This is a genomic window from Agrobacterium rubi TR3 = NBRC 13261 (genome assembly GCF_000739935.1).
GTDB lineage: Bacteria > Pseudomonadota > Alphaproteobacteria > Rhizobiales > Rhizobiaceae > Agrobacterium > Agrobacterium rubi.
On sequence record NZ_BBJU01000035.1, the window covers coordinates 1 to 40,776 of the forward strand.

At 54.2% G+C, this 40,776-nt stretch carries 40 protein-coding genes and 2 pseudogenes; 22 read left to right on the forward strand and 20 right to left on the reverse strand.

What is annotated here, in order from left to right; all coding sequences use genetic code 11:
• The first annotated feature begins 167 nt into the window (after positions 1 to 167).
• Positions 168 to 530, forward strand: coding sequence for a hypothetical protein (locus RRU01S_RS23735; RefSeq protein ID WP_045232710.1), 363 nt, complete (start codon positions 168 to 170; stop codon positions 528 to 530).
• A gap of 112 nt (positions 531 to 642) precedes the next feature.
• Here RRU01S_RS23735 and RRU01S_RS23740 read toward each other — a convergent pair whose 3' ends face one another.
• A complete protein-coding gene (locus RRU01S_RS23740; protein WP_045232711.1) occupies positions 643 to 1,152 on the reverse strand; it encodes a GNAT family N-acetyltransferase in 510 nt (169 codons plus the stop codon).
• A gap of 82 nt (positions 1,153 to 1,234) precedes the next feature.
• On the opposite strand from RRU01S_RS23740, the pseudogene RRU01S_RS26870 reads away from it, so the two are divergent.
• Positions 1,235 to 2,668, forward strand: a pseudogene (locus RRU01S_RS26870) (IS1182 family transposase).
• A 332-nt stretch (positions 2,669 to 3,000) separates the two neighbouring features.
• Positions 3,001 to 3,537 (forward strand): GNAT family N-acetyltransferase, encoded by a 537-nt coding sequence (locus RRU01S_RS23750; protein ID WP_045232738.1) that lies wholly within the window; start codon positions 3,001 to 3,003, stop codon positions 3,535 to 3,537.
• A gap of 437 nt (positions 3,538 to 3,974) precedes the next feature.
• Here the strand turns inward: RRU01S_RS23750 and RRU01S_RS25095 are convergent, their stop codons facing one another.
• Complete coding sequence (locus RRU01S_RS25095) at positions 3,975 to 4,727, reverse strand: hypothetical protein (RefSeq protein ID WP_052816243.1); 753 nt, start codon at positions 4,725 to 4,727, stop codon at positions 3,975 to 3,977.
• 22 nt (positions 4,728 to 4,749) lie between these two features.
• On the opposite strand from RRU01S_RS25095, the gene RRU01S_RS23760 reads away from it, so the two are divergent.
• The 7 genes from RRU01S_RS23760 to RRU01S_RS26340 all read left to right on the forward strand — a co-directional run bounded on the left by RRU01S_RS23760 (position 4,750) and on the right by RRU01S_RS26340 (position 13,073).
• Positions 4,750 to 6,378, forward strand: coding sequence for a DUF1963 domain-containing protein (locus tag RRU01S_RS23760; RefSeq protein WP_165572270.1), 1,629 nt, complete (start codon positions 4,750 to 4,752; stop codon positions 6,376 to 6,378).
• A 150-nt stretch (positions 6,379 to 6,528) separates the two neighbouring features.
• Positions 6,529 to 8,094, forward strand: coding sequence for a DUF1963 domain-containing protein (locus RRU01S_RS23765; RefSeq protein WP_045232713.1), 1,566 nt, complete (start codon positions 6,529 to 6,531; stop codon positions 8,092 to 8,094).
• A gap of 199 nt (positions 8,095 to 8,293) precedes the next feature.
• Complete coding sequence (locus tag RRU01S_RS23770) at positions 8,294 to 8,785, forward strand: hypothetical protein (RefSeq protein ID WP_045232714.1); 492 nt, start codon at positions 8,294 to 8,296, stop codon at positions 8,783 to 8,785.
• A gap of 218 nt (positions 8,786 to 9,003) precedes the next feature.
• Positions 9,004 to 9,270 (forward strand): hypothetical protein, encoded by a 267-nt coding sequence (locus tag RRU01S_RS23775; protein ID WP_131367833.1) that lies wholly within the window; start codon positions 9,004 to 9,006, stop codon positions 9,268 to 9,270.
• A 58-nt stretch (positions 9,271 to 9,328) separates the two neighbouring features.
• Positions 9,329 to 9,829 (forward strand): hypothetical protein, encoded by a 501-nt coding sequence (locus tag RRU01S_RS25100; RefSeq protein WP_052816247.1) that lies wholly within the window; start codon positions 9,329 to 9,331, stop codon positions 9,827 to 9,829.
• A 170-nt stretch (positions 9,830 to 9,999) separates the two neighbouring features.
• Positions 10,000 to 11,685, forward strand: coding sequence for a molecular chaperone HscC (locus RRU01S_RS23785; RefSeq protein WP_045232742.1), 1,686 nt, complete (start codon positions 10,000 to 10,002; stop codon positions 11,683 to 11,685).
• Entirely contained in the window at positions 11,682 to 13,073 is a 1,392-nt protein-coding gene (locus RRU01S_RS26340; protein WP_045232715.1) for a hypothetical protein, read from the forward strand. The genes RRU01S_RS23785 and RRU01S_RS26340 overlap by 4 nt, the downstream gene beginning before the upstream one ends.
• 128 nt (positions 13,074 to 13,201) lie before the next feature.
• Here RRU01S_RS26340 and RRU01S_RS23795 read toward each other — a convergent pair whose 3' ends face one another.
• The 13 genes from RRU01S_RS23795 to RRU01S_RS23865 all read right to left on the reverse strand — a co-directional run bounded on the left by RRU01S_RS23795 (position 13,202) and on the right by RRU01S_RS23865 (position 25,505).
• Positions 13,202 to 13,702 (reverse strand): hypothetical protein, encoded by a 501-nt coding sequence (locus RRU01S_RS23795; RefSeq protein WP_244446101.1) that lies wholly within the window; start codon positions 13,700 to 13,702, stop codon positions 13,202 to 13,204.
• Between the two features lie 81 nt (positions 13,703 to 13,783).
• Positions 13,784 to 13,981 (reverse strand): hypothetical protein, encoded by a 198-nt coding sequence (locus tag RRU01S_RS23800; RefSeq protein ID WP_045232716.1) that lies wholly within the window; start codon positions 13,979 to 13,981, stop codon positions 13,784 to 13,786.
• 375 nt (positions 13,982 to 14,356) lie between these two features.
• Positions 14,357 to 14,971, reverse strand: coding sequence for an AP2/ERF family transcription factor (locus tag RRU01S_RS23810; RefSeq protein WP_045232718.1), 615 nt, complete (start codon positions 14,969 to 14,971; stop codon positions 14,357 to 14,359).
• Positions 14,972 to 15,279: 308 nt separating this feature from the next.
• On the reverse strand, positions 15,280 to 16,302 hold the full coding sequence (locus tag RRU01S_RS23815; protein WP_131367835.1) for a hypothetical protein: 1,023 nt from the start codon (positions 16,300 to 16,302) through the stop codon (positions 15,280 to 15,282).
• An 83-nt stretch (positions 16,303 to 16,385) separates the two neighbouring features.
• Positions 16,386 to 16,844: a hypothetical protein gene (locus RRU01S_RS23820; protein WP_045232720.1), complete on the reverse strand. Its 459-nt coding sequence runs from the start codon at positions 16,842 to 16,844 to the stop codon at positions 16,386 to 16,388.
• A gap of 51 nt (positions 16,845 to 16,895) precedes the next feature.
• The gene (locus tag RRU01S_RS23825; RefSeq protein WP_045232721.1) at positions 16,896 to 17,459 is read right to left on the reverse strand and encodes a hypothetical protein; all 564 of its coding nucleotides are present in this window, start codon (positions 17,457 to 17,459) and stop codon (positions 16,896 to 16,898) included.
• On the reverse strand, positions 17,428 to 17,811 hold the full coding sequence (locus RRU01S_RS23830; RefSeq protein ID WP_045232722.1) for a hypothetical protein: 384 nt from the start codon (positions 17,809 to 17,811) through the stop codon (positions 17,428 to 17,430). The genes RRU01S_RS23825 and RRU01S_RS23830 overlap by 32 nt, the downstream gene beginning before the upstream one ends.
• Before the next feature lie 8 nt (positions 17,812 to 17,819).
• Complete coding sequence (locus RRU01S_RS23835; protein ID WP_045232723.1) at positions 17,820 to 18,875, reverse strand: hypothetical protein; 1,056 nt, start codon at positions 18,873 to 18,875, stop codon at positions 17,820 to 17,822.
• A gap of 9 nt (positions 18,876 to 18,884) precedes the next feature.
• The gene (locus tag RRU01S_RS25105) at positions 18,885 to 20,369 is read right to left on the reverse strand and encodes a DUF4150 domain-containing protein (protein WP_052816249.1); all 1,485 of its coding nucleotides are present in this window, start codon (positions 20,367 to 20,369) and stop codon (positions 18,885 to 18,887) included.
• Positions 20,366 to 21,436, reverse strand: coding sequence for a DUF2169 family type VI secretion system accessory protein (locus RRU01S_RS23845; RefSeq protein WP_045232724.1), 1,071 nt, complete (start codon positions 21,434 to 21,436; stop codon positions 20,366 to 20,368). The genes RRU01S_RS25105 and RRU01S_RS23845 overlap by 4 nt, the downstream gene beginning before the upstream one ends.
• A gap of 8 nt (positions 21,437 to 21,444) precedes the next feature.
• Positions 21,445 to 23,130: a bacteriophage T4 gp5 trimerization domain-containing protein gene (locus tag RRU01S_RS26345; protein WP_174447699.1), complete on the reverse strand. Its 1,686-nt coding sequence runs from the start codon at positions 23,128 to 23,130 to the stop codon at positions 21,445 to 21,447.
• A gap of 221 nt (positions 23,131 to 23,351) precedes the next feature.
• The gene (locus RRU01S_RS23855) at positions 23,352 to 24,077 is read right to left on the reverse strand and encodes a type II toxin-antitoxin system VapC family toxin (RefSeq protein WP_131367837.1); all 726 of its coding nucleotides are present in this window, start codon (positions 24,075 to 24,077) and stop codon (positions 23,352 to 23,354) included.
• Positions 24,078 to 24,569: 492 nt separating this feature from the next.
• On the reverse strand, positions 24,570 to 25,505 hold the full coding sequence (locus tag RRU01S_RS23865; protein WP_045232747.1) for a LysR substrate-binding domain-containing protein: 936 nt from the start codon (positions 25,503 to 25,505) through the stop codon (positions 24,570 to 24,572).
• 258 nt (positions 25,506 to 25,763) lie between these two features.
• Between RRU01S_RS23865 and RRU01S_RS23870 the strand changes: the two genes are divergently transcribed.
• The 8 genes from RRU01S_RS23870 (at position 25,764) to RRU01S_RS23905 (ending at position 34,577) form a co-directional block, all read left to right on the forward strand.
• A complete protein-coding gene (locus tag RRU01S_RS23870; protein WP_045232726.1) occupies positions 25,764 to 26,993 on the forward strand; it encodes an ATP-grasp domain-containing protein in 1,230 nt (409 codons plus the stop codon).
• Between the two features lie 32 nt (positions 26,994 to 27,025).
• On the forward strand, positions 27,026 to 28,480 hold the full coding sequence (locus tag RRU01S_RS23875; protein WP_045232727.1) for an FAD/NAD(P)-binding protein: 1,455 nt from the start codon (positions 27,026 to 27,028) through the stop codon (positions 28,478 to 28,480).
• The gene (locus RRU01S_RS23880; RefSeq protein ID WP_045232728.1) at positions 28,477 to 29,517 is read left to right on the forward strand and encodes an AbrB family transcriptional regulator; all 1,041 of its coding nucleotides are present in this window, start codon (positions 28,477 to 28,479) and stop codon (positions 29,515 to 29,517) included. The genes RRU01S_RS23875 and RRU01S_RS23880 overlap by 4 nt, the downstream gene beginning before the upstream one ends.
• Positions 29,518 to 29,640: 123 nt before the next feature.
• Positions 29,641 to 30,867 (forward strand): aminotransferase class I/II-fold pyridoxal phosphate-dependent enzyme, encoded by a 1,227-nt coding sequence (locus RRU01S_RS23885; RefSeq protein ID WP_045232729.1) that lies wholly within the window; start codon positions 29,641 to 29,643, stop codon positions 30,865 to 30,867.
• A gap of 22 nt (positions 30,868 to 30,889) precedes the next feature.
• Positions 30,890 to 31,717: an HpcH/HpaI aldolase/citrate lyase family protein gene (locus RRU01S_RS23890; RefSeq protein ID WP_045232730.1), complete on the forward strand. Its 828-nt coding sequence runs from the start codon at positions 30,890 to 30,892 to the stop codon at positions 31,715 to 31,717.
• Positions 31,714 to 32,247, forward strand: a complete 534-nt coding sequence (locus tag RRU01S_RS23895) for a MaoC family dehydratase (protein ID WP_045232731.1) — start codon at positions 31,714 to 31,716, stop codon at positions 32,245 to 32,247. Before RRU01S_RS23890 ends, RRU01S_RS23895 begins: the two co-directional genes overlap by 4 nt.
• Entirely contained in the window at positions 32,234 to 33,154 is a 921-nt protein-coding gene (locus RRU01S_RS23900) for an ornithine cyclodeaminase family protein (RefSeq protein ID WP_165572271.1), read from the forward strand. The genes RRU01S_RS23895 and RRU01S_RS23900 overlap by 14 nt, the downstream gene beginning before the upstream one ends.
• Positions 33,155 to 33,203: 49 nt before the next feature.
• Positions 33,204 to 34,577 (forward strand): LLM class flavin-dependent oxidoreductase, encoded by a 1,374-nt coding sequence (locus RRU01S_RS23905; protein ID WP_045232733.1) that lies wholly within the window; start codon positions 33,204 to 33,206, stop codon positions 34,575 to 34,577.
• A 107-nt stretch (positions 34,578 to 34,684) separates the two neighbouring features.
• Here the strand turns inward: RRU01S_RS23905 and RRU01S_RS26290 are convergent, their stop codons facing one another.
• Complete coding sequence (locus tag RRU01S_RS26290; protein ID WP_165572272.1) at positions 34,685 to 34,852, reverse strand: hypothetical protein; 168 nt, start codon at positions 34,850 to 34,852, stop codon at positions 34,685 to 34,687.
• 797 nt (positions 34,853 to 35,649) lie between these two features.
• On the opposite strand from RRU01S_RS26290, the gene RRU01S_RS26635 reads away from it, so the two are divergent.
• Together RRU01S_RS26635 and RRU01S_RS26640 are read left to right on the forward strand one after the other, a co-directional pair.
• A complete protein-coding gene (locus tag RRU01S_RS26635; protein ID WP_052816255.1) occupies positions 35,650 to 35,913 on the forward strand; it encodes a hypothetical protein in 264 nt (87 codons plus the stop codon).
• 73 nt (positions 35,914 to 35,986) lie between these two features.
• A pseudogene (locus tag RRU01S_RS26640) lies at positions 35,987 to 36,326 on the forward strand (DUF1214 domain-containing protein).
• Positions 36,327 to 36,789: 463 nt separating this feature from the next.
• Here RRU01S_RS26640 and RRU01S_RS26645 read toward each other — a convergent pair.
• Positions 36,790 to 37,062, reverse strand: coding sequence for a hypothetical protein (locus RRU01S_RS26645; RefSeq protein WP_234936262.1), 273 nt, complete (start codon positions 37,060 to 37,062; stop codon positions 36,790 to 36,792).
• Positions 37,063 to 37,092: 30 nt separating this feature from the next.
• Between RRU01S_RS26645 and RRU01S_RS26650 the strand changes: the two genes are divergently transcribed.
• The gene (locus RRU01S_RS26650; RefSeq protein ID WP_234936261.1) at positions 37,093 to 37,269 is read left to right on the forward strand and encodes a hypothetical protein; all 177 of its coding nucleotides are present in this window, start codon (positions 37,093 to 37,095) and stop codon (positions 37,267 to 37,269) included.
• A gap of 10 nt (positions 37,270 to 37,279) precedes the next feature.
• Complete coding sequence (locus RRU01S_RS26295) at positions 37,280 to 37,912, forward strand: hypothetical protein (RefSeq protein ID WP_045232735.1); 633 nt, start codon at positions 37,280 to 37,282, stop codon at positions 37,910 to 37,912.
• Between the two features lie 414 nt (positions 37,913 to 38,326).
• Here RRU01S_RS26295 and tnpC read toward each other — a convergent pair whose 3' ends face one another.
• The 3 genes from tnpC to tnpA all read right to left on the reverse strand — a co-directional run bounded on the left by tnpC (position 38,327) and on the right by tnpA (position 40,671).
• The gene (gene tnpC / locus RRU01S_RS23930) at positions 38,327 to 39,892 is read right to left on the reverse strand and encodes an IS66 family transposase (RefSeq protein WP_045232736.1); all 1,566 of its coding nucleotides are present in this window, start codon (positions 39,890 to 39,892) and stop codon (positions 38,327 to 38,329) included.
• A gap of 72 nt (positions 39,893 to 39,964) precedes the next feature.
• Entirely contained in the window at positions 39,965 to 40,312 is a 348-nt protein-coding gene (tnpB, locus tag RRU01S_RS23935) for an IS66 family insertion sequence element accessory protein TnpB (protein ID WP_045232737.1), read from the reverse strand.
• Positions 40,309 to 40,671, reverse strand: a complete 363-nt coding sequence (gene tnpA / locus RRU01S_RS25650) for an IS66-like element accessory protein TnpA (RefSeq protein WP_081880142.1) — start codon at positions 40,669 to 40,671, stop codon at positions 40,309 to 40,311. Before tnpA ends, tnpB begins: the two co-directional genes overlap by 4 nt.
• Positions 40,672 to 40,776 lie beyond the last annotated feature (105 nt).

Genomic DNA, 40,776 nt, shown 5'->3' on the forward strand with positions numbered 1-40,776 from the left:
AAAAGCGGACTTCTCTCTTGAGCGGGAAACGAGCAAAGACTATAGTGGCATTGTGGTGCCCATCCAAACTTGCTGCCGGGTTGAAGGGCTTAGAACATTTTTTTACGACCATGCTCACCAAGGTCGAAGGATAATCGGCGGACTTCGACACGACAGCGGGTCGCCTCATGCTCAACGTTTCCGTCAGATTTACGCCTTCCAACGTCGCCGCCCTGAAAAGCGAATTGCGGAGAGCGTTTCCGCAAATCAGGTCCTCGCACCTGGATGAGGCAATTTCCGCCTCCTTCGGTTTCAAAACCTATGCCGCGATGAGGCCGATCCTTCAAAACGTCAGTGGCTATGCTCGACTTGTAGTCAACACGAACCATCTGCTCCTTTTGATAAGACTAGAAGAGCTGGGGTATCGCAACATTGACCCACAGCAGTTGCGTCGCGTCATCTGGACGCTCAAATTCCCCGAAGGTTGGTACGACGGCGAGGCCGAAGAGGCTGTGCAGACGCGACGGCGACCAACCCCCGCCAACAGCTAGCCGCCGTAGGGCCATGACCGCTTCTGGCGCGAAGCTGCCAAGTTGTCGCAAAATTCCTGCAGACTGTCTGAAAAGCAGTCGGCTGATGCCACTTCCAAGACGCACCATCTATTCAGGCGAAACGGGGTCGTAAATTCTCGACGTAGGCACTCATGACAATCGCCTCGGCTGTTAGCTTACCCAAAAGATCGATCGCCTCTCTTCCGGATTCAACAAAGCCGTGCGTTTGATAAAAAGCCAGAGCTTGCGGGCTCGAACCTAGCACACGGATTTCGACCTTTTGCGCGTCTGTGATTGTATTGGCCACGCCATTCAGCAACAGTGAACCAAGCCCTTTTCGTTGTTGTTGGGGATGGACATACATCCCCCACAGATAGGCGGTGTCCCCGCGCTCGATGATGACGGCGGTTCCGTTAATTTCATTCTCTCTCACCATGCAATAGCCACGCTCACCAGTCCCTGGCAACATCGACGCAACTCCGTTGTCATCAAGATCCTTCAGCATTTTGGACAGCGCCTCTGGGCCAAGGCTCGGGCCGTAAGTCAGGGTCCATGAAGTGCGCCACAGCTTTTCCAGGTCAGCACTGTCGTCGGGAGTGATCGGTCGGAAATAGTGGTGCATTGCTGTGTCGTGTCCTTCGCGGAATGTAACAGGCTAGTCTGTCCTGGATTCTCAGGGATGACCGTCCATGGTAGCTTACGTCATGGCACATCTTTCAGGAACAGATCGCGCGCAAATTGCTGCTTCTGCCGGAAGCGGTGGACGATTACGTGGGGCCGGACAACCCGGTCGGCTTCATCGAGGCCTTCGTCGATGGCCTCGATTTTGTCGCCGCCGGGTTCAACCGCGTGACGGCGAACGAGACTGGTCGTCCGGGTTATGACCCGGCCGATCTTTTGAAGCTCTACGTGTACGGCTACGTCAACCGGGTGCGATCCAGCCGGCGGCTGGAGGCGGAAACCCACCGCAATATCGAGGTCATCTGGCTGCTGCGACACCTGAAGCCCGACTTCCGCACCATCGCCGATTTCCGCCGTATGAACCGGTCTGCATTCCGACAGGTGTTTCGCGAGTTCGTCATGCTTATGTCGTCAGCTCGATTTGTTCTGGCAGTCGATGGCACGCGCATAAAGGCGGTGAACAACAAGGACCGCAACTTCACGCGGGGAGCGTTGACGAAGTTCATCAACGAAGCCGACGAGAAGCTGGCCGACTACATGAAGCGTCTAGATGAGGGCGATGCGGATGAGGACAAAGCCAACGGCAATGACCGCGGCACCAGTCGCGGCGATGGAAAACTCGCGGAAAAGATCGCGGCGATCAAAGGCAAGCGGGATCGTCATAAGGCGCTGCTGGATGAACTGGACAAGACCGGCGAGGACCAGATCTCGCTGACCGATCCGGATGCCCGCGCCATGGCGCGCATGACCAAGGTCCGCGTCGGCTACAACATCCAACTTGCCGTTGATGTGAAGCACAAGCTGATCGCCGAAAAGGAAGTCTGCAACTAGGTGTTCGATATGGGGCGTCTTACGCCGACGGTCGAGGCGGCGATGGACACGCTCGGCGTCGACAGGATCGAGGCGGTGGCAGACCGAGGCTACTTCAAGATCGAGGATATCGAGGCTTGTGATAAGGCCGGCATCACCGCTTATGTTCCCAAGTCGATCCGCGGTCCCGCCGTGGCCGAGGGTTTCTTCTCCAAAGAACAATTTCGCTATGATCCGGACAAGGACATCTACCTTTGCCCCGCAGATCAGGTGCTCTCACCCCGTCACTTTGGCAAGTCCCGCGACAATGTGAAGATCGACTACGTCAACCGCGACGCCTGCAAGGCGTGCAGCCTGTGCGAACGCTGCACCAGAAGCTTCCGTCGCGTGTCGCGCCTTGAGAACGAGGCGGCACTTGACCGCATGGCGACACGTCTTGCCGCCCGGCCCGATATTCTGACCGGCGGCGCGAAAGCGTCGAACATCCGTTCGGGACGATCAAGCAATGGATGTATCAGGGCGCGTTCCTAATGCGAAGGCTGGAAAACGTTCGCGGGGAGTTCAGCCTGACGGCGCTCGTTTACAATATCAAAAGAGCCATCACCCTTGTCGGCGTTGCGGGCCTGATTGCCCCTGTCATGCCGTGATAGCCCGATTTTGCGCACTTCTGAGCAAAGTATGGGTGCTAAAGTGGCCAAGAGTGCGATGTCGGGCTCGTTAGGAATCGAAATCTAGAAAATCGCGATAACGGGAGTTCCGATACTGAACAATTCAAGGCCATCATTTATCCAACGGGTTTTTGGACGCTCTGCAGGATTTCTGCGACAGATCGGAACGTCAAAAATGGGGTGGCTAGCTGACTGACCGCTATCAGATTGCGGTATGAGAAAGGGGACGACAGTTTTCTTGATAAAAGCCAGTGCCCCAGGTTGCATTTGAGCCTGTCCGGCGGCAATGTTGCTGCCCAGAGGTGCGGGACATGGATATCACCGAGGTAAGGATCAGGCCGATCACCGAAGCGGACGCCGAGAGCTTTCGCCAGGCCGTGGGCACGGTGGCGCGCGAGCGCATCTATATCCGCTTGACCGACGCCCCGAGCGCCGAGGGCGCCTTGGCCTTCGTGCGAAGCAATATTGAGCACGGCAACCCCCAATTTGTTGCCGAACACGATGGCGCCATCGTCGGCTGGTGCGACATCGTTCGCCCTAGCTTAGAGGCTGAACGCCATTGCGGGTCACTGGGCATGGGCATCATACCGGGGTGGCGCGAGCACGGCATTGGCCGTCGCCTCATCCACGCGACGTTGGAGGCGGCCGACGACGCCGAATTCTTAAGAGTCGAGTTGACGGTGAACGCCCATAACGAACGCGCCATTCGATTGTATAGGAGGGTGGGCTTTGTTGAAGAGGGCCGCAAACAGAAAGCCCGGTTTCTGGAAGGTGAATTTCGGGACGTCCTGGTGATGGGCCGCCTTTTAGCGCCTCGTTCTTCGTCTGGTAGGTTGGAAGGTAGCTAAATCGTCCAGTCCATCGTCGCCCGGAGAATCTCGGGTCAATACCGGCAAGGTTGCTGCAAACAAGTGTCCTCATCGGCTGGCCGGCTTTACGCCGCCATTCGGCCGATCAATAGAAGCCTCCGCGACTTCTCGCGGGCTGCAAGCCCACTTAGGTCGCCGCCGTAGCCATAACGGGGTGGATCCCTGCCGTGGTAAGCTGTCGCAAAAATCAGTCGCGTAAGTTGGACTTACGCACATGACTTTTGCGACAGAAATTCCCCTTAAAATTCAGGGCAGCCAATCTGTCGCGAAACTTAGGGTTTTGCGGCAGTTGCTCTGGCGGCGAATGACTGCTCTGGGCCAAGTGCTGCCTTGGCAGCTTCGCGCCAACACGGTCATTGCGCCGTTGACGGAATCCCTTATGCCGAGAGCCTGCTCGGCGGCAATCATGGACGAGTTTAGCGTTGACGCCCAAAGAGAAAGAGCGGTTCGCCCTGCCAGGAAACAGCCACCCCATCATTTAGCTCGTTCAATGCGCGGTAGAGCACCGCGAAGGGATCAGCGGAAGTTTCGACACGGAGCCGCTTTCGGATAGCTTCCCTTGCAGCGCCGGGCGTGGCTACAGAATAGCCTCCGGACTCATATGGCCACGGCTTGCTCAATGCCTCGTCCAAGCCCCATTGTTGAACGTATGCAGCCCAGGCGGCTCGCGCTTGTCGTAAATCTGGTTCGCCAACAAACCTCAACGCGTCCCGCCAGCTTGGTAAGCCTGTGGCTATAGCGACCAGCTCGTTAAAATCGGACGCAACTATCCCAAATGATCCCTCGGAGTCGATGAGAAGAATTCTTCCGTCTGGCATCAGGTTGAACGTTCCGCCACTACCATCCATTGCGAATTGCTGAGAGCCTTCGGGGGTGATTGTAAATTCGTCGCCATCTATTTGCGGCGGTTCTCCTAACTCTAGTTCAAAAATCGAACCTATCTCGAGTTCGAGTGCAGATGCCTCGATTTTTTGGATAATCTCACTTCTTGTCATCGGTCCTCCAAATGCCGAGCCGTGCCCTAGCGTCATCGCAGCGATGACACCGGAGAGGGCCAGTGCCAGTGGGTTTCGTGCTCTCATGACAATTGTTATCCCTTTTTTTTTAAAAAGCCGACACAAGCCCTGGTCCGTGAACACCATGACCGGTTTGGGCCAATCAATTGCCATCAGGTGTAGTCAACGGACGAATATGATTTATATTCAACGTGAACTTGTGTGGCGCTATCTTCATAAAATATTCTTTAGAGGTATTTGCATGACCTATCGAGTGCAGCGGTGGATGACGCAAGATTTTGTTTTTACCGCTCCGCACGCCTTCTCCCATGTTTTTGCTGTTGAACCCCGACGCTTTGTTCTCCGGCCCAGCCCTGGTGAAGAAACACTTTCATCGCTTTTCGTTCTGGTACGCAATCAATGCCAGTCATTGCCGCTCGATGAACAGTTCCCATCCGTTGCTGCTGATCTCTTTGGAGCAGGCAGTTCTACCGACTGGAATCTGGGGGCGATTCAGCTCTTCGGCCGCGAAGGGCGATCCGGAACAGGAACTCCCTCATCCACGGCGACTGGCGGAGAGGTCGCAGGCCTCACCCTCGTGAATGGCCGGAGCAACCGCCTCTGGGTGTTTGGCTGGCGTTCGTCAACCCATGACAAGGATAAAACCGAAAAGGGCTTCCATGTGCTGATGCAAGGATTGCAGGCGTGCGTAGATTACATCGACGATAAGATGCTACTGACGCAATTTCACCAGCAGGAAAAAAAGCGGCACTTGGTCTCAACGGCAGTCAATGCTCAGCCGACCGTTATCGAGCAAGGGTCGGCGAGCAGCGAGTGGGACGAGCGGTTTGCGTCGGCTCTGGGCGAAAACGAGATGTCGCGTGTTGCGCCGTTTTTCGCAGAAGCAATAGCACTGGAGGAACAGCCATACGGCGAGCCGGTGCCTCTTGGCGCGAGCCGCATGGGTGGTGGCCCTGATCTCTTGCCAGGGACATGGCCCAGCGACGCGCGCGGAATGCGCCATCCATTTCTGATGCAGATCAATCTTGCTGAGGTGAAAGCGGCTTGCAGGAAGACCGGGCCTTTGCCGGATGAGGGTCTACTCTCGTTTTTCGTTCACGATGACGCTTTGCTGGTCGATGTTGTTTATACGCCATCCGGTTCTTCTCTTGTTCTTCATGACATGACGGAGGCTGACATTGAAGCATCGTCCGCTGCGGTGCGGGTCGTTGCGGAGCTCGATCCAAATACGCCCGTCGGGATGCTGCCGCATACGGAAGGCGATCTGGTGACGGCAGAACTCATGGCTGACGGATCTCTGAAGTTCGCCCATACATCTGATCCCGTCTGGGCTGTCGGTGAACCTGGCTGTGGCTTCGAGGCCCTCTCGGACGAACGCTGGGCGACAGCGGCATCTGCACGTTTGCTGCCGCGCCCGACGCGAACATTCGATCGTCTGGCGGCGGAGACGCATCTAGAGGAAACCGGTGTGGGTTCAATTGACGACCTGACCGGGACCTACGAGGATTTCGAACTTGCTGAAGCGGGTCGGCAGGCTGGTGCAGGTCGACCCCAAGTCCACCAGATGCTGGGCTACGCGACCATCCGGGGTGGCCATGACTGCCGGGTGGAGGCTGCGGAGGATGCTCTGTTCAGAGGTTGGAGCGATTTGGGTGATCCGATGGCTTGGATTATCCTCGTGCGTTTACCGGCGGGCTCGGCCACCGGACGGACATTTTGGGACGCCGACGATCTCGTCATCATGGTGCCTGTCGCGGATTTGGCAACCAAACGATTCGACCGCTGTGTGCTCCTATCTGGTTAGGCTCTTTCGCCTTTGTATCGCCGGACTGATGACGTCATGTCCGTTCACTGTCAGAACCTGCCGCGACCGGATCACGGCGTTTGTGGCCATTGCGCAAGTTTCTTATCTGGTCGAGTATCGAAGCGACTACGTCTGCGCTGGGAGTCTCATATGAAGCTGGTCGAAGCGCCGGAATTCTTGATCGAAGCAAATCCGATGTTTGAAAATATCCGCGTTTTTGCAGGATCAATCGGATTGCGTCGTCATCCAGAAACGGCGTTCTCGCCACAGATGAGCGTGTGGTCTTCCAAGCGTGAGAGAAAATCGCCTGAAAAATGGTTCGGCGAACGGCTTACAGGTGATGGCGGCAAGATCGTGGAGCGAAAGACTGTCATCTTCGCGGGCATGACGGGCGAGATGAGCAAGGTAAAGGATCGTCTGCAGGACTGGGAGACGAAGGAAAAACGCGACTGGTATCGCCTGCGTGCACTTCTGGTGTCGGCCGACGCCTCCACATGGTACCACGCCACCGCCATGGTCAGTGCACCTGAGCTCATCGAGATTGAGACGGATTTTGGGCGCCTGCTGGCATCCATCCGCCTTAAGCTCGAAGGTAATGCGGCGAACGAGGCGAGAGCTGCGGCGGATGCCGAGCAGGTAGCCGTTCTTGAAAGACTGAAGGACAACATGGAGCGGGTGTCAGCCATCTGTGTCCAGCAAAGCCATGAAGAACGGCGCATTGAAAATGCAGCCGCAGCGAAGGCACCCGTGGCCAGTATCGAGGATCGCTTTAACGAGGCGGTTACTGACGCTGGGTTGCAGGAGAAGCGTGACGCCCTGCGTCAAATCGTAATGCCGACGGTTGCCATGGTTGAGTGTGATACCGCCGACGCCAAAATCGCTGGACTGAGCCGCATCGGCGGCGGTCCTGACCTTCCTGCCGACGTAGATTGGCCACGCGACGACAACGGCTTGCACCTCAATTATCTTGCCCAGATCAATCTCGCTGACGTGCCTGATCGACCGGAAGAGCTACCGGCATCCGGGTTGATCTCCCTTTTCACGGGAACGGACTACACGGATTGGCGCGTGCTCTACACGTCGGCGGACGCAACTCTCACGCCCCATACAGTGTCGGAAGACGCGATGGAGACGGCAATTTCGGCATCACAGATGATCGTCTGGGACAGCACTCTTAAGCGGTTCGTACCAAACGGGCAGGCTGTTGACGGACTATCGCTTGGTGTTGACGAGGCCGGTCGCATGACATTCAGCCGCAACGGCGCACCTGTCAGGGCTTTTGCCTCCAAATACGAATTCAGCCGCTCGGCACAGACGTTGCGCTTCGAGCGCTCATTAAGCGCTCCCTTCGGCCAGCGCGGCCCCAACAACAACCCGAAGGTCTATGCTGATCTCGGCATCGAAGACCCATCGGATTTTTCCATCGCGATCAGCGAGCGCTTTAAAATCGGAGATGGACCACAGCACCAGATGTTCGGCATAACTGGCGTTCGCGACCTTCCTGCGATCCAGAAAATGGCTGCGAAACATGCAGCACAAAGCGGCTGGTCTGATATATCCACGCCAGATGGGTGGTTCGTTCTGATCAAGCTCGCCTCCGGAGGCGAAGCGGATTTCAACTTCGGCGACCACGGCGACTACATTTTCATGGTCCATCGAAAGGACGCCGCCCGAGCAGATTTCTCGAGGGTCTACGCCTTTGTCGACTCTGGCTAAGTACGACGGATAAGAACTTTGATCCATCGCTTACAGTGCTATCGCCCAAGGAAACAGGAAATTCCAGTGTCTGCTTCGGCCAAAGCGGCCTCAGTCATCACAATAGATTTGCGCTAATAAATGACTTAGCAATTTACGAAGTGCCCTTGCTTCGCTAACATTTTGCAAAAGATACCAACGCTGAAAAAGGCAATAGAGCTTGTCTCAAGCAAACCCGCATCCACGTACAATTGCCAGCCTAGACAAACTTAATAGCGTTGAGTGGTTTCGACTGGTCGGTGTTGGAGATTTCGAAGGCGTCAGGCTGCTGACGTCTTGGCCAGAAGCAATCAGCCATGCCTCATCCCTAGCTTGGGAGAATATTCGTCTGGAGGCGGCAAATGCATGGAGAGTGAAGCTGCTTCAGAAAGACAAATCGGCTTATGCGACGTGGAACGATAGAGTCAATATCGTCAAGCCGTATGCCGAGGCGCTGATCAGTGATAAGCTGCAGGCCTATATCAACCCGCAATACCTTGACGCGGTTACGCTCGAGGCCCGTTGGGACATTCTGCAGCTCTGCTTGGAATGCGAGTTTGCAGATGTTCTCGACCCGGGTTTTTATCACTCGCTAGCGTATTATTACCTATCAGGCCACTTCCCGTGCGGCGTAGAAGGGGACTCCGCGAGCGGGTCGATGGTCATTTATTGAGCTGGTCCGGAAGTCCGCAAAGGGCCAAGTGCTGCGTTGGCAGCGTTACGCCAATGGAGTTTGGAAGCGAGGGGCGATCAGATTCTCCATTACTCAGGTAGGCTCGTCAGCCGGCATCGTTATCCGGCCAAGCCAATGAGTGACCGCAATTGCTCTATCGATTGTTGAGGAAATCCAGAACCCTACGCTGCTGGAGAATTTTGCGCTGGAGATCGATTTTGACTTTGCGGCTTTTGGCGATCGGCTATGAGGACATCAGCGAGGACTGTCTGGGGGCGCCCGGCGAGCCCCCGGCTGATGATAACCTGAATGCGGTCTATAGGGCTTGGCTGATCGAGCGCTACGGTGTCTCGATCCCAGCCATGGCATCCGAGATAGTGGACGAGGTTCCAGACGAGCTCACCAAGACGTCGGATGATCCATTCTGGCGCTGGGTGCGCAAAACCCAAGACGAGCGGGACAGCGGTAGCCGGATTGTGACCTGAAAGACCTATTTGCTACGATCGTCGTAGTTTATAGGTATTTTTGAATGGAAAGCGCGCATTGAGCAAGTTTGCATGGACAGAACGGGCAAAAAATGTTGAGGAGGCGCGAAGAGCTATCAATACTTCTCCACGAGAGCCCGCATTACTAGAGCGGTTTTACAATGCCACCAAAGCGGCTTACCCTCCAGGCTTCTGGGAGCATTATGATCGGCTGAAAAACGGCGACGCGCGCGGTGTGGAAATGGCCATCGAGTTCCTCGAGGCTGACCCGTGGTTCTTTCGATCTGGCTATATCAAGGCGAACCTTGCGAGGTTTCTAAAACAAGTGACCTTGTCGAACCAGCAGGTTCGCCGATTGGAAAAGGTCTTGCTCAAAATCGTTGATGAAAGAAACACGCAAGAATTTCGCAATTATTGTCGTCTAGCCCGCATTATCGCTACCCCAGAGCTGATAGAAGCCCTGAAAGAACGTCTGGCTGATGAAAGACTCCCTCGCAGGCTCAGAGCCACATGGATGCTTTCCACCATCGAACAAACTCGGATGTCACGGAAATCCTAAGGTGTTCGGCTAACTCCATTTTTCTGAAGCGGCCCAAGGACGCTTGTCGCAACACTCTTTCGCAAAGTTCGGTCTCGCATAGCCTATCGATTGTCTTTTTGGGCTTGACACGTTGAGGCTGCAAGTGGTGTTTTCGCGTTGCACAGAGGCTTATGCGACTGGAAGCATGCATGATCGTCGGTATTGATCTTGGAACGACAAACTCGCTGATCGGGACATTCGAAAACGGAAGCCCTGTCCTGTTTCCCAATGCCAGTGGACTTACCTTGACGCCGTCAGTCGTCAGCTTCGACGACAATGGCGTCATCGTAGGTGAAGCAGCGAAGGACCGGCTCGTCACCCACCCGGATCGCAGTGTTGCCACCTTCAAGCGCTGGATGGGAACGGCGCGCGAAACACGTCTTGGCGGCCAGGATTTTCGACCTGAAGAACTGTCCTCCTTTGTTCTGCGAAGCCTGATTGGCGATGCGGAAGCTGCGACCGGTCATAAAGTCACGGAAGCGGTTATCTCGGTGCCTGCTTATTTTTCCGATAGTCAGCGACAGGCGACCCGCCTGGCAGCCGAGATGGCGGGACTGAAGGTCGAGCGGCTGATCAATGAACCGACAGCAGCGGCGCTCGCATATGGTATGCAGGACAGAGAGGGTGAAAGCCGGTTTCTGGTTTTCGATCTGGGCGGCGGCACGTTCGACGTATCAATTGTCGAGATTTTCGATGGCGTCGTGGAGGTTCATGCCAGTGCCGGCGACAATTTTCTAGGCGGGGAGGATTTTCTCGATCTGCTGATGAATGCGGCCGCAGCGGACCTAAAGCTCGATCTCGATACAGTACCGCCTTCCGAACGCCTGCAACTGCGCCGCCACATGGAGTTGATCAAACGACAGCTTTCCGGCACGCAAGAGGTGGCACTGGAAGCGAAGATCGGCGCTCGCGAGATCAGATGGTCGATTGATCAGGCACGGTTTGAAGTTTTGGCCGAACCGCTGCTCGCACGCTTGCGTGGCCCACTTGAGCGAGCGCTTCTCGATGCTAAATTAAGACCGGATGATCTCGACGACATCGTCATGGTCGGCGGCGCAAGCCGCATGTCACCTGTTATCAAGACTGTGACTCGTCTGCTTGGGCGTTTGCCGCTACGTCACGTCAACCCGGACGAGGTCGTGGCCCACGGTGCCATCGTCGCAAGTGGGCTCAAAGGACGCGATGCCAGCCTGCGGGAAGTGATTCTGACCGATGTCAGCCCATACACTTTGGGCACCAATATCTCACGCCAGGATGTCAGCGGGCAGTTCCAGCCGGGCTATTTCCTACCACTCATCCCGCGCAACAGCACTGTTCCCGTGAGCCGGGAGCAAGAATTCTTGCCGGTCAACGAGGCTCAGACAACGATAACCTTCGGTATCTATCAGGGTGAAAACCCCATTGCCGACAAGAACATCCTGCTCGGTGAGCTGAAGGTTCCTATCCCTCAAGCGCAAAAAGCCGCCGACCGCGGGGTCATTGCCCGATTTACCTATGACATCGATGGCATTCTTCAGGTCGAGGCTCGGGTCAAAGCGACAGGCGCTCACCACGAGATCGTCATCGAACGCGGACAGACGGGATTGAGTGAAGCGGAAATCCGCGAACGGCTGGCCAAGCTGGAGGCCATCAAGGTGCACCCGCGTGAGCAGCAGGAAAATCTCGCGCTGATGGCGAGGGCAGAGCGCCTTTATGAGGAAAGACTGGAGCACCGGGAGATGTTGCAAAATGCCATCATGCATTTCAACGGTGTGCTGAACACACAGGACGAAAGGCAGATCTCTCGGTTTCGTGACGATCTGGTCAGAGTTCTCAGTGAAATTGATCCGAGATGACCCATCCGCTGGTGGCTTTCGAACTGGACGAGGGCGCTGACGAAAGAGCCGTCAAGCGTGCCTATGCCAAACGATTGAAGGCAACGCGGCCTGACGAAGACCCTGTTGGGTTCCAGGCGTTGCACCAAGCTTATCAGCAAGCATTGGATTTCATCCGCTGGCGCGACCACCAGCACCAGCCTATGGATACGGTTGCAAACGAAACGTCGACTTTGCCGCTGAAAAATATGGGTAGCGACCCACAACGAATGCCGCATCCCGGCGCCGGGCCAGTTGCGGATACGGCACCAGTCGAGGAACTCTCGCTATTGCCTGCCGATGACGTTGTGCTGGGTCGAGAATTCATATTCTCCCTGTCGGATTTCGTGGACCCTTTGCTGCAAGAAAGCCAGCATCGTGATCCCAATCGCTTTCGACAGTGGTTGCGGGAACGCATGGCCGATTGGCCGTTGACCTCTAAACCAGTTCTTGCCCGTGCCATCGCTGAACATATGTTTGAACATCAAGTGCCTTTGAAACCAGATCGCTTTGATATTCTGGTGGAGGAGCTTGGCCTTAACGATGTGCGCAGCGGGCTGGTCGATCCGATGCAGCTTGCTTACTATAGGGAAGGGTTGGTTTTTGACTCGCAATCTGTTCCTCCAGTCCGTCGAACCGGCTGGTGGAGGTCTTCGCTCATCGAACTTGTTTGTACGGCTGTTTTTTGTCTGGGTGGTCTGGCGCTGATCGCATATTCCGTCGCAACGACACCGGCGCCGAAGCCCGCTCCATGGTATGTGTCGTCATTGCCAAGCGATGGCCCGATCAGTACACGACTCTTGCCCGGAGCCGATCCGGAAGCGCGTCGCCTCATCGAGCAAGCTTCCAGCGCATCGGACGTACAGGTCGTCACAATACTTGATCAGGTGATTGAGAGGTTGTCGGAGAGCCGTGAACTGGCGAACGAGCGTCTGCTGGCACTTGCGCTGTACAACAAGGGTCACAAGTTGCAACATACAGATCGGTCCGCTTCTTATGCTGCCTATGGTCAGTTACAGAGACGCTTTGGCACGAAGAAAGACGTAGATATCGGCGTTATGGTCGCTGCCAGTTATGTGAATATGGGACATGAAGATTTCGAAACAAATCGTCTCGAGACGGCGCTGGAGCCTCTCAATGCAGTTATCGAACTCTACCGCAGCATCAACGAAGGGCCAATCGGGCGCCAGGTTCTTGAGGCGATGGTTCTACAGGCAGAAACTCTGATTGTGCAACGAAAACCAGAGGATGCGAGGCGTAAACTGGACGAGATCGATGCGAGAGTAGGGCTGTCAAGCGATCCTGCCTATCCCGGATTTAAGTCCACCACGAATACGCTGCGTTCCAAATTGCCTCCACCACAAACCTGACCCGCGCCGGAAATATCATTTCTGGGAAGCGACCCTCGATAGGGAGGGCTCGTGCCAATTGACGCGAATGGGCTCAAAACGGCGCGGTGTCTATCAATCGGTAAGACCGAAAACCACCGACCACGGTTTCAAATCGCTTTATCGAATGCGTTTGCCTCAGCTTCACTTGTAAAGGTGAATGTGACCAGTTCACTGTCATCTTCCTGACGGATGCTGATTGCAGTGACAATCAACCGAGCGATCTCATCCTGTGCGTTACTTCCTGGTCGAGACGAATTCACCGTTTTCTCGATGGCTGGTGCGAAGACTTCGCTGATGACACCGAGACGCATATTGTGTTTCATGATGATATCCCGGTCCTCAACGATCGCGGCTTGTTCATCTTTCGGAAGTCCGGCGTTGTCCATTGCGGTGATCGTGGCATTCGTCGCGAGCCTGATTGGACCCTCGTTAAGCCAGCGCTCAGCCGCCGCAACGGCCTTCCTGTTCGCCGCGGTCATTGCTTCGGCCGGCGTCAGCTTTTCGTCGGCCAACCGTTTCTTGATCAGAGCGACGTCCTTCGTGTCGATCCGCGCGCCGATCGCCATGCGCTCAAGGATTTCCTGCCGGGCTTCCTGGTCGGCAGCCACTAAGGACTTCACGACGGGGAACGATGCGCGGGCCGTCCGGAGGACTTGCTCTGAACCCTTCAATGCCTTCGCGAAACCCAGTTAGGCCGACAGCTCGGTCGCAGGCAGATTGCACCGCGCCTTTAGGAAGGCCTTTGCTTCCGCGGCAGGAACCACGGCCGTCAGCTTTTCGATCTCGACGGCCATCGCCAGTGCGCGATCGGTCATCTGCTGCTGCTGCTCCGTTATCCGCCTGATCGCCGCGGAAAGTGATTGTGCCTTCGGATCGATGTCTGCCACTGAAGCGTCCCCTTTAGCGACGTCTTTACGACATCGGATATTGCAGGGCCCGTAAGAAAATCGCTAAAATACGAGCGATCTCAAACAGCTAGGGATAATCGTTTGCTTAGCGGGAAATCAACTGTCGATATGTCAGCCCCGATAATAACGACGTTTGAGGTCTACGATCATCTCTGCAGTGAGATCCTGCTTTTTATCGGGGAGGGGGCTGTGATTGCAAAAGGCCCTCGAACTGTAAAGATTACCTTCCCTTCGCCACCATCGAACGCAATGTGGGCGTTGATTTCCGAGGCCAGCGCTCCTGATAACCTGTGAGATAGAAGGTCTGCGCTTCCAAGAGATATTCGTGATGTGGGATGTTCCCAAGCACCTTGCTCACTTTTCTGTATCGCTCAACTTTCGATGTAAAGCCAAAGCGGCAGGACTTCTCAGCGCAGGCTCCTCGCCATTTTCAACTGCAAGCACCATACGAATACGCTCTTCCTCCGCCTGGCGTCGTGCTTCGTCATAACCATATTTGCCGACGTTGAACGTCCGTGTGCGGGCCTTGCGATGTCGCTTTGCCGGAGAGCCGTGGCCGCCGTCATCAACCTGTAATTCAATCCTGGCGATCCAGGCGCCGTCTTTCGAATGTTCACCGGGTTTATTATAGTAGACACCCGGCAGATTGCTCCCTTCGGAGCGGTTCCTGCGCACCTGCATGCGCATATCTCTATTGGTGAGAGGTGGTACAACCTTCAGAACCGCATCACGGTAAGCCTTGGCAACAGTCAGCGCCTGCTCATTGCCGCCATACGTACCGTCGCTGAACGTCATCTGAAAAGTTTTCCCGCCTCTGGAAAGATTGACCAGCCATGCATTCTGGCCATGGCGGTCGGCATCAACCCGACTGATCGCGTACATGGTGTTGTCGTCGGACTTGACCGGACGTTGAGCTCGAGCGGTCAATTTTTGAACTGGGGGTTCGGGATTAGCCATTTTGCGTTCCATTGTTCAGCTCGTTCCCGATAGATCAAAGTTAACTCACCATGACCAGGATATGTGATCGGCGGAGATCGAAATGCTGATTGGTGCGACCGTGTTATAGTGCCTTCAAGAAGCGTTTGATTTCGAGACGCTCCATCAAAATCCTACAGAGCAAGTCTTTTCTTCGTTGTATTGGAGGTAAAGCACTTTGGATCTGTCGAAGGAGAAAACTGCGACATGGACGAAGAGGCGTGGCCTGTACGCGATAGACATATAGCGTATCTTCATAATCTGGCAGCCATTGCTCGCTACGCCCAGTTGTCAGAATAGGATCACAGCCCCTTGTTATCAACGAGTTCAATTTTCTTGAAATTGACACCGTCATAGCGACAAATATGTCTGTCGCCGACTATCCAAAGGCATTCGTCGTCGACGCTATCGATCTGCTGAATTACCGTCGAGGCATCCAGACCAGATGACGGTTCGTGGACGACTTCGAAACCGCTTCCTGTGAACCTTCTTAACCCAGCCGTCGTGCCAAAATATATTTCGTTACGGAATTCACGAACGGAATAGAATGTTAATGGGTCATCAGATTCGTGCGCCACTGAAAAGCCCCCAGTTGCGCTACCGATTAGAAGCGTTTGAGAGTACCCTACCATCAAAATTCGATCCGGATTAACGCAATGGATATCGAGTAGGTGGACGTCTGTCGGCGAGGAAAGTCGGGACAACATCGAACCATTGTAGTGCATGATCGTACCGTTCAAGCCGGTAAGGTAGGCATCGCTTTCAGATAGGCCATCGATCTTCGTGAAGTTGGGCCTTTGTTTACTCAATTCGAGCTGTTTCTCAATGTCGAGTATGGGCTGGTTGGCAAATTCGCCGATGCCAAGCTCCTCGCGCATAGTGCGTTTCGATTGATCTTCTAGGCCGCCATCAATGGCTTCCCAGCCGGTATTCCAACGCCGATAGACTTGCCCACCAAAACCACATGCATAAAGCGTCTCGCCAATTTCTTGGATGCTGCGCATCGAGCCAAAATTGTTAGGGTCGACATTTAAGTTTTCTTTAATGTGTTCATTAGAGTTCAATATCTGAATACGACCATTATCAGACAAAAAACATCCGGCTCTTGTCCTCGATTCAGTTGGCCGACGCAAACACGCTGAAACGACAGTTTCTCCGGGCCATTCTTGATAAGTGAACAACGTCTTGCCGTCTAAATTCAGGTAAAATATTCGCGTGAGCGGAGTGTCACTTTCAGAAGTCTCATCTGGAAAGCCCACGATAATCAGAAAGCGGCTGGATATTGCAAATCCGTTTCCGAGAGAGACCGGTGTGCCTGGTGTCATAATCATCCTCTCGGGTTAATTTGCGAAGAAAGGCCGCATCTTCGTTATTGTTGAAATCATCCGATACTACATGAAGTGGCGACCTACGTTTCACTCCAGCCTATAGGCCCCCCAAGACCTGCCATCAAAATTCTTCCAAATCCGGTCATCCATTCGTTGAATTGAAGCTCAATCACTTTGCCTTCGTTGAGAAAAAAAGAAACACGGCGGTCGCTTGCGTCTCCCCCGGCGGTATCCCTTGATAATTTCGACATTGCCGAAGAGAGCGTTTCTTCAACTGGATTTAGCCCGAAGGGCATGGGGGCCGAAGGGCCGCCCTGCACACGATAGAGATAGAGTGCGTCTTTATTATCCGGCATGGACTGGTCGGTCCGTCCGATAGTGAGAATACGGCCTCGCCCAAGGTTTGTAGTGTGAAACGATCCAGGCGAGAGATTTTGTCCCGGAAGATCAAAACCAAGCTTCAGTGCCAGGTCGCCAAGCCAACGCCCGACACCAAAGCAATTGATTTTCTCGAAGATATCATCTGCGATACTAAGCATGTTGGTTTTTCCTGGCTGGCATTTTTTACCTTAACTTGGCCCGAGGAGCACTTATTTTCCACCCGTCGCATTTCCAGGATAATCGATCCGGTCCCAGGTCTTTCCGTCGAAGCGGACGATTTCCTTGTGACCGACTACAAGCAGCATCTCATCTGTAGCACTCAACGAGGACAGGCCGCCGATTTCACGGGGTAAACCGGTCTCTACTTTGGAGAGGCTTTTTCCGTCATAGCTGTACAGTCCGCCACGTATGCCGTCAGCGCCGGGTGCGGCTAGGTAAACCTTGTCGCCAAACGTGGCCATCCGACGGAAGGTCAACTCATGCGATACGTTTGCAGCCTGACGAAAACCATCGCGGTGATTCCCGATCAGCAGTATGCTTTCGCCACAGACCAGAATGCGTTCCTCGTCCAAGACAACAATATCAAGAAGTCCCTGTTCGGTAAGTTCCGGCAGGCGTCGGAAACCGTCTTGATCTGTTCGAGCGGCCAAAAGGCCATCTTTGCCGCAGATATAAATTGTGCTCTCATCAGGGCCATTGATACCGTAAATCAGGTCGTCACGGAAAACTTCGACGAGGCGATCAGTATCCTTCACCAGCAGCGTAAAGCTCATTTCCCATTTGACGAAGACGTGTCATCCGACCCAGCCTCAAACCATTCTGCCAAGTACGAGAGGGATCAATCATAATCTCGTCGTTAAATTCTTTATCGGCAGAAACGACCAGACCAGGCTCTCCCAAGACGCAGAGAATGCGGGCGTCGATCCTGTCCCAGCGGTAGAGTGTCATATCATTCGAGGCGAAGGGATAATCGTCGTAGGCCCAATCGCGCCCATTTCCCTGTTGTCCTTTGGCATATTGCAACACACGAGAAGACGGCGCGAAAGCATCTGCATCGTCACGGCTGCCTCGAAGGTAAAACAAGTCCCAGGATACAGCCTGGCAGTTGGTGAAGCTTAATTTCATGGCTTGCCTTACGGCGTCATTGTTTCACTGCTAGGAAACAAAATGCGCTCCCAGGTTTTTCCATCGAAACGCAGCAAATCCTTTTCTCCCATCACCCACAACACCTCGTCGCCAACAGCAGAGACGGCGGAGACGTCATCAATGCCGGGAACGAGATCGCCTTCGACGCGCTCAAGTTTTGCCCCATCAAAAACAAAAAGACCGCGCGGACGACCAATACTGGACAGGTAAAGCTTGCCCTGAAAGCTCGCCATTCCGTTGAAAACAGGCGATCCTGGGACATTCAATTTGCGGAAGCCGTCACGGCTATTGCCAAAGAGAAAATTACCATCCCGTCCACAGGCATATACTGTGTCGGCATCGACCGCGTGGACTGCAAGTATTCCACTGTCTGCCTCCGTTTCGAGTTTTGAGATGCGCTCCCCGTCATAGTGATAAACGGCATTCTTTTCGCTGGCGAGATAAATGTCTTTCTCTGAAAGGCCCGCAATGTCCCAAATAACATTAAGTGCGTTATCTAAAATCAATTTAGATGTAAGATCAAAATTTTCTTGAGTGTTATTAGAGGGGTCATGCATTTTAAACAAATGCTGCCGAAGCTTAGAGCTTGGATCTAGTGTTGCGTCTGGCCCATCAAGAAATTTTGGGTCCAATATTTCCCACTCACCACCCGATGCTCGCTGGAGTAACTGCCCTCCGTCACCACAAGCAAACAAATGTTCCCCAATTTGTCGTATCTTTCTAAGATAACCTAACCGATGGTCTTTCCGTATTGGCGCCTTCGCCGGAATCAGAATTTCACGCGCCTTCGTATCGAAATCAACCGCAATACCGGCTTCCGCTAGAACATACAGAATGCGGTAAGACTGCTCCGCCGCCTCGTAAAGTGAGAGACTTGCGAGTGAAAAGTCGAAGGCTTCGTAAGACCATTCGCCATGATTGTACTGGCATATTGCTGTAAATGGCGTCGCAAGTTCCTGACCTTCCGGGTTCGTCCCAAGATAAGCAATATCGTAACTTACAGCGCATAGTCTCGTGAAACTGATTTTGGATTTTTTTTGCATCGTCTTCTTTCAATGTTTTGTCGCCCGAACGCCATTTTTCAGTAATTCATAAGCTTTATCAACGCCCTCAATCGGTGGCGGAATAGTTGTGCGACCAAGAATGTCAGAAAATAGATTAGGGTGCTTTTGAAGCTCCAAAGTAATCTCAGCGACACATTTTCCACCCTTGGCTGAGATTGCGGCGCTCATAGAAATCGCAGTTATTGTACCGATATCCGTTGTACCTTGAGGTGTACTTGAGCCTGATCCGGCTGTGTAAACTTGCGTATCTGCAGCGTGGGCAAGGCCATGTTCACTACCGGCATCCGCCTTTTGGCCAAACAGACAAATGGAGGGGCCTTCACCGAATTTTGGCAATCCTGGTATGCGCTTTTCATCGCGTTCAGCCTCTGCTCTTGTGCCATAACGCAGAGTATAATCTGGCACAATGTGATGGGCCTGATATCCTGGACCGCACAGAGTATTACAACTCTTTTTCATTTTGTCGTACGATCCTACGTGGCAACCGCAGTCCTTCTTTTCTTCTTCGTCCTTCTTGGGTTTACCCAGAATGCTTGTATTTCCTTCAGTTCTTGAATGAGGCTCGGGTTTTTTATCGGTGCGCTGTGCAGTCGCCTCAATGCCTGAGCCATTCGGTACGTCATTATCGACGTAGTGTTCCTTCTGAGGCGGGTCACCAACCCATAAACCCTTCTTGTACCAATCTTGCGGTTGGTTCACATTTCGTTTCAGCCAATAATCTGCATATGACATGGCCTCCATTGCACCGGGTCCGCTTGGGGAGATTGTTTTGATGTTTTTCAACATGTTCACTATCTTCCACCATCGACTTAGCTCTTCTGGCTTATTGTCATTGGCTGACGGTGGGATTTCGCCTTTTCCATTGAATCCATTTTGATTGAAAGGACTACCTCCGCTCGGAACCTGGCCCGGATTTACGGGATTACTGCTCTGCTGAACCGGAGTAGGAGCAACCGCAGTGTTTTGAGCATATTGCGCATTCATAACGAGCGGATCCGGCAATGCATCCGACATTATCTTGCCCTCATCCGAATCCTCAGCAGCCGTATCATCGGAAACTAAAAGAGGCGGCGTTGGGCCGAAAGACTTTTGATGTTTTGGCCAGACCAACTTGCCAGTGGTATTTTTGTTATTCATCCACCATTCGTCGCTATCCCGCGTGGCCCACTGACCTTCGATACGAACATTGTTCGAATGGCCTTTCCGGTGGCAGATAGAAGAAACTGTATTGGATTTGACACCCAATCCGGTGCCCGGTTCGTCGCCCATGCATTTTGTGACGATAGAGTTTTGCTTATGCGCCCGCTGGCCCGTCATGAACACACTGGAGGCCGTATTCGCATCGTCATCTTGATAGGCGATGATGCAGTAAGGCACTGGTGCCGTAGGAGAGCGACAGACGTCGGGGTACTTCGAAATAATGATGCCGTCGTGGGTCGCGCGGCTCGCTTCCCGAGGAGGGGGAATGCTCATGCTGTCTCCTCCGACAGACCATCAATCGTTGCCCTTGGGAGACCAGACGTCCGCATCGCATTAAGTTCGTCCACGGTCAGCTCAATCCGCAGGAAGTTAGGGCAGATCGGCAGCCACGAGCGCCAAGTTATGTCCACCTGGTATGGCGTTTGCCGAAGGTCGATGTGCAGGCCATCGAGATTAAGAAGAACCCGGACCTCTCGTCCATCACGCCACCGATAAAGCGCCGTGGGCTGTACACCGGGCAACGAAAACCGAAGGGTTCCGCCTCCCGGCGTCACGCGGGCAAGCTCGATAAACTCATCGCCTGCCAGGTAGCCTGGGTAAATCATGTCAGGATGTGCAGACTGGTAGAAACGGTAATCGAAATCTTCCGGCAATTGCGGATGGCGCTCAGCTACCCACGCGTCGTCGTAGGTTCCTGCATATTGCTGTCTCAGACGCCAGAACGGCGGTACAGGTGAAAACCCCTTTGGCGTTTTGCTGGCGAAAATGTCGGAATAGTCATCGTCGAGTGAATCAATCAGAGCAACAGGTAATGCATCATCGTTTTCGTTACCCTCTCTCGGTGGTCTTTTGATCCCTATAGGATTTTGCGGCACCTCTGGATCGTCATTCTGATCCCAACTCAGATCGCCCGCCGCATTCCGATAATCCATTGCCACTTCATCGATCGGTTCAGGTGCTGAGAGGCGCCAGCTTTTGGCGCGCCAAAGCCAATGGCGACGTCCATTGATGCGAACAGCATTCGCCCACTTGCCGATGCGCACCCCAGCAATCCACTCGGTGCTGGGGTGGCCCGTGGGAGCGTAAGCTTTTCCAAGAATGCTGATATCGGTTGACGGCTTGAACGGTACGAGATCGGCTGCTTTCAACAAAGGCGTCGTATGAGGATCTCCTTCATACTCATCGACCAGAACAAGCTCCTGCTCAGGGGCAAGAGCAAGTTCACCATCCTCGTCAATCGTGTACCGGCCACGAACAGCGATTACGCCCATGTCATGGCCATCACGATGGGCCTGCTCAAAGCCGATTGCGGCAAAAGGGGTGTTGTTCCGTCCGAGCATAGCCCACCTCAGTTCAGGTCGATAACGTCACCGTTGATCTGAACATGGCCGGAGGCCGCGAAATTGAATTTCGTGCCTGTGATCGTCACATTCCCATCCTTGTCCATCATCAATTTCGACTGGCCGCACTTAATAATGAATTCCTCTCCGGCATTGATTGTCATCGTGTGACCAACCGTGGTGTTTTTGTAGACACCGATCTGCTCGGTCCGGGCGATACCAATCGTGTCGGTACGAAATTTCTCGATCACAGTGGTGACGATGCCGCTCAGTGGGAACAACTTGCTAAGAAGCCCACCCAGCGCAGAGCCAGTGGACGTCTGCTCGCTGCCCGCACCCTTGGCAAAATTACCAGCATTGGTGACATCAGCGTTTGCCATGAGCGAGGAGGCCTCCGTCGCCACACCGGAAGACGCAATCGCACCAGCAAATTGTTGAAGCAGGGGATTATCAATCGCCGCTGCACCATTCTTGCTGTCAAGACCGCCAGCCGCAGCAATGCCGCTCAAAATTCCTAACAACGGGACGCCGCTCGCTCCACCACCAACCGTCAGGTTCATCGACCCGCCAATTTTCTCCTGATGGTTCTGCCCGACATCGATGGATTTGTTTTGCCCCACGCTTTCGACCTGGTGAGCTTCAACACGCTTCACGCGGTTGTTGAGAACTTTGAGGGTCTGGTCCTTCTGCGCGTGAAGAAACATGTTCTCTTGTCCAGCTTCATCTTCAAAGGACAGTTCGTTATACCCTTGGCCTTTGTGGGTGTTCGAGCGGAGCACCATCCGCGTCTTGTTGCCAGGAAGATCATAAGGTACCCCATTGGCGGGGTTGGGCACGACGCCCGTCACCAGCGGGCGATCGGGATCGCCATCGACAAAGGCAACCATGACTTCCATCCCAATACGACCTTCGCCGATGTCGCGCAGCAAATCTAGGCCACCACGCATACCGAACTTTCCGTCAGCCAACTGACGAAGAGCGAAATATGGTGCCGCTAGCTGCCGTGCATCGCCGTCGGACGAGTCGAGGAGCGTGTGTGCGTCACCGAACACATCAATGTACAATGCTATGGCCTCGGCCGCTGCGGTAGCCAGTTTTTTGTGACAGAATGCATGCAGTTCTTCGTCTTCGTCGAATTCGCCGTGGTCCCATGAATCTTGGAAAGTTTGGAGGTCAAGCGCGATGGATTCGCTTTGGCGCTCCAATCTTTCAATCTTCCGCTCTGTCACATTGGTGGAGTAAGCGCTCAGTACGGCTTTTCGACCTGACTCTGACCGCGCGCATTCCGTGTCCGCATCACGAACATTTTTTATTTCGTCGGCGCGCAGAACCTTCGATTTGTTGAGGAGGCGGATGGTTTCGCGTTGCGCGACCTCGGTAGCCTCTGCGAACTCGTTGATCGCGGCGATCGAAATGCCGCTGCCGATCAGAAGTTCCCGATGAATAGAGAAGGGAGACGATTTTGGACTTAAGATGGCTGCAGTTTTCTGTAGCTGCTCGATCTCCCGGAGGGACATATTGGCGTGCATCGACAGGAAAGTCTGGACTTGCGCCGAATCCAGTCCAGCTAGGTCATCAAAAGAAAGCGCGGCATCAACGTACAGCTTCGTGATTTCTTTATTTATCAAGATCAGTTTGTTCGCCACCTTGGACAGTTTGGCTTTCTGATCGAGTAGCATTTGGTTGGTCGTCATGGGGCGGCTCCGACAGGCGAGCGCGACCTTTACCATCCGAAGGTTGAATTAAACCGAAAAGCTAAAGTGAAGGAATTATAAATTGGCAGGAGTTGAGGTGCGAGGGCACGAAGTGTTATCGTAAGGAAAACCAACATCTGAGACGCACCGTCAAGGACGAGGTTGGCCACCTGAGGTCGAAGGATCTCGTCACGGTTTGCCCGTGCCAAGGTGTGATCCGGTTATATTGTTGGTTCTGTAAAAGACCCTTTAATTACAGGCAATTCGATTGGCTCCACGGACATCACTTCCCATCTATCGGTCATCGGGTTGTAGACGCCTGGAAGTCTGAAGTGACGGTCAATCTCCGCAAAATCGCCGTCGGTCGTCAGGATGGGCGTTCCGTAGGTGATTGCGACCGCTGAGATCATTAAGTCGTGGCTGACCCTTTGGCGTCTTTGGGCGGGGTTGGGAAACCAGAACTTTTTCAGCGCCGGACTAGCCATCATCTGCGCAAGTATGTCCTCCGTTTCACGCCCCAATCCCAAATAGAAGAAATTCGATTGTTCAATATCCTCAATCGCCCGTAGGACACGAGCTTTTGTGTCCTCGTCTCTTGAAAGATAAAGACCGCGCTTTATCTCGATTAGAACTGGAAAGCATATGCACAGGTGCGCGACTTCGGAGGCTTCCGCCAGCCAATCTCTTAGGCCTTCAGGTGGACGCTTCCTTGCACGAGCGCTGAGTATCGTCGTGTCCAGAAGCAGCATCGGCCTAATGGATTTGTTATCCTGTTTTAGCATCGTCTTTCCAAAGATCGATTTGCCGTTCTCGGCAGAAAACAGTACAATTGAACCGGCGTCAAAATATTTGGTCTCATGGGACTTTGAAGGTACCAACTCGTATGAACAAGGCGTGGACTCGGAAGCAAGCGGAAAGTGACCCGAAAGAGCTGTTCGACGCGTCAAAAGACGGTCCGCAGATCATAGAGGATGTCGACGGTCACTTCGTTCTGACGTTTAGCCGCACGGGGAAGATGCCTGTAAAGGACTGGGCTAAACTCCCAGGTACCCTAGATGACGACGAAGAGTTGTAGTGTCTGTTCCCACGACGACTTGCCAGAGTTCCAGCGATGTCTAGCGCGTCTCCCTACGGGTTTCTGCACGGTGGAATCTGAAGGTGATAGGTGGGGTGTAACAGTGCGCCGATCCGACGATCAAAGACGCATCTGGCTCTACGCCGAGCAGCTCTCTGGTAACGACGTTGTGTCGTTCAACTTCTATCTCGCCTCAGGGAGGCGTCCTACTCTTAAACCCTGCGAAATGTCTTCTGCCAAAGTGGTGAATTTTGTGGTGAACCTTTGCCCTCAACCAGACGACGCGCCTTCAAACTAGAAGCGGTGGGGTAGGAAACCTCTTTCAGGCAGTCTGCGTCTCGGCCCAGCGATCACAAGCCAAGTTCTAGCTGTGGGGTTTGCTGCCCACATAGCGAAAAGAGCTGACGTCAAGCGCGCGACTAGCCTGCGCCTCTGCGAGGACCCAGTTTTTGAAAGTGGCTATCTTGGAAGAGCGTCGTCGCGCCTCCTGATAAACGAGCCAGTAAGAGCGACCGTCATCAGCGATCACGTCGGAGAGCATGACCAACCGCCCTCGGACCAGATCCTCTCGAAACAGATAGGGCGTCAATAGAGCCACACCCTCTCCGTTTACCGCAGAAAGATATTCGAGGTTTTGGGCGCCAAAGGAGATATCCGGCCCCTCCGGGATAGGAGCGTCAGGAAACCCGGCCGCAGAAAACCAAAGCTTCCACCAAGGGTCATAACGGGCGATCAGAGGTACACCCAAGAGGTCCGGGGGATTAAACAGTGGCCCATTCTTCGCCAGAAAGTCGGGGCTGCACATCGGGGTAAAACTTATCGGAAACAGTTCATGTGAACGCAGATTTGGCCAGTTTCCTACTCCCGTCCAGATCCCAATGTCATTCCCGTTCACGTCGAGAGGCTGCATATGCGACGCTTGGACCTTCAACGCAATCAACGGGTAGGCCGATTGATAATGTTTGAGCCTAGGCGTGAGCCAAGTCGCCGCGAGGCTTGGTAGAACAGAGATTGACAAGTTGTTCTCATCGCGATCGCGGAACTCTTTGAAGGCCGTCCGGAGAAGGTCAAATGCCTCCGACACGCCCTCTGCCAAAGCCTCTCCTGCAGGTGTCAACGCAAGCTTTCCCGCGCCTCGGGCGAATAACTGTTGTCCTGTTGTCGTCTCAAGCGCCCTGACTTGCTGGCTTACGGCAGCCTGGGTTATTCCAAGTTCCTCTGCGGCGCGTGTGAAATTGAGATGGCGCGCGGCGGCCTCGAATGCGCGGACGGACGTTAGATGAGGTAGTTTCTGCGTCATGCCATTAGCCCTGCTTATGGTACCCTTCGACAATCTATTTTGCTCTTTCCGCACGACCGCGGCATATACGGCCAGCAAAACACTCATACATAGTATCCCTTTCAGATTTCAAGTGATGGTTAGTGAACGAGCTTCGTGGCAGTCGTGTGCCACTGACTGTGACGCGTCGATTAGTGCCTATGCTTGGTAACGAGCGCGCGCCGCGCATCCTGCAAATCTGGACGGACCTAATCTCGTAGTCTTGATAGGGTTTTCATAATGTCCAAGCCAGTTGTCCTCTTCGTCCCAACCAAGATCCTCCTGGAAACCCCGCAATCGGAATGGTTGGAAACGCTGGGAGAGAAGTTTGTCATACTGACATCAGCAGGCGGCCGCGACGCGCTGGGGAAGCACCTCCCGAACATGGTCGATCGCATGGAGTTTTTCGATAACTTCAACGATAATCCGGCGGTCGAGCTTCGTGCGCTGGACGTCGCGACGGATCTGGAAACCGATCTCGTGATCGCCCTGGCGGAAGTAGACCTGTTGCGTGCCGCTCGCGTAAGAGACCGTTTGAACTTCTCCACGACGAAACACGAGCAGAACACGCAGTATTTCCGCGACAAGTTCCTCATGAAACAGCGGCTGGCCGAACATGGAATAAAAATCCATCCGATGCGGACCTTTCAAAGCGCACTTGAGCTGAAGGACTTCGTCGACACTCATGGCTATCCCGTCGTCGCGAAGCCACGAGATGGAAGAGGCTCGGGCGGCGTCTGTGTTCTGCGAGACCATGCTGACTTCCTAGGCTACATATCCACCATGGACGCCACGACCTTCCAGAATCTCATGGTCGAGAAATTCGTGGAAGCGCCGATGCTGCATGTGAATGGCTTATACGTGGACGGCGAAGCTGTTTTCATTACTCCGGTAAGAGCGAACATCGGCTGCCTAGCTTTCCTCGACGGCGAGAGTCTGGGCGTCGCGATGCTTGATCGTGACAGCGAGCTACGCAAGGAGGCAGTCCAACTCACGAAACGCATTCTCGAAGAGGCGCTGCCGTCGCCAAGAAACTTCCTGTTTTATCTTGAATTGTTCGTAGTCGACGGCGAACTCGTGGTTTGCGAGATAGCCTCTCGGCTGGGAGGAAACGGCGTCAATCAAGAAGTTATAGAAGCGTTCGGTATCAACCCGCGGCTTGAATTTATCAAGGCCGAGAGAGGTTTTTCTGCGCTTCGGGGTGTGACCTTGGAGCCCAAAGCATTGGTGGGGTACATCGCGGTGCCTCCACGCGAAGGGGTTCTCATCGATTTCCCTGACAGCCCCCAACACGACTTCATACGCTCCTACAACATCACGGGTCAGCGCGGCAAAAAATACGAAAAGATGAAGCTGACCAACGGGGAAGTGGTGTGCGCCGTCGTCGAGGGTGCGACCGAAGCCCATGTCGCGAGCAGGTTGAACGAATTCGATGCTTGGGTCGCCACCAACTTCGTCTGGCAACAGTAATTCGGCGTTCTTCTTTCTTCCCTGGAGCGAATATGAAGATAGCTATCATTGGTTGCGGCTACGGCGGCGCGTTAGTCCTCAAGCGCCTACTGGACAAGTACGATTCGTGCTTGACGATCGACGTCTATGACGAAAATGGGAGTGTCGGAAGGGGCTATGCTTACCAGGTAGATGATGGATCAAATTTGCTGAATAGACCCGCGAGTTTGATGTATTTCTCCGAGAAGGGTGACTTCAAAAGATGGCTGGCGAGCAACTCCGACGAGTATGTTGCGCGTAGATTGTTCGGAAATTTCGTGAATTCGGCACTGACCGCCGCGATCGAGCGCAGTTGCCGAGCTCCGCGGTTCCTGAAAGAAAGAGTAGTGTCGGTTGACGAAGCAGTGGACGGCGTCTCGGTCACTGCGCGGACACGGCGGGACTACGATGCAGCCATCCTTGCGACGGGCAACGAGGCGCCAAAGGACGCCTACGGATTATCCGGGCTTAAGGGCTTCATAGCGGACCCATACCCGACTTCACAGTTTAGGCAGAGCGCTAGTGGAGAAATTGCGGTCCTCGGAGCTAGACTTTCCGCGATCGACGCCGCAGTAGCGATTCTCGACCGCGACGACGGCAGACGAGTGACCCTCTACAGTAGGAAATCCGGTCTTCCGCTTTCAAGCGACACCTACGAGCACATCACTCTTGTCAGCCTCTCTGAAGAGCTGCTGCGGGGCAGGGTTCTCGACCGCGGATTGAAGCTGACGGACGTCGCCCGGATCATCGATCTGGAATTTGAAGCGCAAGGCGTACCGATTACGGTCGGCCGTATGCTGAGATCGTCCGCCTGGCAAAGAGATCAGAACCTCAAGCGAAGAATATATTCGATACTGGCCTCGATGAACAATCTCGCGCCGATTTTTTGGGATGCGCTTACCGCGGAGGAGGCGCTTAGGTTCAAAAAGACCTGGTCGTCTATCTGGAACGCAGCACGCGTGCCAGTGCCGCCGCAAAAGCGAGAGCGCGTCGATGCATATATGGCGTCCGGGAGACTCATCTTTCGACAGGGATTGCAGAGCGTAGGAGGGGACAAAGGAGGCTTCACCCTCAAGACGCGTCAAGGGGTGTTTAGGGCAGATTTTCTCGTCAACGCAACTGGGCCTTCTCCAACACTTGAATCCCCTCTCTATTCGAGCATGTTTAAGTCGGGTGCCGCGCAGCCTCACGAATTCGGCGGGCTGCAGGTAGACATCGATACGTGCCGGGTGATCGGCAAAGGTGAAGGCAGCTCGCTATTTTCGTTGGGCCATCCCACCGCCGGGGCGTTTTTCAGTGCTAGCAACATCGACATCATTCAAACCCAGGCTCATCGCATAGCGCTCGCTATCGGTAAGCTCACGACTGGACGAGAAGCTACTTTCGAGCAGTCGAGAAATGGCCCGCCAAACACAATGATCTTCTCGCACGCGGCGCCTGCTGATCTTGGTCGAGGTGTCGGGCCATGAATATCCAAGAGCTTTCTAGAGTTTGGGCAGTCGCATTTCCGCTATCGGTAACCGCTGCTGGCGGGTTGGTGTTCGAAGCGGTAGGTATACCGAACGGACTTTTGATCGGCGGGCTTTTGGCGTCGCTTGTAATATGCAGGCTCTACCGCCGCGCCGAAGTCCTAGCCGGTAGTTTGCAGTATGTACAAATTACCATCGGAATAGAACTCGGAGCGCTCTTCGCCGCCGGAGATCTTGCCATAACTGGCAAGCTGGCTGCTGCTGCCTGTCTCCTGGCGATGTGCCTGATGTTGCAGATAGCGATAAGCTTTTTCTGGCTTAGAATTGTATCCGGCTGGACGGCAACAGATGCCGTCCTCGCCTCATATCCTGGCGCGATGGCTGCCGTCCTCGATCTGTTCGACAGGGCATCTGCATCCCCACGAGTAATCATGGTGCATGTTCTGAGGTTGATCGTGCTGACTGTCGCCGCGAGCGCAATGATTCATTCGTCGTCCGACGCCGGGACGCCTGGCTCAACAGGAATATGGAATTGGATCGCTGTCGGTGCAGTCGCGCTGGCGAGCCTAGTGGTCGGCCGGACGCTGGAGATGTGCAAGGTTCCCGCCCCTTACATGCTCGTCGCCACATTCTTTACGGCGGTGGGGCTCCGGTCAGGTTTTTCCGCCAGTGTAGACCTTCCGCACTGGTCTCTCGTCGTCTGCGAAATACTTCTCGCGCTTCTGATCACGATAAGAATCAAAGATGCCGGTCTTGCGGAGTTTAGGTCCAGCCTCATGCCGGGCACGATCGCGATCGTCCTTATGCTGTTAACATCGGCGGGAGTCGCCTGGCTTGCGAAGGTGTTGCTGCACCTGGACTTCGCAACCATGTCCCTGTCCTACGTGCCGGGCGGAGTGGAAAGCGTAGCTATCATTGCGATTTCTTCTGGCCTCGAAGCGTCGTTCATAATGAAGCTGCACTTTTTCAGGTTGATCTTGGTGCAAACTGCTCCAGCAGTGGTCTCGCTTCTACGATTGCGTTCAAGCCCCGGTTGACAACCTTGTTCTTTAGCTGCCCGAGCGATCATTCGTGCGGTTCCTTCGAAGCGCTGGCTCTTCAGCCCCGTATAACGCTTCCCTGCATTCATCTGCCTCGTCCCAATCAGGAAGGTTTAGCCAATGGAAATGACCGTCGATATCCGAAACAAGTTCAGAAACACGGCGAAAATGACGGCGTTGAGCTACGAGAACTGGCAGATCGCAAAGGCGAGGGGGCTCGTCGATTTATTCGTGCACACCGATCGTGTTGGGCATTCTCTGCCCGGAACCGAAACCAAGTTTGTCAATATGAGCAGCTACTCGTATCTCGGGCTCAACCGGCATGCAGCGATTGTTCAGGGGTCGATAGATGCGTTACTCGATGAAGCGATCACCGGGCTCGCCATCGCGCCGACGCGGATGCGCCCGTCACTGGCGCGAAGCGCCGAACAAGGTCTATCTGATCTTTTCGACGCGACATGCGTAATTGGGCTTTCGTGCTCCGTGATGACGTCGGCGCTCCTCCCTCTCGTTTCGTCAGGGCATCTCGTGGACGGGTTGCCCCGTGTGACCGTGTTCGATCGGCATGCTCATTTCTGCATGGAGATGGTAAAACCTATTTGCGCCGACGAAGCTCCAGTGCTTGTCGCCCCCCACAACGACATCAATTTTCTTGAAGATATATGCAAACGCGAACAGCGTGTAGCCTACGTTGCCGACGGCGCGTATTCTCTGGGTGGAACCACGATACTGCGAGACTTACGCTACCTGCAGGATAAGTATGGTCTGTTTCTTTGGTTCGACGACTCGCATTCTCTCTCAGTGCTCGGTGCAAGCGGGGAGGGTTTCGTTAGATCTCAGCTAGACGAGGTGAACCCGCTTACTGTCATCAGCGCGTCGTTGAACAAGGGGTTCGGATGCTCAGGCGGCGTGGCTATGCTGCATAAGGGCTTCGATACCTCGTTTTTGAACACGACGAACGGCGGACCTCTCACTTGGTCTCAAAGCCTTACAACTGCGAGTCTCGGCAGTATCGTCGCGGGCGTCAGCATCCACAAAAGCGGTGAGTTACTCGAGCTGCAGCAGAATTTGCAGAGCAATATCAGGACATTCGACGAGGCATATCCAACCGCCCTTGCTGGAGGCGAACTGCCGATCAGGATGGTGACCACTGGGGACGCACAGGTCGCGATGGATATCTCGCAGAGACTGTTGGAGCGGGGTTTTTACTGTGCCCCTGTGTACTTTCCGATTACGCCGCGTGGAAGAGAAGGGCTCCGAGTGATGATCAGAGCCGACCACAGGTCTGAAGACATTATCGCCTTCGCCGACGCATTATCCCAAGAAGTCAGCACAAGCGCGGTATGATACTAAGTGGAGAAGGTGCAAAATGACTATCAAGAGCGTGCTAATAACGCCGGGAACCCGCCTTGATCGATATCAGGGGACCAGAACTATACCTGCCGACGCGGTGATGTTCGACCTTGAGGACGCCGTGCCGGCCCAAGAAAAATCGGTTGCGCGGCGGCATTGGGGGTCGTTGACGGACGCGACGGTGCGGGCGCGGACTGCTGTGCGCATCAATTCTTTCCCATCCATGGACAGTCTTCGAGACCTCGTCTGCGTCCTTTCATCTGAGGTCACGCCCGATCTCGTATTCGTTCCGAAAGCAGAATCTGCGAGGTGCTTCCGGCTGCTCGATGAATTACTCGACGACGCGGGAGTGGAAACGGGCCTTGTCGCATTGATCGAAACGCCACGGGGCGTGGCGAGCGCTCTCGAAATCTCGACCGCCAGTCGACGATTGAAAGCCCTCGCCTTCGGCGCTGCCGACTATTCAATGGCGTTGGGCACAGGTATGGAGTGGGACCTGATGCTTCACGCCCGATGGTCGATAGTCAATGCCGCCAAGGCATGCGAGCTCCAGGCGATAGACTCTCCATCCTTCGATCTACAGAACCAGCACATGCTGCGACAAGATTGCGAACGCGCCAACAAGATGGGGTTCACCGGAAAATTTGCGGTGCACCCGAAACAAGTTGCTACGATCAATGAAGTCTTTCGTCCCGACGCCGAAGCGATTTCTTGGGCCATCAAGGTAGTTCAGGCCGCCGAAGACAGCGCGACGAGTATCGGAACTTTGGATGGATCGATGATCGGGCCGCCTTTTCTCCGTCGCGCGCAGAATATTCTGGCGGCGGTGAGCTCACCATCATGAGGAGCATCAATGCTTTCGACCGAGACGAAGCCAACCGATATGTCGAGCGCCAAGGACTTTACTACGACGAGTTCAACATAGGTGATGTCATAGTCCACCGACCTTCACGCACTGTTACTGAAGCGGATAACACATGGATGTCCCTACTTTGCCACAACGTCCACCCGCTTCATATCGATAGCGACTACGCCTCGCGTACTGAATTCGGTCGGCCGGTGGTGTCAAGCCTCGTCACACTCTCGATCATCACCGGAATGACCACCCGCAGTACAAGTGCGAAAGCGATCGCTAACCTTGGATGGGACGAGGTAAGGTTGATAAGGCCGGTTTTCGTCGGTGACACAATCCACGCCGAGACAACTGTTAAAGGTAAACGGAAGTCGGGGTCACGAGAGAACTGCGGAATCGTTTCTTTCAGCACGGTCGGAAAAACTGCGGACGACATGATCTTCATGAGTTTCGTAAGGCATGCGCTCATACCTGCCAGACCCGGCTATACTCCAGAAGGCAATGAAGTTGCGGCATCTTGATCGGAAAGACATCGACCAAGCGGCCGATCTAGACGAGCTTATTGAAGATATGGATGCCTTCTTATCTCTAGGTGTCCGTCACCGAATGCAAACCCCGCTCCGAACACTCTTGTCGACGCAGTCGGGCGAGGGGCTGCTAGTCGCAATGCCCTCCTACTCACCTGATCTCGGGCTGTTCACCACGAAACTTGGAACAGTGATCAAACCGGGGGGCGGCGACAAGGCAGCATCCGTCAATACGCTTGTCGCTGCTTTCGACGCTGTGACTGGCCGCGCCATCGCAACCGTTGACGGCTGCGGCATTACGCACCTGAAGTGCGCCGCTCTTACGGCTGTAGTGACCCGATACTGCTCAGCATCGGACGCGCACTCCCTTGGAGTTGTCGGCGCAGGAGCGCTTGCTTGCGCACAGATCGTCGGGATCGCTAGGGTACGACAGTTATCGGAAATTTCGGTCTATGCACGCAGTAGCGGATCTGCAGAGATGCTCCGACGCAATCTCGCCGAACGACACAATTTCCATACGCCGCTCTCCTTCTCAGGATCAGTCGAAGAAGCGGTACGAAACAAGATGGTGGTGGCAACGTCCACTACATCGCGACAAGCACTGATTGATGCGGGCTGGCTTGTAGAGAGTGTGCACGTAAACTGCATGGGTGCACGCTCCCACGAGACGACCGAGCTTGATCCGCTCGCCTTGAAAGATTCCATCCTCCTCGTCGAGGATGTAGACACCGCTGTTCAGGAAGCCGGGCCAACTCATCGTTCGGGAATTGTTCTCGAAGAAATGATGAGACTTCGAGCGCGCCTTCCTGTTGGCCGCACGGTGTTCAGTTCGTCGGGACACGGGGCATTCGATATGCTCGCAACGGCTCACGTAATCCGGCGCGCAGGCTTACTTTCCTAAAAGGCCGGTCGAGGTCGAAAAACAATCTCGTTCAAAGGTGTAAGACCATATGAAGCAAGTCAGGTTCAACGCCTTTTTAATGAATTGCATCAGCCATCTATCTCCTGGCTTATGGAGGACGGTGGGTGACAGATCACGAGACTACAACGATCTGGGGCATTGGGTGCGCTTGGCGCAGACCCTCGAAAGGGGTTACTTCGACGCGATCTTTTTGGCAGATATCCTTGGAGTTTACGACACCTATCAAGACTCCGTGGAACCCTCGCTACGGATGGCTGCTCAGATTCCCGTTAACGACCCGCTTCCGTTGATACCCGTTATGGCTCATGCAACCGAACACATAGGTTTCGGCCTGACCGCCTCCGTATCGTTCGAGCATCCTTTCCCCTTTGCCCGACGGATGTCCACACTTGATCACCTAACCAAAGGGAGGATCGCGTGGAATATCGTGACCTCGTACCTTGAGAGTGCCGCACGCAATCTTGGACAAGATAAGATAACAGACCACGATCAACGGTATGACATGGCAGATGAGTATCTCGAGGTCGTTTACAAGCTCTGGGAGGCGAGCTGGCATGAGGATGCGGTCTGCGGCGCGGGAACGAATTTCGCGGACGCAAAGAGGGTCGATCCTATCCTCCACGAGGGTCGATTCTTCAAGGTTCCCGGCATCCATCTCAGTGAGCCATCGCCACAAAGAACGCCGGTCCTTTTTCAAGCCGGCAGCTCAGGACGCGGGAAGCGATTTGCTGCGCGCCACGCAGAGTGCGTCTTCACCGGGTGCCCTTCGAAATCAGTTATGCGGACCGTTGTATCCGATATCCGCAGTCAGGTTGGGGAGGAGGGCCGCGATCCTCGAAGCGTTCTCATATTCAATATGCAGACGATAATCTTGCGTGCGTCGGATGAGGAGGCACAAGATGAGTATGCCCGCCTAATGAGCTTTGTGGACCGAGATGCAGTTCTTGCGATCTTTTCGGGGGCAATGGGCATAGATCTCGGACAACTGCCATACGATAAACCGCTTCGCTATGCCAAAACACAGATGGCGCAATCGGTGTTGGAGGCCTTCACAAGTGCTGATCCTTCAAAGGATTGGACTATACGCGAGATCGTCGAGTGGTGCGGAATCGGTGGCAGGGGACCGGTTTTCGTCGGATCGCCTGTCACCGTGGCGAATATGATTGAGGAGTGGGTCGAGGACACCGATCTAGATGGTTTCAATCTGTCCTACGCCACTATGCCAGGAAGTTACGAGGACATAGTCGATCTTCTTGTTCCAGAGCTACAAAAAAGAGGCCGATATAAAACGGCCTACGACACTGGAAGTCTTCGTGAGAAGTTCTTCGGCTGCGGAGCGAGGCTCAGCGGAACCGATCTTGCGCGTCGCCTCAGCCGATTGCACAACCCACGAACGACCTGACGACGCAGCTAGTCTTGCGAGGACACGTTGCGGAAATTGGTTACGCGAGGATCGCCCAAGTCCGCGATTTATTGGAAAGACGATCCACATCCAGTGCGGACTGTGCATCAAGCATCGGTTTTCAATCGACTCGAGCCCGCAACCGGATCACGCTCGGCTCGCACCAAATCACCATTCCGCGCTTTCAGATAAAAATCCACTGTGCGGCTAAGCAGCGAGACGTCTAAGACAAATCGCTTTTCTTCGGTCTCATTTTTGTATGCCAGTGCTTTCATCGACTTAACACCTTCAAACAGTAACCAGGATGACCGCCTATGAACGAATATCCTACCCGCTCGTAGAGATTGATGGTTTCGAGCGTCGGTTGCTCTATTCTTATACTAGATACACCTGCCTGTACAGATGCGGCTTGCAAGGCCATATCGGCAATTTCTAATATGAACCCTTTAAACGCGTGGGCAGAAGAAGGGTTGCCTTCCAACATGAAGACCCTGAGTGCGGATTGCCTTGGATCAAACCTTCCGAGAAGGAGCCCACATAAATTGGCACCATCCATGAAAGCGACACCGAAGCGACAGGGTTCCTTTCGCCATTCATCGTTAAAGTAATAATTCCATTCGAGCGACCAATCGGATGCCTTGTCGACTATTGCTCGATTAGGTACCTCTAAACTAACCGTATGGTTTTTGAAACACTGTAGATCTTGTACCATTACAGTTAGGGGCGGCAACAACTCTTTATTCAAATCAAAGCAATATTGTCTAATTTGATCGGAGGGGACATCGGACAATTTATACATTATTTAGGTGCGCTTTCATATTGGATACCCAATACACATTTGACAGTTAATTCTTGATAAAAACGCGCGCACTTTCAATGGCCAGTCCCAACGGTTTTGGCGGCGAAGGGTTGTTACTAAACAACTCAAGGTGAGACTCAGCAATTCTCCCTAGGCAGATTTGAACAAGGAGGATTCGCGAAAAACAGATATCCCAACGATCCTCAACAAGTGGCAAAACAAAAATAATTGACTCTCATTTTTGAGCCCAAAGCATGACTACAGAGAGGGAGGATGCCGAAGAAGAATGAGCAGCCAGACTGCTTCGACGTAGCGGATAACCCCGCCATGATGGCAGCCATTGTCGAAGAGGCACAAAAGACAGAGGCCGAACTTGTCGGCCCATCGCAACAGTTTCGGAACTGGGGTGTTCAGCTCCAACACAACTGGTCGACCACCGGTAAAAATGCGGCTTTTGGAACGGATTATGACCCGAACCGCTGTCGCCAAGTCCAACATTTTGGTCAATTCCTCGACGGAAACGAAATATTTTTATAAGGGCATGGATGTAGTTGGGCAGCGTTTGAATAGGGCGTCACCTTCAGCAATGGTGAAGCCTTCAATGCCGACGATGTCCGCGCGCAGTTATACCGTGACCTTTGAAAAGTACGAAACGCCTCCTGTGGATGGCTTCTGGTCTCTCACGATGCACGACGCTCAGCACTTTTTTGTTCCGAACGCTTTCCCGTTTCTCATTAGGAACGAAGACCAAGACTTTGAAATACAAAGATGATGGCTCACTGACGCTCTACATTCAGGAGAAATCGCCGGGTCAGGGAAATGACCCGAATTGGTTGCCCGCACCTGCGGGAGAGTTCTCGCTGTATCTGCGCGCTTACTGGCCGAAGACGGAGATTGTAGATGGCACATGGAGCCCGCCTGGTGAACAGACGGACGCAAGGATATCCTAATCCTTTAGACGTCCCTGATTTCCTCATGTGTTCTGGCTTATCCGACGTCTGAAGTTGTGACGCCTCGGAACTATCAGCCTTGGCCTCCGAGTGCGGCCATCCCGCTGTGTCGAAATAACCGGCCCTTATACCACGACGCTTTTGCGATAAGATTACATCAGCGCCCCGACAGGCAAATGCCGATTAAATGAATTCGCTATTGACTTTCTTATTTTTGTTCATATTTTGTTCCGCATGATCAAGATGCTGAACATATCTCGAATAGGTTGAACGGGCAGGCCGCTCCGAAGCGGCGCAGGCAATGTTTATCTAACCGAGGGTGTTCATGATGAGCCATCCGCATTTTGATACGTCAGCGGCACTGTATGCCGCTTTTGACGAAGCTTCTTCGAAACTTTTCTATCCCAAGGGCACTGTGCGGTGCTCCGGTGACCCAATGTTTCGGTCGCGGTCAGCGAGAGACCTAGGCTGCATTCTCGACGTCGATCCGACTGTCGTCGCTTGGCTTTGCTTGCCATTGGAGTTCGAAACCGAGCTCGGCCCATATGTTCCGGATTTCCTTGTGAAATATGAACACGGCAAACCCTGCCTTCTTGACGCTGTCGAGGACGAGGAAAATCCTGCGATCAAGGAAGGCGCTGCCCTTGCCGGTCACCAGTATCGGGGCCTTCCGCGAAAAGAGACCGAGGCTGGCTTCCGGCTTGCCAACGCCCGTGACCTCCTCCGTTACGCCCAATCGAGGACGCCTCTGAACGACCGAATCAGAATGCTATCCGCGCTTGATGAGGTCCGCTCGCTGACTGTCGCAGAGTGCCTGCATATTTTCACTGAAGTGAAGCCGTTGACAGGCATCTCTTGGATGGCCCTCCATCAATTGATCGCGCTCGATCTCGACGAGGAGATGATCAACCCCGAGACGGTCATCCGTCGTTTCCAGCGCTAGGGAGGTTGGAATGGAAAACTCCCGTAGGCGTCGCCGCACGGTGACACTTGAACGATTGGCTTACGCGCTCACCCTCAAGTCGGCGGCACGCTTGGGCGGCGCGTTCAAAAAAAGTCAGAACGAACGGCAGATCGTCATTGTTCTCCGCATTCCTCTTGGTTCCGAACTCGATGAATATGTCGCCGCAGCAAGCATTCTGACGAGCACCGCCCACAGCCTTGCTAGCTTCGAGATCTCAACGCCCAAGCTTGGCCACAGGAGCGGCATTGATATCGAACTGATCAGCGCCCAACTCAAATTGAAACATTCCATCCTCATCATCTGGCCCTCGGAACATTCGTTGCCAAGAGAAATCGAGCTCGCGGCCGACCGTGTCGTAGACGTGGGTGAGGTAAGACCATTCCATCTGGCTGCCGCCGCGAAGGAGTTCTCGGGCCAGAATGTCGACATGGCGGATGCGCGAAAGATTCTCGAGCATCCTTTTTCAGCGGTCGTTGCTGCATTCAGGCCAGGCAGACCGGTCTCAGAGGTTCTCGCGCGACTTGCTGCAGTCGAGACAGATGTGCAGCCCCCTCACGTCGAAGCGCCTCCACGTCTCGAAAACCTTGTAGGGTATGGCGAGGCGAAGACATCCACGCGATAGGCCTTGTTCGTCGGGATCGACGTCAGCGACGTATCTCGTGTGTAGTCCAGAACCGTAACGGTCTCGACGTCTTTGATGCGTGCATCGATCGCTGCCTTTGCGCGATCATGCTTCCATGTATTAGCCATTTGCGTTTCAACTCCAAACTGATCCACGGAAGATGATAATCCACCGATGCGATTGTTTCACTGTTTGTTCCTTGAGGCATTTTCCGGGCACTTTGCAGTGCCCGGAATCAGTCGAATCCTTGGATTGGCCAATTTCAGGATCCAAAACGGCCATTACTAGGGTCGTTTGGCCAGTATTAGGATCCGTTTCTCATGTCGCGTTTGTACGATGACATCGACTTTGTCGGTTAGCGTCCGGTGAGCGGACTTTCGGTCAGCATCACTCAATCCTGTTTTGAGCGAACTATCAGGCCGCCTCGTTCAATTCTTTTAACGGTGACCACCGCCAAGGCAAAAGCTCGTCGAGGCGATCCGCGGGGTGATCCTGAATGCGTGACAGGACATCGGTCAAATACGCCTCCGGATTGTGGCCGTGGAGCTTTGCTGTTTCGATGATGCTCAGGATATTTGCGATGCGCTCACCACCCTTGTCTGAGCCCGCAAACAACCAGTTTCGCCTTCCAACACCAAGCGGCCGCATGGCACGCTCAGCTATGTTGTTGTCGATTTCAACCCGGCCGTCATCAAGATAGACGCTCAATGCTGACCATCGTGACAGCGCATACCGCATCGCTTCCGCCAGCTTCTGTTTCTGTGGCAGGGTCTTCTGGACATCCTCGATCCACTCTTTCAGCTCGGCCAGGATGGGTTTGGCATGCTGCTGGCGCAAATCCCGTCTCTCGTCAGGCAACATGCCACGGATACGATCCTCGATATCGTAGAGAGCACCGATGCGCGTCAGCGCTTCCTGCGCGATCGGTGATGGCTTGAGTTTGATCACGTCATGGAATTTGCGGCGTACATGCGCCATGCAGGCAGCCTCGATGATCTGATTGCCGTACAGCTTGTTGTAACCAGCATACCCGTCCGCGTGCATCACGCCACTGAAGTTGGAAAGATGTTCAGCCGGGTGCACCCCCTTGCGGTCAGGGCTGTAATAATAAGCGATCGCTCCGGGCCGGGGATCTTGATAGCCACGCCCATCGAAGACGTAGACCCAGACCCTCCCGGTCTTGGTCTTTCCTCGTCCAGGGTCGAGAACATCGACCGGAGTGTCGTCGGTATGGATCCGATCGACGGCCGCGATATGCGCTCTGATCAGCAAAATCAGGGGGCCGAGCAAAGCCGATGCACGCCCCATCCAGTCGGCCATCACGGAACGGGAGATATCGATCCCAAGCCGATCGTACATCTCCGACAGTCGGTAAAGTGGGATGTGATCGTCGAATTTGGCGACCATGATATGGGCAAGCAATCCGGGACCGGGTTTGCCGCGCTCGATCGGTAGGGTCGGCATCTTGCCAGACACCGATGTGTCGCAGTCCTTGCAAACGAAGCGCTTTTCGACATGGCGAACAATCTTCACGGATGCCGGCACATGCTCCATGACCTGGACCACCTTATCCGGTGCTTTCAGGAACGATGTCCCGCCGCAGGTCGGGCAATTGCACGGCGCCGGATAGATCCGCTCGTCTGTCGGCAGCCCATCCGGCAAGGGTTTGCGCTTTGGCTTTTCGCTGGCATCTTCCAGCTCCGGCAGAGGTGTCTTTCCAGAGCGAACCTCAGCCTCGGCGCGGGACGCTTCGATCTCCTCAAGCATCAGTTCGAATTGTTCGATCTTCCGGTCTATTTTCTCGGACGAGGCCCCATGCTGTCGATGGCGCAGCAACTCCAACTGCGCGCGCAAAATGTCGATTATGGTATCGCGCTTGGTAACTTCGGCGTCTTGTCGCTCGAGTTTCGCCGCCTGCTCAGCAACCAGTGCACGCAGTGCAGATAGCTCGTCCTGACCCTGTGGCGCCGTTGTTTCCATACCCAAAAATGTAACTGATTTGGCCCTTTAGCGCCAGTATTTTACCCCTGACACCCTTGCAAAATAACGCTTTCAGCCCGTGCGATGAGGCGCTGAAGTCCATGTCGGTCGCCGCCAATCGATCCCCTCGACGAGCATCGACAACTGAGCCTGCGTCAGATGCACAACGCCATCTTTGGCCGCCGGCCATGGGAAGTATCCGCGTTCCAAAACCTTGTAAAACAGGCAAAACCCCTGGCCGTCCCACCATAAAAGCTTGATCCGGTCGGCGCGCCTGCCGCGGAACCCGAAGATCGCGCCAGAACCAGGCGCTTGCCTGATCACTCCCTCGACCAGTGCAGACAATCCGTCGATACCGCGACGCATGTCGGTCACTCCGCAGGCCAGATAAACCTGCATATTCCCTGACGGCCCGATCATGCGGCTTCAACACAAGCGATCAACGATGCCAAAGTCTCTCGCTCGATGTTTACCGGCACCTTCAGGCTGCGACCGTTGCGCAACGAGATCTGCACAGACATCTTAACGGGAAAATTGGATGGGATCTGCCGAAGTGGATCGTTGTCAACAAGACGGACCGGCAAGAACGACGGTGCGTCATCTCGACTGCAGAGAGTTCTGCGCCAGACCCTGATTTGCGATGGATGAACGTCATGCCGACGTGCCACATCGCAAACACGCGCGCCAGGTTGAGCCGCTTCCGCCAGGATGCTCAGCTTTACCTCCAACGGCCAACGCCGCCTGCGTTCAATGCCTGAAATAATCTCCATGCGAGCCATGCCAACCTCTAAGATCCCGATCTAATCCCAGCACTAATGCTGGTACTAACGCCAGATCATCGCCTGGATGGCTCAGTTCGCGAAATGACTTGGCCGGACGCACAC

What these genes read in the sequence shown, in the direction of transcription:
- RRU01S_RS26345 (WP_174447699.1), bottom strand. Translation starts at nt 23,130, where the DNA reads ATGACGACCAACCAAATGCTACTCGATCAGAAAGCCAAACTGTCCAAG.
- tnpA (WP_081880142.1), bottom strand. Translation starts at nt 40,671, where the DNA reads ATGGCTCGCATGGAGATTATTTCAGGCATTGAACGCAGGCGGCGTTGG.
- RRU01S_RS23830 (WP_045232722.1), bottom strand. Translation starts at nt 17,811, where the DNA reads ATGAAATTAAGCTTCACCAACTGCCAGGCTGTATCCTGGGACTTGTTT.
- RRU01S_RS23905 (WP_045232733.1), top strand. Translation starts at nt 33,204, where the DNA reads ATGAAGCAAGTCAGGTTCAACGCCTTTTTAATGAATTGCATCAGCCAT.
- RRU01S_RS23885 (WP_045232729.1), top strand. Translation starts at nt 29,641, where the DNA reads ATGGAAATGACCGTCGATATCCGAAACAAGTTCAGAAACACGGCGAAA.
- RRU01S_RS23845 (WP_045232724.1), bottom strand. Translation starts at nt 21,436, where the DNA reads ATGCTCGGACGGAACAACACCCCTTTTGCCGCAATCGGCTTTGAGCAG.
- RRU01S_RS26635 (WP_052816255.1), top strand. Translation starts at nt 35,650, where the DNA reads ATGCCGAAGAAGAATGAGCAGCCAGACTGCTTCGACGTAGCGGATAAC.
- RRU01S_RS23750 (WP_045232738.1), top strand. Translation starts at nt 3,001, where the DNA reads ATGGATATCACCGAGGTAAGGATCAGGCCGATCACCGAAGCGGACGCC.
- RRU01S_RS23785 (WP_045232742.1), top strand. Translation starts at nt 10,000, where the DNA reads ATGATCGTCGGTATTGATCTTGGAACGACAAACTCGCTGATCGGGACA.
- RRU01S_RS26295 (WP_045232735.1), top strand. Translation starts at nt 37,280, where the DNA reads ATGGAAAACTCCCGTAGGCGTCGCCGCACGGTGACACTTGAACGATTG.
- RRU01S_RS26290 (WP_165572272.1), bottom strand. Translation starts at nt 34,852, where the DNA reads ATGAAAGCACTGGCATACAAAAATGAGACCGAAGAAAAGCGATTTGTC.
- RRU01S_RS25095 (WP_052816243.1), bottom strand. Translation starts at nt 4,727, where the DNA reads ATGGCAATTGATTGGCCCAAACCGGTCATGGTGTTCACGGACCAGGGC.
- RRU01S_RS23835 (WP_045232723.1), bottom strand. Translation starts at nt 18,875, where the DNA reads ATGCAAAAAAAATCCAAAATCAGTTTCACGAGACTATGCGCTGTAAGT.
- RRU01S_RS23890 (WP_045232730.1), top strand. Translation starts at nt 30,890, where the DNA reads ATGACTATCAAGAGCGTGCTAATAACGCCGGGAACCCGCCTTGATCGA.
- RRU01S_RS23880 (WP_045232728.1), top strand. Translation starts at nt 28,477, where the DNA reads ATGAATATCCAAGAGCTTTCTAGAGTTTGGGCAGTCGCATTTCCGCTA.
- RRU01S_RS23815 (WP_131367835.1), bottom strand. Translation starts at nt 16,302, where the DNA reads ATGACACCAGGCACACCGGTCTCTCTCGGAAACGGATTTGCAATATCC.
- RRU01S_RS25105 (WP_052816249.1), bottom strand. Translation starts at nt 20,369, where the DNA reads ATGAGCATTCCCCCTCCTCGGGAAGCGAGCCGCGCGACCCACGACGGC.
- tnpB (WP_045232737.1), bottom strand. Translation starts at nt 40,312, where the DNA reads ATGATCGGGCCGTCAGGGAATATGCAGGTTTATCTGGCCTGCGGAGTG.
- RRU01S_RS23875 (WP_045232727.1), top strand. Translation starts at nt 27,026, where the DNA reads ATGAAGATAGCTATCATTGGTTGCGGCTACGGCGGCGCGTTAGTCCTC.
- RRU01S_RS23895 (WP_045232731.1), top strand. Translation starts at nt 31,714, where the DNA reads ATGAGGAGCATCAATGCTTTCGACCGAGACGAAGCCAACCGATATGTC.
- RRU01S_RS23765 (WP_045232713.1), top strand. Translation starts at nt 6,529, where the DNA reads ATGAAGCTGGTCGAAGCGCCGGAATTCTTGATCGAAGCAAATCCGATG.
- RRU01S_RS23760 (WP_165572270.1), top strand. Translation starts at nt 4,750, where the DNA reads ATGATTTATATTCAACGTGAACTTGTGTGGCGCTATCTTCATAAAATA.
- RRU01S_RS23870 (WP_045232726.1), top strand. Translation starts at nt 25,764, where the DNA reads ATGTCCAAGCCAGTTGTCCTCTTCGTCCCAACCAAGATCCTCCTGGAA.
- RRU01S_RS23735 (WP_045232710.1), top strand. Translation starts at nt 168, where the DNA reads ATGCTCAACGTTTCCGTCAGATTTACGCCTTCCAACGTCGCCGCCCTG.
- tnpC (WP_045232736.1), bottom strand. Translation starts at nt 39,892, where the DNA reads ATGGAAACAACGGCGCCACAGGGTCAGGACGAGCTATCTGCACTGCGT.
- RRU01S_RS23820 (WP_045232720.1), bottom strand. Translation starts at nt 16,844, where the DNA reads ATGCTTAGTATCGCAGATGATATCTTCGAGAAAATCAATTGCTTTGGT.
- RRU01S_RS23810 (WP_045232718.1), bottom strand. Translation starts at nt 14,971, where the DNA reads ATGGAACGCAAAATGGCTAATCCCGAACCCCCAGTTCAAAAATTGACC.
- RRU01S_RS23740 (WP_045232711.1), bottom strand. Translation starts at nt 1,152, where the DNA reads ATGCACCACTATTTCCGACCGATCACTCCCGACGACAGTGCTGACCTG.
- RRU01S_RS23865 (WP_045232747.1), bottom strand. Translation starts at nt 25,505, where the DNA reads ATGACGCAGAAACTACCTCATCTAACGTCCGTCCGCGCATTCGAGGCC.
- RRU01S_RS26650 (WP_234936261.1), top strand. Translation starts at nt 37,093, where the DNA reads ATGCTATCCGCGCTTGATGAGGTCCGCTCGCTGACTGTCGCAGAGTGC.
- RRU01S_RS23825 (WP_045232721.1), bottom strand. Translation starts at nt 17,459, where the DNA reads ATGAGCTTTACGCTGCTGGTGAAGGATACTGATCGCCTCGTCGAAGTT.
- RRU01S_RS26340 (WP_045232715.1), top strand. Translation starts at nt 11,682, where the DNA reads ATGACCCATCCGCTGGTGGCTTTCGAACTGGACGAGGGCGCTGACGAA.